56 protein-coding genes are annotated in these 55,995 nt (G+C 50.7%); 18 read left to right on the top strand and 38 right to left on the bottom strand.

Annotation, left to right across the window (positions count from 1 at the left end):
• Positions 1 to 170 precede the first annotated feature (170 nt).
• The 6 genes from C8E01_RS19880 to C8E01_RS19855 form a co-directional block, all read right to left on the bottom strand.
• Positions 171 to 1,037 carry a YsnF/AvaK domain-containing protein gene (locus tag C8E01_RS19880; protein WP_116545205.1) on the bottom strand — a complete coding sequence of 289 codons (867 nt, stop codon included), beginning with the start codon at positions 1,035 to 1,037 and terminating at the stop codon, positions 171 to 173.
• Positions 1,038 to 1,594: 557 nt separating this feature from the next.
• Positions 1,595 to 2,089, bottom strand: coding sequence for a DUF6438 domain-containing protein (locus C8E01_RS19875; RefSeq protein WP_116545204.1), 495 nt, complete (start codon positions 2,087 to 2,089; stop codon positions 1,595 to 1,597).
• A 14-nt stretch (positions 2,090 to 2,103) separates the two neighbouring features.
• Positions 2,104 to 2,703 (bottom strand): hypothetical protein, encoded by a 600-nt coding sequence (locus tag C8E01_RS19870; protein WP_116545203.1) that lies wholly within the window; start codon positions 2,701 to 2,703, stop codon positions 2,104 to 2,106.
• Positions 2,704 to 2,808: 105 nt separating this feature from the next.
• Positions 2,809 to 4,653, bottom strand: a complete 1,845-nt coding sequence (yidC, locus tag C8E01_RS19865) for a membrane protein insertase YidC (RefSeq protein ID WP_116545202.1) — start codon at positions 4,651 to 4,653, stop codon at positions 2,809 to 2,811.
• Between the two features lie 35 nt (positions 4,654 to 4,688).
• Entirely contained in the window at positions 4,689 to 6,302 is a 1,614-nt protein-coding gene (locus C8E01_RS19860; RefSeq protein WP_116545201.1) for a CTP synthase, read from the bottom strand.
• Between the two features lie 174 nt (positions 6,303 to 6,476).
• Positions 6,477 to 8,984, bottom strand: a complete 2,508-nt coding sequence (locus C8E01_RS19855; RefSeq protein WP_116545200.1) for a zinc-dependent metalloprotease — start codon at positions 8,982 to 8,984, stop codon at positions 6,477 to 6,479.
• Between the two features lie 313 nt (positions 8,985 to 9,297).
• Between C8E01_RS19855 and C8E01_RS19850 the strand changes: the two genes are divergently transcribed.
• The gene (locus tag C8E01_RS19850) at positions 9,298 to 10,917 is read left to right on the top strand and encodes a tetratricopeptide repeat protein (protein WP_116545199.1); all 1,620 of its coding nucleotides are present in this window, start codon (positions 9,298 to 9,300) and stop codon (positions 10,915 to 10,917) included.
• Positions 10,918 to 10,923: 6 nt separating this feature from the next.
• On the opposite strand, the gene dinB is transcribed toward C8E01_RS19850, so the two are convergent.
• The gene (gene dinB / locus C8E01_RS19845) at positions 10,924 to 11,997 is read right to left on the bottom strand and encodes a DNA polymerase IV (RefSeq protein WP_116545198.1); all 1,074 of its coding nucleotides are present in this window, start codon (positions 11,995 to 11,997) and stop codon (positions 10,924 to 10,926) included.
• Positions 11,998 to 12,274: 277 nt separating this feature from the next.
• Here dinB and cysM point away from each other — a divergent pair, with 277 nt between their 5' ends.
• The 3 genes from cysM to C8E01_RS19830 all read left to right on the top strand — a co-directional run bounded on the left by cysM (position 12,275) and on the right by C8E01_RS19830 (position 15,417).
• Positions 12,275 to 13,174, top strand: coding sequence for a cysteine synthase CysM (gene cysM, locus C8E01_RS19840; protein WP_116545232.1), 900 nt, complete (start codon positions 12,275 to 12,277; stop codon positions 13,172 to 13,174).
• Between the two features lie 186 nt (positions 13,175 to 13,360).
• The gene (locus C8E01_RS19835) at positions 13,361 to 14,053 is read left to right on the top strand and encodes a type 1 glutamine amidotransferase domain-containing protein (RefSeq protein ID WP_116545197.1); all 693 of its coding nucleotides are present in this window, start codon (positions 13,361 to 13,363) and stop codon (positions 14,051 to 14,053) included.
• A gap of 509 nt (positions 14,054 to 14,562) precedes the next feature.
• A complete protein-coding gene (locus C8E01_RS19830) occupies positions 14,563 to 15,417 on the top strand; it encodes a pirin family protein (RefSeq protein ID WP_116545196.1) in 855 nt (284 codons plus the stop codon).
• A 427-nt stretch (positions 15,418 to 15,844) separates the two neighbouring features.
• On the opposite strand, the gene C8E01_RS19825 is transcribed toward C8E01_RS19830, so the two are convergent.
• The gene (locus C8E01_RS19825) at positions 15,845 to 16,966 is read right to left on the bottom strand and encodes a pseudouridine synthase (RefSeq protein ID WP_116545195.1); all 1,122 of its coding nucleotides are present in this window, start codon (positions 16,964 to 16,966) and stop codon (positions 15,845 to 15,847) included.
• 143 nt (positions 16,967 to 17,109) lie between these two features.
• Positions 17,110 to 18,450, bottom strand: a complete 1,341-nt coding sequence (gene brnQ / locus C8E01_RS19820; protein ID WP_116545194.1) for a branched-chain amino acid transport system II carrier protein — start codon at positions 18,448 to 18,450, stop codon at positions 17,110 to 17,112.
• A gap of 300 nt (positions 18,451 to 18,750) precedes the next feature.
• Here brnQ and C8E01_RS19815 point away from each other — a divergent pair, with 300 nt between their 5' ends.
• From C8E01_RS19815 to C8E01_RS19805, 3 genes are all read left to right on the top strand, one after another.
• Entirely contained in the window at positions 18,751 to 19,374 is a 624-nt protein-coding gene (locus tag C8E01_RS19815) for a hypothetical protein (protein ID WP_133242801.1), read from the top strand.
• Positions 19,375 to 20,277 carry a gliding motility-associated C-terminal domain-containing protein gene (locus tag C8E01_RS19810; RefSeq protein WP_116545192.1) on the top strand — a complete coding sequence of 301 codons (903 nt, stop codon included), beginning with the start codon at positions 19,375 to 19,377 and terminating at the stop codon, positions 20,275 to 20,277.
• A gap of 175 nt (positions 20,278 to 20,452) precedes the next feature.
• Positions 20,453 to 20,716: a hypothetical protein gene (locus tag C8E01_RS19805; protein ID WP_116545191.1), complete on the top strand. Its 264-nt coding sequence runs from the start codon at positions 20,453 to 20,455 to the stop codon at positions 20,714 to 20,716.
• 82 nt (positions 20,717 to 20,798) lie between these two features.
• On the opposite strand, the gene C8E01_RS19800 is transcribed toward C8E01_RS19805, so the two are convergent.
• The gene (locus C8E01_RS19800) at positions 20,799 to 21,212 is read right to left on the bottom strand and encodes an STAS/SEC14 domain-containing protein (protein ID WP_116545190.1); all 414 of its coding nucleotides are present in this window, start codon (positions 21,210 to 21,212) and stop codon (positions 20,799 to 20,801) included.
• A gap of 70 nt (positions 21,213 to 21,282) precedes the next feature.
• Complete coding sequence (locus tag C8E01_RS19795) at positions 21,283 to 23,715, bottom strand: zinc-dependent metalloprotease (protein ID WP_116545189.1); 2,433 nt, start codon at positions 23,713 to 23,715, stop codon at positions 21,283 to 21,285.
• Positions 23,716 to 23,905: 190 nt separating this feature from the next.
• On the opposite strand from C8E01_RS19795, the gene C8E01_RS19790 reads away from it, so the two are divergent.
• The 3 genes from C8E01_RS19790 to C8E01_RS19780 all read left to right on the top strand — a co-directional run bounded on the left by C8E01_RS19790 (position 23,906) and on the right by C8E01_RS19780 (position 26,642).
• On the top strand, positions 23,906 to 24,430 hold the full coding sequence (locus tag C8E01_RS19790; protein WP_207774922.1) for a c-type cytochrome: 525 nt from the start codon (positions 23,906 to 23,908) through the stop codon (positions 24,428 to 24,430).
• A gap of 85 nt (positions 24,431 to 24,515) precedes the next feature.
• Positions 24,516 to 25,418 (top strand): SMP-30/gluconolactonase/LRE family protein, encoded by a 903-nt coding sequence (locus C8E01_RS19785; protein WP_116545188.1) that lies wholly within the window; start codon positions 24,516 to 24,518, stop codon positions 25,416 to 25,418.
• Positions 25,419 to 25,598: 180 nt separating this feature from the next.
• Entirely contained in the window at positions 25,599 to 26,642 is a 1,044-nt protein-coding gene (locus C8E01_RS19780; RefSeq protein ID WP_116545187.1) for an NAD(P)-dependent alcohol dehydrogenase, read from the top strand.
• Between the two features lie 207 nt (positions 26,643 to 26,849).
• Here C8E01_RS19780 and C8E01_RS19775 read toward each other — a convergent pair whose 3' ends face one another.
• Genes C8E01_RS19775 through C8E01_RS19765 form a run of 3 tightly spaced genes read right to left on the bottom strand, consistent with a single transcriptional unit; the run spans position 26,850 to position 29,431 of the window.
• Positions 26,850 to 27,476 (bottom strand): HD domain-containing protein, encoded by a 627-nt coding sequence (locus C8E01_RS19775; protein ID WP_116545186.1) that lies wholly within the window; start codon positions 27,474 to 27,476, stop codon positions 26,850 to 26,852.
• Position 27,477: 1 nt separating this feature from the next.
• A complete protein-coding gene (locus C8E01_RS19770; RefSeq protein WP_116545185.1) occupies positions 27,478 to 28,845 on the bottom strand; it encodes a carboxypeptidase-like regulatory domain-containing protein in 1,368 nt (455 codons plus the stop codon).
• Positions 28,832 to 29,431, bottom strand: a complete 600-nt coding sequence (locus C8E01_RS19765) for an RNA polymerase sigma factor (RefSeq protein WP_116545184.1) — start codon at positions 29,429 to 29,431, stop codon at positions 28,832 to 28,834. Before C8E01_RS19765 ends, C8E01_RS19770 begins: the two co-directional genes overlap by 14 nt.
• A 99-nt stretch (positions 29,432 to 29,530) precedes the next feature.
• Here C8E01_RS19765 and C8E01_RS19760 point away from each other — a divergent pair, with 99 nt between their 5' ends.
• A complete protein-coding gene (locus C8E01_RS19760) occupies positions 29,531 to 31,402 on the top strand; it encodes a vWA domain-containing protein (protein WP_116545183.1) in 1,872 nt (623 codons plus the stop codon).
• Positions 31,403 to 32,212: 810 nt separating this feature from the next.
• Here C8E01_RS19760 and C8E01_RS22010 read toward each other — a convergent pair.
• Complete coding sequence (locus C8E01_RS22010; RefSeq protein ID WP_243409724.1) at positions 32,213 to 32,434, bottom strand: hypothetical protein; 222 nt, start codon at positions 32,432 to 32,434, stop codon at positions 32,213 to 32,215.
• A gap of 27 nt (positions 32,435 to 32,461) precedes the next feature.
• Complete coding sequence (locus C8E01_RS22005; RefSeq protein WP_243409723.1) at positions 32,462 to 32,833, bottom strand: class I SAM-dependent methyltransferase; 372 nt, start codon at positions 32,831 to 32,833, stop codon at positions 32,462 to 32,464.
• 121 nt (positions 32,834 to 32,954) lie between these two features.
• Here C8E01_RS22005 and hutU point away from each other — a divergent pair, with 121 nt between their 5' ends.
• The 4 genes from hutU to hutG all read left to right on the top strand — a co-directional run bounded on the left by hutU (position 32,955) and on the right by hutG (position 37,572).
• Entirely contained in the window at positions 32,955 to 34,667 is a 1,713-nt protein-coding gene (gene hutU, locus C8E01_RS19750; RefSeq protein ID WP_116545182.1) for a urocanate hydratase, read from the top strand.
• Between the two features lie 133 nt (positions 34,668 to 34,800).
• Complete coding sequence (locus C8E01_RS19745) at positions 34,801 to 35,178, top strand: hypothetical protein (protein WP_133242800.1); 378 nt, start codon at positions 34,801 to 34,803, stop codon at positions 35,176 to 35,178.
• Positions 35,179 to 35,253: 75 nt separating this feature from the next.
• Complete coding sequence (gene hutI / locus C8E01_RS19740; protein ID WP_116545180.1) at positions 35,254 to 36,498, top strand: imidazolonepropionase; 1,245 nt, start codon at positions 35,254 to 35,256, stop codon at positions 36,496 to 36,498.
• Between the two features lie 99 nt (positions 36,499 to 36,597).
• Positions 36,598 to 37,572, top strand: a complete 975-nt coding sequence (gene hutG, locus C8E01_RS19735; RefSeq protein ID WP_116545179.1) for a formimidoylglutamase — start codon at positions 36,598 to 36,600, stop codon at positions 37,570 to 37,572.
• Positions 37,573 to 37,655: 83 nt separating this feature from the next.
• Here the strand turns inward: hutG and C8E01_RS19730 are convergent, their stop codons facing one another.
• From C8E01_RS19730 to C8E01_RS19700, 7 genes are all read right to left on the bottom strand, one after another.
• Positions 37,656 to 38,051 (bottom strand): hypothetical protein, encoded by a 396-nt coding sequence (locus tag C8E01_RS19730; RefSeq protein WP_243409722.1) that lies wholly within the window; start codon positions 38,049 to 38,051, stop codon positions 37,656 to 37,658.
• Positions 38,052 to 38,154: 103 nt separating this feature from the next.
• The gene (locus C8E01_RS19725) at positions 38,155 to 39,024 is read right to left on the bottom strand and encodes an SMP-30/gluconolactonase/LRE family protein (RefSeq protein WP_116545177.1); all 870 of its coding nucleotides are present in this window, start codon (positions 39,022 to 39,024) and stop codon (positions 38,155 to 38,157) included.
• A gap of 48 nt (positions 39,025 to 39,072) precedes the next feature.
• Positions 39,073 to 40,185: an AMP-binding protein gene (locus tag C8E01_RS19720; protein ID WP_116545176.1), complete on the bottom strand. Its 1,113-nt coding sequence runs from the start codon at positions 40,183 to 40,185 to the stop codon at positions 39,073 to 39,075.
• A gap of 450 nt (positions 40,186 to 40,635) precedes the next feature.
• Positions 40,636 to 41,091, bottom strand: coding sequence for a DoxX family protein (locus C8E01_RS19715; RefSeq protein WP_116545175.1), 456 nt, complete (start codon positions 41,089 to 41,091; stop codon positions 40,636 to 40,638).
• Between the two features lie 890 nt (positions 41,092 to 41,981).
• On the bottom strand, positions 41,982 to 43,679 hold the full coding sequence (gene menD / locus C8E01_RS19710) for a 2-succinyl-5-enolpyruvyl-6-hydroxy-3-cyclohexene-1-carboxylic-acid synthase (RefSeq protein WP_116545174.1): 1,698 nt from the start codon (positions 43,677 to 43,679) through the stop codon (positions 41,982 to 41,984).
• A gap of 222 nt (positions 43,680 to 43,901) precedes the next feature.
• Entirely contained in the window at positions 43,902 to 45,110 is a 1,209-nt protein-coding gene (locus C8E01_RS19705) for an isochorismate synthase (RefSeq protein WP_243409721.1), read from the bottom strand.
• 3 nt (positions 45,111 to 45,113) lie between these two features.
• Positions 45,114 to 45,524, bottom strand: coding sequence for a hotdog fold thioesterase (locus C8E01_RS19700; protein ID WP_116545173.1), 411 nt, complete (start codon positions 45,522 to 45,524; stop codon positions 45,114 to 45,116).
• Between the two features lie 66 nt (positions 45,525 to 45,590).
• Between C8E01_RS19700 and C8E01_RS19695 the strand changes: the two genes are divergently transcribed.
• From C8E01_RS19695 to C8E01_RS19685, 3 genes are all read left to right on the top strand, one after another.
• Positions 45,591 to 46,217: a histidine phosphatase family protein gene (locus C8E01_RS19695; RefSeq protein WP_116545172.1), complete on the top strand. Its 627-nt coding sequence runs from the start codon at positions 45,591 to 45,593 to the stop codon at positions 46,215 to 46,217.
• Between the two features lie 109 nt (positions 46,218 to 46,326).
• Entirely contained in the window at positions 46,327 to 48,051 is a 1,725-nt protein-coding gene (locus C8E01_RS19690) for a pyruvate dehydrogenase complex dihydrolipoamide acetyltransferase (RefSeq protein WP_116545171.1), read from the top strand.
• Between the two features lie 290 nt (positions 48,052 to 48,341).
• A complete protein-coding gene (locus C8E01_RS19685) occupies positions 48,342 to 48,581 on the top strand; it encodes a hypothetical protein (RefSeq protein WP_116545170.1) in 240 nt (79 codons plus the stop codon).
• A gap of 172 nt (positions 48,582 to 48,753) precedes the next feature.
• Here the strand turns inward: C8E01_RS19685 and rclC are convergent, their stop codons facing one another.
• From rclC to C8E01_RS19610, 15 genes are all read right to left on the bottom strand, one after another.
• Positions 48,754 to 49,365 carry a reactive chlorine resistance membrane protein RclC gene (rclC, locus tag C8E01_RS19680; RefSeq protein ID WP_116545169.1) on the bottom strand — a complete coding sequence of 204 codons (612 nt, stop codon included), beginning with the start codon at positions 49,363 to 49,365 and terminating at the stop codon, positions 48,754 to 48,756.
• A gap of 72 nt (positions 49,366 to 49,437) precedes the next feature.
• A complete protein-coding gene (locus tag C8E01_RS19675; RefSeq protein WP_116545168.1) occupies positions 49,438 to 50,268 on the bottom strand; it encodes a helix-turn-helix domain-containing protein in 831 nt (276 codons plus the stop codon).
• Between the two features lie 106 nt (positions 50,269 to 50,374).
• Positions 50,375 to 50,935 carry a sugar O-acetyltransferase gene (locus C8E01_RS19670; protein WP_116545167.1) on the bottom strand — a complete coding sequence of 187 codons (561 nt, stop codon included), beginning with the start codon at positions 50,933 to 50,935 and terminating at the stop codon, positions 50,375 to 50,377.
• A 30-nt stretch (positions 50,936 to 50,965) separates the two neighbouring features.
• A complete protein-coding gene (locus C8E01_RS19665) occupies positions 50,966 to 51,295 on the bottom strand; it encodes a DUF1801 domain-containing protein (RefSeq protein WP_116545166.1) in 330 nt (109 codons plus the stop codon).
• Between the two features lie 435 nt (positions 51,296 to 51,730).
• A complete protein-coding gene (locus C8E01_RS19660) occupies positions 51,731 to 52,102 on the bottom strand; it encodes a hypothetical protein (protein WP_116545165.1) in 372 nt (123 codons plus the stop codon).
• A 116-nt stretch (positions 52,103 to 52,218) separates the two neighbouring features.
• Complete coding sequence (locus C8E01_RS19655; protein ID WP_116545164.1) at positions 52,219 to 52,512, bottom strand: type II toxin-antitoxin system RelE/ParE family toxin; 294 nt, start codon at positions 52,510 to 52,512, stop codon at positions 52,219 to 52,221.
• The gene (locus tag C8E01_RS19650) at positions 52,500 to 52,739 is read right to left on the bottom strand and encodes a hypothetical protein (RefSeq protein ID WP_116545163.1); all 240 of its coding nucleotides are present in this window, start codon (positions 52,737 to 52,739) and stop codon (positions 52,500 to 52,502) included. Before C8E01_RS19650 ends, C8E01_RS19655 begins: the two co-directional genes overlap by 13 nt.
• 139 nt (positions 52,740 to 52,878) lie before the next feature.
• Positions 52,879 to 53,235, bottom strand: a complete 357-nt coding sequence (locus C8E01_RS19645; RefSeq protein WP_116545162.1) for a helix-turn-helix domain-containing protein — start codon at positions 53,233 to 53,235, stop codon at positions 52,879 to 52,881.
• 10 nt (positions 53,236 to 53,245) lie between these two features.
• The gene (locus C8E01_RS19640) at positions 53,246 to 53,539 is read right to left on the bottom strand and encodes a type II toxin-antitoxin system HigB family toxin (protein ID WP_116545161.1); all 294 of its coding nucleotides are present in this window, start codon (positions 53,537 to 53,539) and stop codon (positions 53,246 to 53,248) included.
• A gap of 153 nt (positions 53,540 to 53,692) precedes the next feature.
• On the bottom strand, positions 53,693 to 53,863 hold the full coding sequence (locus C8E01_RS21765) for a hypothetical protein (RefSeq protein WP_165820698.1): 171 nt from the start codon (positions 53,861 to 53,863) through the stop codon (positions 53,693 to 53,695).
• A complete protein-coding gene (locus C8E01_RS19630) occupies positions 53,856 to 54,356 on the bottom strand; it encodes a zeta toxin family protein (protein ID WP_116545159.1) in 501 nt (166 codons plus the stop codon). Before C8E01_RS19630 ends, C8E01_RS21765 begins: the two co-directional genes overlap by 8 nt.
• A 60-nt stretch (positions 54,357 to 54,416) precedes the next feature.
• Positions 54,417 to 54,749: a HepT-like ribonuclease domain-containing protein gene (locus C8E01_RS19625; protein WP_116545158.1), complete on the bottom strand. Its 333-nt coding sequence runs from the start codon at positions 54,747 to 54,749 to the stop codon at positions 54,417 to 54,419.
• Positions 54,739 to 55,041 (bottom strand): nucleotidyltransferase family protein, encoded by a 303-nt coding sequence (locus C8E01_RS19620; protein WP_116545157.1) that lies wholly within the window; start codon positions 55,039 to 55,041, stop codon positions 54,739 to 54,741. Before C8E01_RS19620 ends, C8E01_RS19625 begins: the two co-directional genes overlap by 11 nt.
• Before the next feature lie 136 nt (positions 55,042 to 55,177).
• On the bottom strand, positions 55,178 to 55,489 hold the full coding sequence (locus C8E01_RS19615) for a helix-turn-helix domain-containing protein (protein WP_116545156.1): 312 nt from the start codon (positions 55,487 to 55,489) through the stop codon (positions 55,178 to 55,180).
• Positions 55,473 to 55,814: a type II toxin-antitoxin system RelE/ParE family toxin gene (locus C8E01_RS19610; protein ID WP_116545229.1), complete on the bottom strand. Its 342-nt coding sequence runs from the start codon at positions 55,812 to 55,814 to the stop codon at positions 55,473 to 55,475. The genes C8E01_RS19615 and C8E01_RS19610 overlap by 17 nt, the downstream gene beginning before the upstream one ends.
• Between the last annotated feature and the right edge of the window lie 181 nt (positions 55,815 to 55,995).

Below are 55,995 nucleotides of genomic sequence, written 5' to 3'. Positions count from 1 at the left end.
TATTTTGGGAGGCTGCTTGTTGTATATCACCTCTGTGTTCTGAGTTTTTACGGGTGAGACAGGGTATAGTTCCTGGCTTTGTGATTGTTACATAAATTCCTGCTTTCTATATAAATAGTAAGAGGCAGCCATATCATGACTGCCTCTTACCTTATCTACAAAACCTTTTCCTAGATATTTCTAGGGTTGCCGGGTTTGTTACCCGGGTTGCGAAGGTCATTGTCTCTATCGCGATCCAGTTTATCAATGTCCACATCCGTTTTGCGTACGGTACCTCTTACGGTTTCGTCACGCTCTTCTGTGTGCTTGTTGATCTTTACCTCTTCCACTACGCGGGCCTCTTTGTTCACTACAGGCACCTCTGCGCGTTCCGAGATGTTGATCTCTCCTTCCTTGAAATTCTGGAAGTCACGGTCAGTTGCCGGACGATTTACCTTGTTGCGCTCAATATCCAGGTGTTCCTCCCGCAAACGCAAGTGTTCTTCCACTGGTCTTTCCACAATGCGGCTTCTCATGCGCACGCCGCCACGTTCCACTTCACGCTTTCCAACGTTCATGCGCTCTTCCATAATCGGAATGGTCTGGTTAGTGTCGCCGGTCTGTCCGGTTCTGGTTTGTGCTGTACCCTGTGGTGGTCTGTTCATACCTGCTTGCGGATTGCCTTGAGTCGTATGCTCGTCTACGTCCACTGCGCCACATGAGTCGAGTACTTCGGCTGCCCTCTCCGCTTCCTGGCGGGAATCGGCGTGCACCGTTACTACCCAGCCTTTGCGGGCTGCCTGTGTGTGTTTGCTGGCATCGTCGTTCTTGCCAAATAATGATCCAAAGAAACCACTTACATTGTCGTTGTCTCTGTCTCTGTCTCTGTCTCTGTCTCTGTCTGTTGTGCTACTGCCCACATGCTTCGCTGAAGCAGAGGCAGGGTTTGCTATATCTACTTTATCACGGCCGATATGGTGCGTGCTCTCTAACTTTTGCACCGCAGCCTGTGCGTCTATACCTTCTTTAAAAATGCCTATTACAGTTTGTCGTTCCATAGTTTTGTGTGTTTTATTGTACATAAGAGTTCTTTCGCCTTAAAAGCCCGGGGACTCCACTACCCAAATGTTATCAACTTGCAGGACTTAATCCTGCTATGTTTTCTGTTAAAAAATAAGAATGCAATCAAGCCTGCGCCTGAAAAGCGATCATTGCGCTCGCTTTATAATTGTAGTGTTCAATAATTGTAGTGTTCAGCTTTTGTGTTTTGTAAAGCTTATAACAACCTCCAAGTAACTTATATAGCTTATTTTGAATTAAAATTTATTTTAGTCAATTATTTAAATTCTGTAATATATAGTATATATAAATATTACTTTTCAAATAGAGTTCTTAATCTCAGCTCTCTATTTTTTTACGGCCTTAGAGGGGATAGGTTATTGATTTATCAAAAGAGCAACACGAGTTTGTGCTATATTTAAACCTAGTGTTATTGCGATACAAGGGATGTGAAAGGCGCTGCAAGCCGAAGAGGCAACAATTGTGAAATAGTGACGGCTGAATTGTGGTATAAGAAAAAAAGAGACAGGGTAGCCTGCATCAGACTACTGTGTTTTCATTTGATGGGCAATCGCCTTTTAGCTTCCGCATCAGCAAGACCCATTAGCAGGGTGTGTACTTTCTCCTGAAAGTCCAGCAAATGTTTGGGGCCTCCTTCTTCCTGCTTCACCCGCTTTGCCTCTTTACCGGCCTTGTAAAAAGTTGTGATGGTGGAGGGCATGTCGCTCCAGTTGGTGAGGTAGGTGTCCTGCAGCGAGGTATAGTTTAGCTGCGATACTTCCTGGCGGAGTTCTTCTAACTGCTGATTTGAAAGGACAAAGCTTACCGTATCCATAACCGGGACATCACTATACCCGATGTAGCGGATGCTGCCATTTTCCATAATGGTTGCCTCGTAGGAGGGGCAAATGCCCAGACAGGGCGTTTTCTGAAAGTGAAGCAAGGGGACACCCAACGTTTTCACCTCCCTGTTCTGGGCCGTACTGCAGCCTGCCACCAGGATCAGTCCCAGGCCAAGTCCCAGTTTAAACAGGTATAGGAGTGTGTGCATAGTGGTGTGTTTCGTTATTGCCCCTGAGGCAGTTTACGGAATTTGCCCTGCTCCAGCACATAGGCGGCTGGTTCGCAATAAGGGCACTCTACATAATTTTGAGAAGAATCCGGCGGATTGACGATGAAAATACGGCTGTCCGGACTAAACTTCGCGCCCGTGCTGCTCTGCAACTTGTCGAGCACTTTACCGTCCTGGCGGTCTACCACGTAATGCTCCTGGCAGGTTGTGCCACACTCTACGGTGACTACCGTATACCTGCCAGCAAAATTTACACCTTGTTTCAAGCCTTCCTGCAGGTCTTTGCTGTGCTGGCGGGCATCGGCATGACTAGCTTCATCTAAAGGAGCCAGGCGCCCCTTGTAGGCTTCCTGCACCCGAAAAGCTTCGTCGCTCTGGTAAGCCTCCATGCGCAGACGGTAGCGCTGGTACAGTTCCGGGTTTTCTTCTGAGGTTATAGGCGTTCGCACTGAGTCGCGTTGCAGGCGTTCTTCCAGTTTCGGGTGTGTGCTGGCAATGGTCTTTTCTTCGTCTGTCTGTTGCTGACAGGCTGCTACCAGCATCGCCACAAAAGACAAGGGCAGTAGGAGGTAGGGTAGTGTGTTCTTTCGCATGGTATTTATATAGGTATAGGCCTATACGCAAAACAACAAATAGGGTCAAACAAAAAAAGCCCCGAACTGCTTCGGGGCTTTCTGTCAGGTATAGCACGGAGGTGCTTATTTCTTGAGTTTCGGGTTGTTACGGCGCTGCTGCTCTTTTTCAGAGGCGGCACGCATGGCTTCCTGCATACGCTCGGTAAACGAAGGACCACCCGTTTTCTTCTTGTCTTTGCGCTTATCTCTGTTCTCCTCCAGTTTTCTTCTGATCTTGTCTTCATCAACAAACTTGCGCATGATGGCCATCTGTCCGAAGGTCACCATGTTCGACACAAAGTAGTAGAATGAAAGACCTGCCGGGAACGAGTTCAGCACGAACATGAAGATAATCGGCATCATGTACATGTAGTACTTCATCGGGCCTTGCATCGACACGTTCATCTGGTTGTTCGACCAGGTATAGAGGATCGTAGAAGCCGTCATCAACAGCGTGAACATACTCACGTGGCTGCCATAGAAAGGTATAGTAAACGGCAGGTTCACGAATACATCGTACGTCGAAAGGTCATCGGCCCACAGGAAAGCCTCCTGGCGGAGCTCGATCGAGTTCGGGAAGAAGTTGAACATCGCAAACAGGATCGGAATCTGCAGCACCATCGGGATACAGCCGCTAAGCGGGTTCACGCCCATTTCGCCGTACAGCTTCATGGTTTCCATCTGCGTCTTCTGCATGTCGCCGTCGTTGCGCTCTTTTATGGCATCAATCTCCGGCTTCAGCACCTTCATCTTCGCCATCGACATGTGCGACTTGTAGGTGAGCGGCATCAGGATCAGCTTGATGTAGAGCACCAGCAGGATGATGATGATACCGTAGCTGCTGATGTAATTTTCCAGGAAGTCGAACGCCGGGATAATGATCCACTTGTTCACCCACGAGAAAATGCCCCAGCCCAAGTCAAGATTCTTGTTGAACTCGTTGCCCATGTGCTTCAGGATCTTGTAGTCGTTCGGACCAAAGTAGTATGTGAACTCACCTTTGCCGCTCAGCAGGTCAGCCGTCGGGATCAGGATCTGGGAGTTCAGGGTTTTTACCACAGAAGTGTCAGCCGGATCGGTCACAGACTCCAGTTTGGCGCCAGCGAAGGTGTTCGTAGCGATGATGCCCGCTGTGAAGAAGTTCTGCTTGTTAGCCACCCACTTCATTGGTTCAGAGATGTTCTCCACCTCTGTGCCTTCTGAAATAGAAAGATAATCGAAGCTCTCGTCGGCGGTATAGTAGTTGATGGTAGACTTAGCCCTGTTCTGCGGCATGTCCTTTTCCAACTGCTTCAACTGATCATTCCAGGTCATGGTCACGTTTTCGCCGCTGATCTGGTTGTTCAGGCCTTTGAAATCCAGTTTGTAACCTACCTGAAAGCTGTTGTCGAACAAGGTATAGATCTGGTCGATGGTCTGGCCATTGCCCAGGTCGGCGCGGTAGGTGAGGGATTGCGCTGGCACATCGCCTACGTTTACCGTCTGCACTTCCGAAGGAGTGAAATACAGGTCTGACAGGCGGATGTTCTTGCCATCGTTGGTAGTGAACTGCACATCAGTCTTGCTGCTTTCACGGTCGAAGAGCACCAAAGTATTGCCTTTGTAGTCTTTGTAGTTCTTCAGGACCACTTCCTCAACCTGGCCGCCTTTGCTGTTGAAGGAAACGGTCATGTTCTGGTTTTCGAGGGTCGTGGTACTGGCCTCGCCGGTTGCGGCTGCACTGAAAGTGCCCAGGGCAGCTGCACGGCGCACCTGTGCCAGCGAGTCGTCCTCGACTACAGGAGCGGGTCCCGTCTGCACCTGCTCTACCTTGGCTGTCTGGTCAAATGCCGGAGTGTTGGCTTCTTCGTTCGTACCCGCGAAGAAGAAGGAGTAAGCCAGCAGGAGCACGGCAATCAATCCAAAGCCAATAGCTTGATTTCTATCCATTTAATGAAAAAATAATAATGTGTTTAGGTTAACGCTTACTTCGATTTAGTATAATTCATGGCCGCTTTCACAAACTTAACAAAAAGCGGGTGAGGATTAAGCACGGTGCTCTTTAATTCCGGATGGTACTGTGCTGCCACAAACCAAGGGTGATTTTGCAATTCGATCACCTCTACCAGACCTGTTTCCGGGTTTATACCGGTGGCCATCATGCCCGCCTTCTCGTAATCGGCCAAATACTTGTTGTTGAACTCGTAGCGGTGGCGGTGGCGCTCTGAAATTTTGGCCTTGCCGTAAATAGAAAATGCTTTTGAGCCCTTTTTTAGTTCACAGGTATAGGCGCCCAATCGCATCGTGCCCCCCATTTGGGTAATGTTTTTCTGATCCTCCATCATGTCGATGACCGGGAACGGCGTGTTCGGTTCCATTTCGGTGGAAGCGGCATCCTGCAGTCCCAGCACATTGCGGGCAAATTCGACAGCAGCACACTGCATACCCAGGCATATGCCCAGGAACGGTATACCTGCCTCACGCACAAAGCGGATGGCCTCGAGTTTACCTTTAAAGCCGCGCTCTCCAAAGCCAGGGGCCACCAGCACACCGTCCATACCTTTCAGCAGGCTGGCTACGTTTTCGTCGCTGATGTTCTCGGACTGGAACCACTTGATGTTTACTTTGCACTCGTTGGCCGCACCGGCATGCACAAAAGACTCTACAATTGACTTATAAGCATCAGGCAACTCCACATACTTGCCTACAAGGCCAATATTCACTTCGGCGGTCGGGTTCTTGAGACGGCCCAGGAATTCTTTCCAGGTCTCGAGTTCCGGCTCAGCGCGATGTGGCAGTTTCAGTTTGGCGATCACGCGCTCGTCGAGCTTCTCTTTGCGCATCAGCAGCGGCACATCGTATATCGTTTCCGCATCGATCGACTCGATCACGGAGTTTTGCTTCACATTACAGAACAGCGCAATCTTCTTGCGCAGGTCGGCAGGTATATGGTACTCCGAGCGGCAAACCAGAATGTCCGGCTGCACACCGGCCTCCGAGAGGTCGCGTACCGAGTGCTGTGTTGGTTTGGTTTTCAGTTCGCCGGCCGCTTTCAGGTAAGGCACCAGGGTCAGGTGGATCACACAGGTTTCGTGCACACCCAGCTCCCAGCGTAACTGGCGCACGGCTTCAATAAATGGCAAAGACTCGATATCGCCCACGCAACCGCCAATCTCCGTGATCACGATGTCGTACTCGCCGGATTCGCCCAAAAGCAGCATGCGGCGCTTGATCTCGTCTGTGATGTGGGGAATAACCTGTACCGTTTTGCCCAGGTAGGCACCTTCACGCTCCTGCGTAATCACATGGTGGTAAATGCGGCCAGTCGTTACATTGTTGGCCTGCGAGGTAGGTACGTTCAGAAAGCGCTCGTAGTGGCCCAGGTCGAGGTCGGTCTCGGCGCCGTCTTCGGTCACGAAGCATTCGCCATGCTCGTAGGGGTTGAGCGTGCCCGGGTCGATGTTGATATAGGGGTCGAATTTCTGGATTGTTACAGAGAAGCCTCTTGCCTGCAGCAACTTAGCAAGAGAAGCGGAGATGATACCTTTACCAAGTGAGGAGGTAACGCCCCCTGTAACAAAAATATATTTAGCAGCCATAAGTTAGGTTAAACTTTATGGGCTACAAAGGTACAAGATATATTTGATTTTCCGGTACGGAACCCCATTGTTCTGTTTTTTGCATAGGATATCTTAGTTAATATTCAACTGAAACAGCAAATAAAAAGCCCCAGCCAAAGTGGCCGGGGCTTTCGCTATCATAAAACAGGAAAATTAACTTTTCGGGTTCAGGATGTTGTCGATGCGTGCCAGTGCGTCCTGCAAATGGTACTTCGTCATGCTATCCTGCGTCTTTGGCAAAGAGGCTCTGATCTGGTTGCGCAAAGCAGTCAGTTCGCCGCGCACCATCGGGCGGATATCGGACTGGGAAACCTTCACCGTCGTTACGCCTGCAAAAGCACGGGCGCTGGCCGGAACAGAAGGCTGCTCTTCTTTCATCAGGTACTCCATGCGGTCGAGGTAGCCGCGCTGCAGGTTGCGACGGTACATATCCACGTTCTTGCCGCTTCCGATTTCAGACCACACGCCATTGCGCAGGTCAGCCATCATCTCAGGCAAGGTATAGGTTTTGCTTCCCAGTGCCGCCTGCGACTCCAATAGGCGCTGCATACGGCCTGGCTCCAGCACGTTGTTCAGGATGTTCACCTGTGCCGTGCGTACGCGCTCTACTGCGCCTGCCGACTCTATCTTGCGCAGGATGTTCTGGTCCAGCATCCAGGTAGGCGTGGCAAAGCCCTGCTCGTTGAGGAACTTCATGGCGCGCTGCTGCTTTTCTTTCGGTACGGCAGCGTACACGTCACCTTTCTGTTCGTAGGTCTTGTAGTTCTCGTATATACCGCCAATGTTAGCCGTTACGTGTCCCATGTAGCGGTTCCACTGGCCCAGCACCTGGCCATACATCTCCTGCAGGTCGTCGTAATTCTTGTTCTCTTCCTTCGTCCACTCCATCAGGTTTGGCATGATGCGTTTCAGGTTCAGGATGCCGTAGTGGCTGGCCAGCATGGCATCATCACCCAGGTCTTCTGTTTGCGAAGACGGGTCGATCGGGTTGCCTTGCTGACGGCCGAAGCGGTACATCGGGTCGTCTCCTTTTTCCAGGATCCATTGCGACAGCTTGGCTACGTTGTCGTACCCGTTCATCTCCGGGAAGTAAGTGTATCCCCACTTCACAGAATGCTTGTCGTACACGCCTATACCTGGCATGAGGGCGACACCCTTGTCCTCTGGCTGCGCCACGTAGTTGAAACGGGCGTAGTCCATGATAGAAGGGGCGGTGCCCATCTCATTGGTAAACTTGGCATCGCGCAGTTTCTCAACCGGGAAGGCAGCGCTCGAGCCCATGTTGTGCGGCAGACCCAGGGTATGGCCCACTTCGTGCGCCGACACAAAGCGGATCAGCTCGCCCATCACTTCGTCTTTGAACTTAATGCCACGGGCGTCCGGGTTTACGGCGGCCGTTTGCACAAAGTACCAGTTACGGAGCAGGTTCATCACGTTGTGGTACCAGCCGATGTGGCTTTCCAGGATTTCGCCGGAGCGCGGGTCGTGTACGTTCGGGCCGTAAGCGTTCTGCGTCTCAGAAGAGAAGTAGCGGATTACCGAGTAGCGCGCGTCTTCTGTGCTGAACTCCGGATCTTCTTCCGGGGTTGGCGGATCTTTGGCGATGATCGCGTTTTTGAAACCGGCTGCCTCAAAGGCCTTGTTCCAGTCCTCAACGCCCTGCTTCAGGTATGGGCGCCATTTCATTGGTGTAGCCGGGTCGATGTAGTAAACGATAGGCTTAATAGGCTCTACCAACTCACCCCGGGCATAGGCTTCTTTGTCTTTTGGCTCCAGTCTCCAGCGCACGATGTAGCGGCGCTTGGCAGCACGCTGCTCGTCGGTGCCGTAGTCGGTCTGCGATAGCGTGAAGTAACCCACGCGCTCGTCAAAACGACGGGCAGGCATCGGTACCTTTGGCAGCAAGAGCATGGAGTGGTTCAACTCCACGGTGATGGTACCGGCATTGGAGTTGGCAGGCGGATCAGTCGCCTCGTAGGTCATGAGTGAGCGCGCCTCAATGTTGAGCGGGAAGCTCTTGATGCCCTCCACGAAGGAACGCTTGTCATCCAGACGCTTTACCTTATAAGACTCACGCTGGCGCTTGTTCAGACCAAGGGCCTGCACGTCCTTCGAGAAAAAGTCGGTCACTTCCACAACAGAAGTACCGTTGTTAAAGGCTTTTACATCAAAGGCCTGTATAACCGGGGCCAGGTTGGAGTTCTGTACCGAGTGGTAGATTTCCAGCGTGTCACTGGCTACGTTCTGGTAAGAGATCAGGCGCAGCAGAATGCGGTTGCCTTTCTTTTCCCAGCGCAGCATCTGGCGGTTCAGCTCTTCACCGCCATAACCGAGGTTTGTGGCTGTTTTGGCAATACGGCTCACCATCAGCATGTCGCGGTTGAGGAGCGTGTCCGGAATTTCGTAGAAGTATTTTTCGTCGATGCGGTGCACTTTGAAAAGGCCTTCGTCCGTCACGGCATTGGGGGTGATCACGCTGGCGTAGGGCTTTACGCCGCTATCCTCTTTTTTAGTGGCCGGAGTAGCCTGTGTGGTGGTTGCTTCCTGCTTGGCTTTTTTCATCTTCTTTTTTTCCTTGCTCTGCGCAAAGGCAGGCGGTGCTATAAGTGCACCAGCCAGAAGCAGTGTAGCCAGTCGGGCGTAGCGTACATTTTTGCTCATAATGGGGTGAAAGATTGGGTTAGATTTAAGATTAGTGTTTCACAATATACCTGATTAAGGTATCTGATAAAAGACTACGCCACAAAAGAATGGTTTAATCGCTTCAGCCAGCTTATTTTAAATTGGTCTCCCTTATTAGAACAATGCCATAAAAGATAAACATATCACAGCGGAATGAGTAGAAAATAAGATAGGCCGTATTTCTTGTATACCTAACAGACTCCTTCATTATTAAGCATTTAGCAGCTTAACTATTGACGTTCATCGTCCCTGCTTCTGACTCAAATGTATTTCAACAACTGAACGTAAGAGCATGCGAACATCACGTGTTATAGCCATCGCATGGTGCATTGTCTTTGCCATACCTGGTGGGTATAAAGCGACCGCGCAAGGGCATGCCACCAAACATGGTACCGTAAATCTGCAAACTTCCTGTAACGAGGAGGCGCAGCGGCATTTTGACAGCGGGCTCGCACTCATGCACCACATGATGTATGAGCAGGCAGAGCAGGAGTTTGCGGCGGCGGCAGCCATCGCCCCGGACTGCGGCATGGCGCAATGGGGTATTGCCATGAGTTACATCCACCCATTGTGGGGCGAACGCCCTACCGATGACAACCTGCAGAAAGGGCAGGCAGCCGTGGAGCAAGCCCGGCAGCAGAAGAACCTGACAGATAAGGAGAAAGCCTATATCAAAGCCGTCGCCCGGTTTTATGAAAATTGGGGAAGCTCTACCTATGCAGATCAACTGAAAGCCTTTGAGCAAGGGTATAAGCAAGCACATGAAGCCTATCCGGATGAAGTGGAGGCAGCTGCTTTTTATGCGTTGGGCCAGCTTGGCACGGCTCCTAAGACTGACAAAACCTTTGCGAAGCAGAAGGAAGCAGGTGCATTGCTGGAACAACTGCATGCAAAGCACCCAGACCACCCGGGTCTGTTTCACTACATCATCCACGCCTACGACAACCCCTTGCTGGCTCACAAAGCCGTTGAAGTATCGCGGGAGTATGAGCGTATTGCGCCTGACGTGCCGCATGCCCTGCACATGCCAAGCCACATTTTCATTCGCCTGGGGCAGTGGACAGATGCCGTGGATTGGAACATCCGGTCCGCTGATGCCGCGCTGAGGCAGTCTTCTAAAGATGTTGTATCCATGCACTACCCGCACGCGCTGGACTACATGGCCTATGGCTACCTGCAGCAGGGGCGAGACAAGAAAGCGCAGGAGGTAGTCGATAAAATGCAAGCTGTTGCCGGGTATACACCTTCGTTCGCGACAGCCTATGCACTGGCCGCTATACCTGCACGCCATGCGCTAGAACGGGGAAAATGGGCGGAGGCGGCCAGCCTGCCCATACGGTCACCTCAAAATTTTACCTGGTACAATTACCCCGGGGCGGAAGCTATCACCCACTTTGCCCGAGGTATAGGTGGAGCCCGTTCCGGCAATGCTGCGGTGGCAGAAGAGGCTATTGTAGCGCTGGACAAGCTGCGTACACAACTGAGCAGCTCAGGCGACACCTACTGGGCAGCACAAGCCGAAGCCCAGCAAATGGCGGTGCAAGCATGGCTGGCGTATCAAAACGGGGACAAGGAAAAGGGACTGGCTCTGATGCGGGAAGCGGCTGACAAAGAAGATGCGCTGGATAAACATCCGGTGACGCCGGGTGCTGTTGTGCCGGCCCGGGAACTGTTGGGCGACATGCTGCTGCTGAGCAAGAAGCCTGCGGAAGCCATGCTGGCTTATGAAGCCAGTCTGCAGGTATCACCCAAACGCTACAACAGTCTTTACGGGGCAGCCCTCGCTGCTGAAAGAGCCAAAGACAAGCAGAAGGCAAAAAGCTACTACCTGGAACTTCTCGAAACTTCTCCTGAAGCCGACGGCGAACGTGAAAGCTGGGCCCAGGCCAAAAAGTACACAGCCAGGAAGTAAGCGTTTTTAAAACTCCAGGGTCAGCTGGTAGCCTTCCATCTTGTCGTGCTGGTAGAGGAGGGAGGAGGCCGTTATACCTAAAAGCCGCACCGGGTATTGTGGCAGTTGGGGGGTGCGGAGCAGGTCACGGGCGATGGTAAAGATGGCGTCAGCTGACTTGATCTCACCCAGAAAGGTTTTGCTGCGGGTGGTCTGGTTAAAGTCGAAGTACTTGATCTTGACCGTGATGGTCTTGGCTGTGGTCTGCAGCCGTTCCATGTCATGTGCTACTTCCTTGGCCAGTCTTTCCAGCTCCGGGAGCATCACTTCCTCTTCTGTCAGGTCCACTTCAAAGGTACGCTCCGAGCCGATGGACTTGCGGATGCGGTGCGGCTGTACCTCGCGTTCGTCCTGCGCACGGGCAATGCGGTAGTAATAGCGACCTGTCTTGCCGAAGTGCCGCACAAGTTCCTCTTCGCTGCGCTCCCGCAAGTCGGCGCCGGTGAGGATGCCCATGCTCTGTAGTTTGGCCGCTGTTACTTTGCCTATGCCGTAGAATTTCTCGATGGCCAGCGCGGCTACCACTTCCTCGGCTTTATCCGGCGTGATGAGCGTGAAGCCGTTGGGCTTGTTCATGTCCGAGGCGATCTTTGCCAGAAACTTATTGAAAGACACCCCGGCAGAAGCTGTCAATCCGGTTTCCTCCTGAATCTTGGCCCTGATCTCGTTGGCGATGATGGTTGCCGAGGGCATGCCGATCTTGTTTTCTGTCACGTCGAGGTAAGCCTCGTCCAGGGAGAGCGGCTCCACCAGATCAGTATAGGAGTAAAAGATCTCGCGTATCTGGCGTGACACGGCACTGTATACCTCAAAGCGAGGCTTTACGAAGATCAACTGCGGACAGCGCTGGGCTGCGATCTTGGAAGCAAGCGCAGAGTGCACGCCATACCTGCGGGCCTCGTAACTGGCCGCCGCCACCACACCCCTTGCCCGCGAACCACCCACCGCCACGGGTTTTCCGCGCAGCTCCGGGTTGTCGCGTTGCTCCACGGAGGCAAAAAAGGCGTCCATGTCGATGTGAATAATCTTGCGGATAGGCATGGCTACAAAGATAATAGTTTAGGAGTTGGGGAGATTGAGAGTTTAGGAGTTTCTAGCGACTAAATATGGTGACGTTATATACCTGCTCAGGGCAATATATACCACGTGATGCTAATCTGTATTCATTCCCGTTTTACTGGAGCACTTCTCTACGGTAGGACGTGACTTTCCTGTATCATTCATGAAACTGATCCGGGAGAAACTTTATGCCTGATGCCTTCTCCTTTCATTTAGAGGGCAATTCCATTCCGGCACTAAACACGTACAGGTAAAGATGATGAACAGCACAATAAAGACACGGACACTACTGGATTTTATAGGTAATACGCCTTTAGTTGAATTGAAAAACATTTCGCCGAACCCGAATGTGAAACTGTTGGCCAAGCTGGAAGGCCACAACCCAGGCGGCAGTGTGAAGGACCGCGCTGCTTATGGCATGATCAAAGGAGCGCTGGACAGGGGCGAACTTAAAAAAGGTACCCGGCTGATCGAGGCCACCAGCGGCAACACAGGTATAGCCTTGGCCATGATCGCGCAGCTGTTTGGGGTGGAGATTGAGTTGGTGATGCCTGCCAGCGCCACTCCGGAAAGAGTAAAGACCATGGAAGCCTACGGAGCAAAAGTCACCCTGACCCCGGCTGAGGGCTCCATGGAGGCGGCCATCGACTATGTGCGGGAGAAAGAAGCGAAAGGCGGCTACCTGGTACTTAACCAGTTCGGCAACCCGGACAATTACGCCGCACATTACCGCAGCACAGGTCCCGAGATCTGGCACGACACCGAAGGAGCCGTCACACATTTTGTGTCGGCCATGGGTACGACCGGTACCATCATGGGGGTGTCCCGCTATCTGAAAGAGCAAAACCCGGCAGTGCAGATCATCGGCACCCAGCCTGTGGAAGGCTCTCAGATTCCCGGCATCCGACGCTGGCCGGAAGCATACCTGCCCAAAATTTTCGAACGGGAGCGGGTTGATCGCATACTGGACGTTTCGCAGCAGGAGGCAACTGCTATGACCCGCCGACTAGCCCGGGAAGAAGGGGTGTTTGCCGGCATGAGCAGTGGCGGGGCTGTCGCAGCGACTACCCGGCTAATTTCCGAACTGGAAGAGGGTGTAGTGGTCTGTATTATCTGCGACCGCGGAGATCGCTACTTGTCTTCCGAGCTGTTCAGTTAAAACATTGCCTGGCTAAACCAGGTTAAAAAGACTGGCATAGGTATAGAACGAGCCTTGCCTTGATTCATTGAATCGAATATGAAGTACGAAATCACGCTTGCAAAGCTTTACACTTAGGAAGTCTATCGTCCTTTGTTTGAAGTTCTTCTGGTTTAATATTCCACAACCATCTAACCATAAAAAACTATGAAAGTATTATTTGTCCTTACTTCACACGACCAATTAGGCGATACCGGAAAAAAGACCGGTTTTTGGGTAGAGGAATTTGCCGCTCCCTATTACACATTGGCGGATGCCGGTGTAAAAGTGGACCTTGCCTCCCCGAAAGGCGGTCAACCGCCGATCGACCCAAAAAGCACTGAAAAAGATGCGCAAACCGAGGCAACAAGGCGCTTTTATGAAGACGACGACCTGCAGCACAAACTCTCCCGCACCCATAAACTAAGTGAGGTGAAAGCCGACGACTACGATGCTATTTTCTTCCCAGGTGGGCACGGTCCGCTATGGGATCTTTCCGAAGACAAGGATTCAATTCGACTTATCGAGGACTTTGCCAAACAGCAAAAACCTGTAGCGGCCGTTTGCCATGGACCGGCAGCCCTGATGCAGGCCAAAGGCCCTAACGGGGAGCCACTCGTGAAAGGCAAAAATGTGGCTGGCTTTACCAACACTGAAGAAGAAGCCGTGCAGTTAACCAATGTGGTACCCTTCCTGGTAGAAGACCGCTATCAGGAGCTAGGCGGAATTTATTCCAAAGCCGATGACTGGCAGCCCTATGTGGTTACGGACGGGTTGCTGATCACGGGGCAGAACCCAGCCTCTTCTGAACCAGCAGCAGAGGCACTGCTCAAAATGCTCAAAAAAGAGAAGGCGGCTTAGTCTTCCCACAATCCGTATACCTCACTATCAGTGTAGCGTGAAAATCCCACCCAATCTTAAAAAGAAACGGTGGGATTTTTATGTTAAGTAAGCTGTTGTGTAGTTTTTTTGAACCCATAAAGTTGCCACCAATTGTCAGGCTAATAAATTGTGACTTGCAGCATTGATCCAGAGCAGTAGAGCTTAATTGGTGCGAAAAAGATTCTTCCCTAAAGTTCAAGCCTTTTCGTAAGGGAGGGAAGAGGCCAAATCTTCAGGCTATTCTGTTAAGAAAATAGGGCAAAAGGAGTTTAAGCCTTTGCTACTCGCGGGGGTAGTGACCCTCTTTACCAAGATCCTTTAAGGTAGACAAAACGAACTAAATGGTGCTGTCTATAAGGAGATAGTTTTACATGTAGCTGAATAGCGCTGCTATGGAACATACTGCAATCTGTATATGAAACAATCAGGCGTGTGTTAGGGTAATTAATGTATATACATTAATTTGCGAACGATCTAGAATTGACCTTATGCGAAAAATAAAGAAGCTACACAAAGCGGAGCTTGCGCCCATGGGCGACCTGGTAACCTACCGCGCTATACCTACGCGTGATGTAGAGTACATTGACCCTTTTCTTTTCTTAAACCACCACGGTCCGCAGGTATACAAGCCCGGCAACAGGGGATTGCCTTTCGGGCCGCACCCGCACCGTGGTTTCGAAACGCTGACTTTTATTCTGGATGGCGACATCATGCACCAGGACACAGGCGGTGGTAAGGACATTATTGAAGCTGGTGGCGTGCAGTGGATGACGGCAGGCAGCGGCCTGATCCATGCGGAGGTGTCGTCTGATAAGTTCAAGAAGGAGGGAGGTCCATTGGAAATTCTGCAGCTTTGGTTCAACCTGCCTGCCCGGCATAAGATGACCGCGCCCAAGTACATTGGCCTGCAAAAAGACAAGATTCCGGTAGTGGAATTGGATAACGGCAATGTGCGTGTCAATGTCATTTCAGGCAGTTGGGGGGAAGTGGAGGCGCCTATACAGAACCTAAGCGACATCCACATCGTGAGCATCGAGCTGCAGAAAGGCGGAGAGTTTGTCTATAACGTACCATCTGAACGCAACATCTTCTTTTATGTGGTGCGCGGCACTGTCAAAGTAAACGGACAGCTGGCTGAAAAACTTACCTTAGTCGAATTTGGAAACGAAGGCAAGGAAGTGAAAGTCGAAGCGACCGAGAACGCCTTTATTCTGTTTGGGCACGCCCAGCCGTTCAACGAACCCGTAGTATCACACGGACCCTTTGTGATGAACACCGAAGAGGAGATACGTGAAGCTTTCCGAGATTATCAGATGGGTAAAATGGGAAACTGGGAAGGATAGAAGTTTGAGAGTTTATGAGTTGAGGGGTTTTAGAGTTGAAATGTACCGACGATACATCTTAACGTCATTTCCTCTGTAATGCCTTTTGTTTAGTGACAGTTCGCGCCCCAATACCATTAACTTAAGAAATTAGGAAAAGCTGATTCGGATCTTTCTATCCGAATCTAATCTGTTGTGGGTCTCCTGACCGCGAATGCCGGTATACGGGGATTAGGAAATCCCCAGCAGTTGGGGGCAGGGGCCCTCTATTGCGCTTTCGAATTCATAAATTCGAAAGCGCATATATTTAGGTTGACGGCATTGGGTCATAACCTTTCCAATGGTGAATCAAATTTCCATTAGCGACAGCACATCATAAAAAAGCGCTCTTTCCTGAATAGGAAAGAGCGCTTTTAGGTATAGGATTGGCTTAATAACCTAACGTTCATTACCTGCCTCGCTTCGGACCACCGCCTTTAGGTGCATCCCCACGTTTGCCGCCACTTTTCGGAGCTGCACTTCTGCCGGATGCTGATTTCGGAGCACTTTTAAAGTCACCCCCGCGTGAACTTTTGGCCGGGCTGCCAGTAACGTCTCTGGGAGTGCCCGTTTTTTTAAAACCATCTCTGGAAGTGTCTGTTCTTCTGGGACCGTCGCTTCCTCTGGTTGAGGATTTGGTTGCTGGTGATCCAGGTCTGCCACTTCTTGCCGGACCCTTGCCCGCGCCGCTTCTGGAAGGTGCATCCGGCGCTTCGCCTTTAAAATAGGAACTTCCAGCACTACTTTTGGTGCCAGTGCGCTCGCCACGTGCCGGTCTGTCATAGCTACTTTCTGATGCTTTTCGGCTGGATGTTCCTTTACCGCCAGGTACCAGGCTGGTCAGGCTCTTCACCTCCTGCGGGGTTAGAACACGCCAGTGGCCGGAGGGTAATTTGACCAATGAAAACTCACCGAAACGAACGCGCTGCAGGTGTACTACCTTGTATCCGAGGCTTTCGCACATGCGCTTCAGGTAGTGGTCAGTGCCCGGCTTTAGTATAATGCGGAAACGTGTCTGGGTTTCTTTCGATACGGAGTTATTTACCCGTTCTTCGCCAGGTATAGGAGCGCCGCCGCCACTTATCTTCTGAAGGAAATCTGCCGTAATCATCTTGTCCACGGTCACGACATACTCTTTCTCAAACTTATTGTCGGCACGCTTTACACCACGCACGAAATCGCCGTCGTTGCTCAGGAAAATGATACCCTCTGCCTCGCGCTCCAGCATGGCGGTTGGCTCGAGCGTAGCCGGGAAATTGATGGCCCGCACTACATTGTCGCGCACGGCCATATCGGAGGTAGCCGACATGTTGGCCGGTTTGTTGAAGATCAGGTATACGGGCTGTTCCTGTTTCACGCGCAGCATCTCATCGTCGATGCGCACCTTGTCCTTGGGCGTCACTTTCATGCCGGGGTCGTTCGGGATCTTCCCGTTCACCGTCACGCGGCCCTGTTCTATCAGCTCGTCTGCATCGCGACGGGAGCAAAAACCCGAGTCGCTGATGAATTTATTCAGTCTTTTTGGTTCCATGTTGTTCGAGGCGTTCGTGTAAGCTCTAATCGACACACGTTTCTACGCCAAATCTTTAAGAAGAAGCAAAATTACGGGAAATTATAGGTTTACCTACTTCTTTAGACTAACCAAAAGATTTCTGGAGTATCAGAACAAAAGCACTATTCGTTTTCGAGGGCGTAAGTAGCCTGGCGCATGGAAACAACAAAGCCGATCGCAGCACCTACCAACGCTGGAATAACCCAGCCCATGCCAAGGCTGTAAAACGGAAGGTAGGTAGCGAACAGCTTGCTGATACCCAACTCAAAGCCTGCAGCGCTCAGCCCTTCTACTATACTCACAATACCCGTTAGCAGCACAGACCAGGTATAAACGGCGTTTCTGTTGCGGAGCAGAGGCCCGAATAAGGTCAGGGCGATCAGAACGATCACGATGGGGTAGATGCCCACTAACACAGGTATAGAAAAAGATATGATTTGCGTCAGACCCACATTCGAGATGAGGGCACTTATCAGCGTCAGGCCCAACACATACTTTTTGTAAGAGATGGAAGGGCGCAGCTTGTTAAAATAACTGGCGCAGGCCACCACTAGTCCGATGCTGGTGGTAAGGCAGGCGAAGATAATGGCAACACTCAGGATCAGGCTACCCGATACCCCAAACTGCAGATTAGAGATCTGGCTGATAATGAGCCCTCCGTTTTCCAGATGACCGAGTGTCTGCACACTGGTAGCGCCCGAGTAAGCTAGCCCAACATACACCAGACCCAAACCTGCAGCCGCAATCAGGCCTGCTGTGGTGCATACCTTTGCAATTTGCCCCGGACTATCGACTCCCTTCGAGCGGATAGCGTTAATCACGATCAGACCGAAAATAAAAGAACCGATCGTGTCCATGGTCAGGTAGCCTTCCTGAAAGCCTTTAAAGAAAGGAGCGGCCTCGTACGATGCCAGCGGAGCCGTCACCTCACCGAGCGGCGAGAAAATGTTTTTTGCCAGCAGGACGGTCAGGATGATCAGCAGTACGGGTGTTAGGATTTTTCCGATGGTGTCTACCACCTTGCCGGGGTTCAACGCTAACTTGTAAGTAACCGAAAAGAATACAATAGAATACAGTACCATGCCCCAGGGAGATGTCTTCAGACCCTCTGATAGAAAAGGCGCAATGCCTATTTCGTAAGATACTGTTCCGGTACGGGGCACCGCAAACAGAGGACCGATGGTCAGGTAGATGATAACCGGAAACAGAAGTCCAAACAGTGGGTGTACCTTGGCCGAGATAGATTGGACGTCTTCGTTTTTAGACATACCAATCGCAATAACGCCCAGCAGGGGGAGCCCCACACCCGTCATCAAAAAGCCAATAATGGCAGGTATAAGTTCTGTGCCAGCGGCCTGGCCCAGTGACAGCGGAAAAATGAGATTGCCGGCGCCAAAGAAAATAGCGAACAGCATTAAACCAATGAAGAATGTTTCTTTAAAAGAAATGGTACTTACTTTCACGATATTGGATGCTCGGTGAGAGGATGTATTTAATTGTATTGCAAGTAAATATCCAATCCGTCAAAATCCTACATTTATCTTGTGTTTAGTGTCAATACATCTCATACCTGCTTTTATAAATCACAAAAGACAAGGCTTGGGAATTTTATTCTATATTCAAAGCTGCAAATATAACAATGCAATGACAGGTAAATTTTTTGTACTTAACTTTATATGAATAGAATTTTACTAGCAGTCCTAATCTTTTTCTATACACATAATCTACAAGCGCAAATCCAGTGGGGCCACCAGATTGGGACAATGGGGAGGAATGCTGTTGAGAACCACATCGTCGACAAAGACGGCAACATCATCTCGGTAGGTCATTTTGAGGGAACCATCACCATTGGAAGCCACATGCTAACCAGTATGGGAAGCACCGATATGTTTATGTACAAGTCAAACCCAGCGGGGCAAGTGCTTTGGGCAAAAGCCATGGGTGGCACACAATCAGATGGTTCTATTGGTGTGGCGACAGATAAGTTTGGCAACCTATACGTGGGTGGTGTATTTATCGAGGAGCTGGTTGTAGATGGCAAAGTCGTAATGGAGGGCGAAGGAATATTCAATACGTTCATCGGCAAGTTTGATACGAACGGAAAGCTACTTTGGTCCAAAGGGGTGCTCACCAGGGAGCGCTACGCCTCAGCTGAGATAAAGGGTGTTTTCACGGCAAGCCCGGAAGGGGAGGTGGTGTTACCAGTGCAGTTCTGGGGCGCAGTTCAGCTCGATAACCAACAATACACAAGTCAGAACCCGAGGGGAAATGATCTGCTTCTGATCAAATTATCTTCAGCAGGTCAGGTGATGTTTGTTTCCCGATCCTACCACGAAGGCAGTGTCTACCCCCGCGAAGTAAAGTTGGATGCGGCTGGGAATGTGTAGATGACGGGCGCTTACACCGGTAGGTACAAAATAGCAGGTCTCAGTATCGCAACAGGCCCCGAATCCCATGATGACATTTTTGTTGCAAAGCTTGACAAGCAGGGACGCCCGCTCTGGCTCAAAGGCTTCAATAATGCTGTTGGGCTGTTGAGTAGTACAGGCACTAGCCTGGAGGTAGATCCCAAAACAAAGAACATCTACCTAACGGGCTTCTTCAAGGGCAGGGTTGATTTTGATGGCATTATACTAGAAGAAACAGGCATGGTTGAATTTTCGGGAGTGCCAGCGGATATTTTTCTGGCCAGCCTGACTGAAAATGGTACCGTGGTCTGGGCCAGGAGCTACGGAGAGGAGGGGCATGACCTGGGCTGGGATTTAAAACTGCTGCCCTCCAGTGGTCTTGTACTGGCAGGAGCCTGGAATTTCATGCCTTTTGTGCAGTATTTTGACCTGGCAGGAAATCCGGGAGAGCGCATTCACCTCATTGCCGGTGGGGTAACTGAAAATATAACGCTTGCTGGGAATGGCGCTTTCTACATCTCCGGGGAATTTTGGGGATTTCTCCAGGCTGAACATATTAACTGGAATACCCGGGGAGACATCAACGGCTTCCTGATAAAATTTGATCCATGCGCTTCTAAAATCACGGTCCCAGGCAGCACCTTCAAATCCTATAATGTAATCACACCAAATGGAGACGGCAAGAACGAATACTTTGTGCTCGACCCGGCCCTGGCGGGAGCAAAACTGCAAATTTACAACAGGTGGGGGAGCAAAGTCTTCGACAGCAAACACTATGAGAATGACTGGAACGGGAATGGCCTTCCGGAAGCTGTTTACCATTGGGTTGCCTCTCACGGCTGCGCCGGAACTTTGAAAGGCACCGTTACGATCATCCGGTAAACGCTCTGCGGATTTAGCAGGGGCTTCACTTAAATTAATTAACTACAAGAACTAGCTGATTATGTGCAGCTTATTTTTCTCTGAAGACCAGTCCGTATACCTGCGCAGTTTAGGTTTGAAACCATTTTAGCCCGCTCAGACTTATATAAGCAAATACCCGAAGCAACCACTCACTATGCTGGAATACTCCATGTTCGAAAGGCTCCCTTACCGGAGCCAGCGCGAAGCCCTGAAAAAAGAAGGCACGCTCATCGCGCGACGCCAGGTAAACGGGTATACGATCCTGCTATACGTCATAGGACATACCTTTGTGGAGGTATGGACGGGCACGGAAGCTGAGGTGGTGAGTACGTTCAAGAAAACGGCCGATGCACTTGCCGTTCTTGAACCCTATGCAAACGAAGTGGATATCCGACAACTGATCGACACGCTGTACTAAATTGCTTTCTCATATAAAAACCCGTCTGGGGCAGATAGCTATACCTGCTCCAGACGGGTTTTTTTGTGTTCGTAAGGACTGTTTATTTTTTTAGGGAGTACTGTCTGAGCCATTCCTCTGCAGAGTTTTTGTCGTCAAATACTTTAACTGAAAACGCTTTCAGGTTGATATAGAAAGTAGAGGCGGTTGACTCAGCAAATGTTTCCGGGGTCGTGATCATGGCAAAATGCTTCAGTCCGGCACGGGCAGCACGCGGGCTCCAGTCGTTAAGCACCCATTGAAGCGAGTGGTCCCATCCGCCAATGATCAGCCGCGTATCGTTCAGCACGCAGGTATAACCAGCTTCGGCTAGTGCATCGGTATAGGCTTGCGCGCCCGTTTTAACATTTTCTTCAGTCAAATAGCCCATCCAGTTCACATGCACCCATCTGTTTTTGGCGTCTACCTGTATGGTAAGGTATGTCCGGCCAAAAGGGTTTTTCAAGTCGAGTTTCATACGTTACAAGCAAAGCAGCTCTATTGCAAACAAATCGCAATACCCTGACAATAGTTGGTTTATGTCTGAATCAGTCACACCCGAATGTGCCATCTCCGATGGGAGCTCCTGGGGGCAGACTCAGTACTTTCGTTGGTTTTACTTCTTCAGGTTTTTCCATACGAGCCAATGCGAAATCCAGATGCGCTTTGTACCCGGCATCGCGTGTGCGCTTAGCCTGACTGGTGACATGCTGCCTGATGTCGGCAAGCGCGCTGGTGGCAATGGCACGCGCCTGGTAAGAGGCGTTTTCGTCCTGCGCCAGGGCCATCAGATGGGTCAGCACCACCTGCTCCGTCTGCAACTGTACCTGACCGGCCAGTCCGTCCTGGCGTCTGCTTTTCCAGGTCTGCTCAATCAACTGGCCAGTGACATCCTGCAGACTGAGCGTATTGTGACGGGCGCCAAACTCCACCAAACGTGATGCGCGATCCGGATGCAATAGGAAGGATAGCGAGAACTCTGTAGAAGCCTGCGCCGCCGCCAGCGGATCGAAAGTGAGACCGGTTCTTTTTGAGAAAAGCTCCCGGTTATTGCCCAAACCCGGCGCGCGAGGTGGTATCAGGGTAATGATGTGCTCGGGTAGGGTGAGCACATCTGGTGAGATCGTTCGGAGCATGGCCTCAAGGGCTTTCTGCTGTTCCCTTTTATCGAGCACTTCAGTTACCAATTGCTTGTCGCCGCGCAGGGCGTAGGTATAGCGCATGCCCCCAATGAGCTTGGCAGCCGCTTCGGTCTGGTAACGGTGGAAGTTGTAGATAGGTACCAGCACATCTTCCAGCGTGCTCATCGGCGCGTTGGCTTTTATGTTCTTTTCTGAGAAGTTCTGCAGGGCTTTGCGGCGCACATCCAGCACGCGCAGCAGCTCATCGGTCGCATTCGTGCCGTTGTCCCACAAGTGGGCGGTAGGATGGGCACCACCGGGAGCGCGGGCGTCTGTGTCAGAAATGAAAGTCAAGCCTTGGGCGAGACCCTGTGCAAGCAGCTCATCCAACGCTTTCTTTTCGTCGGTGCCTTTCGGGAAGTGCTGATATCCATACGTTACGGCTAATTTGTCCCAATCACCGATGCTGGTTCCATAGGCATTGCTAATGTTGATGTTGCCAGCTCGATCCAGCTGTATCTGTGGGTGCGGGTAGTCCATTACAGAGGCATTGTTGTTGGCGTCGTAGTTGTGCATGATGCCCAGGGTATGACCCAGTTCGTGCGCTGATAACTGCCTGATGCGGGCGAGTGCCATCTCCATCATGGCTTTGTTCTCCGGTTTGCCGTCTTCATAAGGTGCGAGCAGACCTTCGGCGATCAAATAGTCCTGTCGTACGCGCAAAGAGCCCAGCGACACGTGCCCTTTGATGATCTCACCGGTGCGCGGGTCCATCACAGAGGCGCCGTAAGACCAGCCGCGGGTGCTGCGGTGCACCCACTGGATCATGTTGTAGCGCACGTCCATTGGGTCGGCGGTGTCAGGCAACACCTCCACGCGGAAGGCGTCCTTATACCCGGCAGCTTCAAAAGCCTGGTTCCACCAGCGGGCGCCGTCCAGCAGGGCGGAGCGGATCGGTTCTGGCGCGCCGTTGTCTACATAATACACGATCGGCTTCACGGCTTCCGATACCTTCGCCGAAGGATTTTTCTTCTGCAGGCGGTGGCGGGCGATGTAGCGCTTTTCAATGTTTTCGTTTACCGGTGTGGCGTAGTCGAAGTAGGAGATGCCAAAGTAGCCGGCTCGCGGATCGGCCTCGCGCGGGGTATAGTTGTTGTCCGGCAGTTCGATAAAAGAATGGTGCTGGCGCAGGGTGACGGCCTGCGGGTTGGGTGCCACGCTGCGCACGATAAAGCCACCATTGTCGCTGGTAAAAGTAAGCGTCGATTCGAACTCAGTGTTCTTCGGGAAGTTTTTGGTCCGCGGCAGGTATAGCGCAGAGCGACTGGCATCGAGGCGGTAAGTGCCCTGGCCCGCCCGCCGGATGCTTCCAATCACATCGTGGGCATCCTGCAGGAGGAAATCGGTTGCGTCTACCAGCACCCGCTTTCCATCGGCAGCTTCGACTTTAAAACCCCAAAGCACCGACTGGGCAAAAGATTCCTCCACAGCCCGGGCCTCGTTTTGATTGTCTGTGATGGCTCTGTAGCGTAGGTTCGGCTGCACGAGCAGTATTTTGGGCCCTACTTTTTTGAAGGACACAATGCGCTGGCCACCCAGCTGCCCGCGATCAAGCCCGATGTCGTTGGAGCCGAGCCCGCCCGGCAGGGAGTTCACGTACAGGAAATCATGATCCAGCTTGTCGATCTCGAGCCATATTTTACCGCTTTGCTCGTCCCAGTAGAACGGGAAAAAGCCATTGAATTTCTTCATGCCGGCTGTTTTGGAGGCAATGCTGGGCAGTGTTTGAGCGGCGGCACTCCCAAGTGCTAAAAGCGGGAGGAGCAATAAGAGCAGCAGTTTCTTACAGGTCAATGTCATAGAGTCAGGTATAGGTTGATGTCGGGTATGCAGGCTTAAGTTATGCATTTAGAGCATAGGAACCCGAAAATATAGTGTAAATTGCATCAAACGATCACATGATCTGAAACATAAAACCTTAAGCGCTCAGGTCAGTACATATTCTCTAAGTGCTCATTGAGCAAAACCAGAACAAACAAAAACGATCATTATGAAAAAGATTCTGATGGCGATTTCAGCCTTCGCGCTCTTGTCCGCCTGCGGCAACGAACAGAAATCAGAGTATGAACGCTACTACGATAGCGATTATCAACCTGACACCACAGCCGTAGCTTCACGTCCGCAACCGCCGCGCCCGGCTACTACACCACCTGCTGGCGGCGCCACGCAAGACGTGCAGACCACTCCGGCAGGCACCCCGACAGGGCCTGGAACCTCGGAAGCAGCTGGCCAGCCAAAAGAGGCGCTTGCCGGACAATATGCCAAGGGGGAAAAGCTGATCGCCGGATCTGACTGCCTTGCCTGCCATAAAGTAGACCAGAAAGTTGTAGGTCCTTCGTATGAAGAAGTGGCGCAAAAATACGAGTTCAATGATAAGAACCTAGACTACCTGGCCGGTAAGATCATCAAAGGTGGTGCTGGCGTGTGGGGACAGATTCCAATGCCTCCGCACCCGAACATGAGCGAGACCGATGCCAAGGAAATGTCGCGCTACATCCTGTCGCTACGCAAATAACCTGATTTAGAGAAGCTGTCCCCGGTACCCACACAGGTATGGGGACAGCTTTTTTTATACCTCAACCCAATTAAGCCAACACGCTATGAGCAGAGCCAAAAACTACAGTGAATTGGAAGCGGAGCTGGTGCTTGACGCCAAGGCAACGCTGGGGGAGGGAGCAATCTGGCATCCGGCCGAAAAACGCCTTTATTGGGTGGACATAGAAGGCCGCGAGATACACCTCTTTGACCCCAGCACCGACGAAAATACGACCTGGCCTGTTGGCGAACGGGTGGGCACGGTAGTACCGGTAGTAAATGGCGGAGCTTTAGTTGCCTTGCAAAACGGCGTGCATTTCATCGATACGGAAACCGGCGAGCTGACACTCGTAACCAATCCGCTTAAGCAAAATGACATCCGTTTCAACGACGGAAAATGCGACCCGGCCGGCCGGTTCTGGGTCGGCACCATGGCGCTTGACTCAAGGGAGGGAGCTGCCGCGCTCTACCGCATGGAGCATGACGGGCAAATGACACAGGTGCTGGATAAACTAAGCGTTTCCAACGGACTTGTCTGGACGGCCGATAAGCAGCACCTTTATTTCATTGACACACTCACCCGAAAGGTGCAACTTTTTGCTTACGATCATGTGGCAGGCACCATCCGGAAGGAGCGGGACGTGCTCGCTATACCTGAGCACGAAGGCAAACCCGACGGGATGACGATCGATGATAGAGGGCGGCTTTGGATTGCGCTTTATGGCGGTGGCGGCGTCGGTTGCTGGGATCCGGAATCCGGGGAGATGCTCTTGAAAGTGAAAGTGCCGGCCCCGCATACCACCTCCTGCGCCTTCGGCGGGGAGCGCCTCGACACCCTCTACATCACCACCGCCCGAGACGGCCTGGACAAAGACCAACTGCACCAATATCCGCTAAGCGGCGGCATATTTGCCGTAAAGCCTGATGCGAAAGGCGTCCCCGCAAACTTTTTCCTAAGTCGTCTGTAAGGTATAAGGTGACTCAGGAATTGTTGTCGATGACCCTTCAGCCAGAGGTCCGTCAAGTGCTGTGAAGTTCGTAAAAGCAGTACTCATAAGGTATACCTATACCTGATAGCGCTAAGCCGGCAACCCTGCAGACCTTTCAACTAATAACTCTTAACTCTAAACTTTTAACTAAAAAAAGCTATGATTCCAGCAAAAGCATATGCCGCATTCGATCCTACCAGTCCGCTTGGGCCTTTCAGCCTGGAGCGGCGCGAAGTAGGGGAGCATGATGTGCTGATCGATATCAAATACTGTGGCGTGTGCCACTCCGACCTGCACCAGGTGCGCGACGAGTGGGGCGGCGCCATGTACCCCCTGGTGCCCGGCCACGAGATTGTGGGCGTGGTGACGAAAGTGGGGGCTGCCGTGAAGAAGTTCAGAGAAGGCGACCTCGCCGGCGTGGGCTGCTTTGTGGACTCCTGCCGTACCTGCGACAGCTGCAAAGAAGGTCTGGAGCAGTATTGCGAAGTGCAGAACGTCGGCACCTACAACAGCCTCGAGCGTGATGGGAAGACCATCACCTACGGTGGCTACTCCAGCCAGATCGTGGTGGACGAAAACTATACCTTAAAAGTGCCGGAGAGCCTGGACCTGGCTCGTGCTGCGCCCCTGCTTTGCGCTGGCATTACCACCTATTCGCCCATTATGCAGTGGAAGATAGGAGAGGGACACCGCGTTGGCATCATGGGCCTCGGCGGACTGGGCCACATGGCCGTGAAGATCGCCGCTGCCAAGGGTGCTGACGTGACCGTACTAAGCACCTCGCCTAATAAGAAGCAGGATGCACTGGACCTGGGGGCGCACAACTTTGCTGTGACAAAAGACGAGGCCACGCTTAAGCAGCTGCGCAATTCCTTTGATTTCATCATCGACACCGTTTCGGCTCCGCACGATTACAACTTATACCTGTCGATGCTCAAACGGGATGGCACCATGATCCTCCTGGGAGCGCCGCCAGAGCCCTCCACCGTTGCCGGGTTCAGTCTGATCGCACGTCGCAAACGGCTGGTTGGCTCCATGATCGGCGGGATACCGGAGACACAGGAAATGCTGGACTTCTGCGCCGAGCACAACATCATGTCTGATATCGAACTGATCAAAATGGAAGACATCAACGAAGCCTATGAGCGCATGCTCCGCAGCGATGTGAAGTATCGCTTTGTGATCGATATGGCGAGTTTGTAAGCTGCGGTTGGTCTGTGGCGCGAGTCGAAGATCCTGGACTCTGTTCGGGATAGCCTCGCATGTGACTTGCCATAATGGGGCCTCTAGCTGGCCGCTTCATAGTATAAAAGGGCCAGAGGCCCCACGATAGTAGACACGAGCGAAGAAGCTCGCGCCATAAAACGCGCCATAGAAAAGGCTCACCTAAAAACAGGGGAGCCTTTTTTGCTAGCAGTACTTTTCTAACTCCCGCTGCAAATTTGCTTTTGCTCTCTCTTCGAATGCCTCCTGAAAGGCAGGTGTTTTGTAAATGTAAGGTTGCCCCAGAAAATGTTGCAGCACCTTGCGTCTCCCGGGTTTATAGATCAGATCGGGGTAGATGCTGTACTCTTTTCGCACTCCTTCGCTGTACCTGTCATAGCGTGCTTGGTCGGCTCCAAGTATGGCGAGGTCTAAATCAAGCAGCAGGTTGATCAGGTCATGTTCGTGTAGCTGATGCGCTTTGGTTGCGAGGATCATTTCTTTTATCAGCAGGGTATCGGACTCAGGTATAGCGAGCCTGTGCAAACGCTCTACGGCTATTGAGGCACTCTGCGCTTCGTTGTCGGAACGGGTCGGTTTGTAAATGATATCGTGGTAGAAAATGGCAAAAAGCAGCAAGTCAAAAGACTTAGTAGACTCTCTATACCTATCTGCCAGTTCCAGCATGTAAGCTATATGTTCGAGGTTGTGGTAGTGCCTGTCCCTGGCGGTATAGGCTGTTGCCAGCTCCTGCCAAAGTTGCTGTACCAGCTCTTCGTCAGAGGTATACCTGCGGCACAACGATTCCCATTCTGATTTTACAAAGGCTTCCATTTTATTTCGCTTTTTCAGGTCTGAAGCGAACGACAATCCGCACGTCCTGTCGGATATTTTGGCCATCCTGCGTTGCCGGCTGCCACCTGGGTCCCTGAGCCACTAAACGCATGGCTTCGTCGTCACAAGCCTCACACAGGCCACGCACTATTTCCAGATTCTCCAGCGATCCGCTTGTCGTAACAATTGCCCGTATCACCACACGGCCTTTTGGCATATCAGAGGTATAGCGCAGGTTCTCGGCTAAATACTGACGATAGGCCTTGTGGCCAGCAGCTGGTTTTGCTGAAATAATGGGAGCGGGATTAGAATTGTATTGGCGGGTTACGACCACTTCGCTCAAAGACTTTGTATCTAAGGCCAAATCCATAGTGATCGGATCGGTACCTGCATACACGCCTTTTTCTCTGGTTTCGTAGCCGATGTACCGGAAAACCAGTGTTGCTTTATCGTCTGGTAAGGTCAGCACGAAATTACCCTGCGCGTCTGTTGCTGCGCCTTGCGTAGTGCCTTTTACCACAACAGATACGCCGGGCAGCGGCGTGCCATCCTGGTCAATTACCTTTCCCTGTATTTGATTCGGGCCAAGTTCTTTTCTTCGTTGCACCTGCACACCCGCCACACGCCCTTGCAGGGCTTTCGCTACGGAAGTGCTTTCCGGCAGCATTGTATTGCGTGGAGGAGAAGGCGGGACCGTCACTTCGGCTAACTTCTGAGGCTGGGCGGCTATCACACGGTCAGGTATAGACTCAGTGAGTTCCGCGACATCAATCTCTACTTCTACCTCTTCCACATCATCTGCTAGTATGACAGTTTCTTGGCTAACAGAGGGATTTGTACGGCTACGCGGCGTACGGAGCGGTAGGGGCTTTGTAACAGCTGCGATTGTGCCTGGACGTACCGTATCCGGCTTGGCTTCAGCTGTAGTTTCAGGTATAGCTGCCACCTCCGATTTCTCGCTTAGGTCCATTGCCTCCTGAATTGCCTTCTCCTGCTGCACAGCTATACTTTGCTGCTCGCGCACCTGCTGGTAATTGTAGTAGAACACCACTACGGTAGAAAGCAGTACCATGGCCACAGCGGCAGCAACGCGCCAGTCGGTTAGGTAGAGCGGCACCGACTTGTGCTCCTGGCGCCGGCTTTTGGCAGCGATGCGACGGTTGATGTCCCGCACATCGCTTTCGGTTTGGGCGGCATCCGACACAGCCAGTCCCTCCAGCACATCCGAGCATTGGTCGCAGTCCAGCAGGTGGCGCTCCAATTGGTGGTGCAGGGAGTCGGGCAAAGTGCCTCCGTGGTACTGCTCCAGCAGTTCCACGGAAGGATGGTCGCCCTGTTCCCAAAGGATATGTCGGTTATCTGGCTGCATGGTTTTTCTCCATGATGATTTTCAGGTTTCGCTTTCCGTTCTGGATGTAGCTTTTCACTTTATTTAAATCGCAACCCGTGAGGGCGCCGATCTCTTTGTAACTCTTTTGCTGCAGGTAAAACAGCTCGACGCACTCCCGCTGCTGCGGTGACAGCTCTTTTAAAGCCGCGTGCAAAGCCTGTTCCATCTTCTCGGATTGTTCCGCGTCAGAAGGATGCAGGGGCTCCGGGTTTTCCATAACAGGCGAGGCATTATCCGAAAGCGGCACCGATTTTTTGTGCTTGTTGGCCCGCAGCTGCATCAGGCAGAAGTTGCGGGTAGTCACATGCAGCCAGCTTTTAAAATTGCTTACCTCGTGCTGCAGCAGTGCTTTCGATACGTGCTCGAACAGCTGCATGGTGGCGTCTTTGCTTTCCTCCGGGTCCTGCAGGTATTTCTGGCAAACCAGGTATACGAGCTTGGAGTGGCGCTGAAACAGCTCTCCCAAATGCTCCAACTCGCCCGTCTCCTGATAGAGGCGCACCAACTCCTGATCGTCGGGAGGCGGCTTGGCGTTGGTGAAGAGCTTGATGAAGAATGGGAGCATGTGCCGGGAATGATTTTCTAAAGAAAAGAAAAATATTCTGAAAATTTTATGGAAAGCCTGTGGAGGTGGCATCATGTCGGAAACCAAAACATAAAAGCCATGAAAAAGAATCTCTTCCTGCTGTTCGCCCTGCTGCTGTTCGGGCTGACTGCCACCGCGCAAAGCCGCACCATCACCGGCACCGTGACAGACTTGAATGACGGCAACCCGCTGCCCGGCGTGAGTATTATCATTAAGGGCTCCACCAAAGGCGCCGCCACCGACCAGTACGGCAAGTATAGCTTGTCTATACCAGATGACAATGCCGTGCTGGTATTTCGCTACATCGGCTACATGACACAGGAAATTAAAGTTGGTAAGCGGGAAGTAATGGATGTGAAAATGCAGCTGGATAACCGGCAGCTCTGTGAAATAGTAGTGGTGGAGCAGAGTTTACCCCGCGCACTGGCAGGAAAGGTAGCAGGTGTTTTTTCGGGAAGAAACAAGGCAGAGAATATGTCTTATGCCGCAGCACCTGTGTTCGATGCTGCTCCACAGGCGCACAACACCGAGAACTATGACTTCATAAAAGAGAATTCGTTTCTGGATGCGCATAAAAACCCGCTCTCCACTTTCTCCATCGACGTGGACAATGCCTCTTACAGCAACGTGCGCCGATTCCTGAACCAGGGTCAGCGGCCGCCAGCCGATGCGGTGCGCATCGAGGAAATGGTGAACTATTTCAACTATGACTACCCGCAGCCAACCGGTGATGCACCCTTCTCTGTAATATCGGAACTGTCTGCCTGCCCCTGGAACAAAGACAACCAGCTGCTGCACATTGGTTTGCAGGGCAAACGTGTTGCCACGGATCAGCTGCCGCCTTCCAATCTGGTGTTCCTGATCGATGTGTCCGGTTCAATGTTCTCGCCGGATAAACTCCCACTCGTGAAAGCCGGTCTGAAGCTGCTGGTGGAAGAGCTGCGCCCGCAGGATCAGGTGTCGATGGTGGTGTATGCCGGTGCGGCGGGGCTGGTGCTGCCCTCCACTTCCGGGAAAGAAAAGAAGAAGATCATCGCGGCTTTGGACAAGCTCGAAGCAGGTGGTTCAACAGCCGGTGGCGCAGGTATAAACTTAGCCTACAAAGTAGCTGAAGATAACTTTGTGAAAGGCGGAAACAACCGCGTGATCCTGGCCTCAGACGGTGACTTTAACGTGGGTGTGAGCAGCGACAGTGAGTTGCAGCGCCTGATAGAGAAGAAACGCGAAACCGGCGTATTCCTAACCGTGCTCGGCTTCGGCACGGGCAACCTGAAAGACTCCCGCATGGAGCAACTGGCCAACAAAGGCAACGGCAACTACGCCTACATCGACAACATCCGCGAAGCGCAGAAAGTGTTTGTGAGTGAGTTCGGCGGTACCCTCTTCACCATCGCCAAAGACGTAAAACTGCAGCTCGAATTTAATCCGGCGAAAGTAAAAGCCTACCGCCTGATCGGCTACGAAAACCGCGCACTGGCCAACGAAGAGTTTAACGACGATAAGAAAGACGCCGGCGACATGGGCTCTGGCCATACCGTGACTGCGCTGTATGAAATTGTGCCGGTTGGAGCTTCGTCTCAAACGCAGGCTGGAACTGTAGATGCGTTGAAATACCAGAAAACAAGCATCGACCCCAAAGCCAAACGCTCTGAGGAAATGCTCACGATGAAGCTGCGCTACAAGGAGCCGGATGGCGAGACCAGCAGATTAATCACCACCACGGTTAGTAGCCAGGCTTTACCTGCTGCCCAAACCTCTGACAACTTCCGTTTCTCTGCTGCCGTGGCTGCCTGCGGCATGCTGCTCCGTGACTCAGAGTTCAAAGGCAACGCCTCGTTTCCGATGGTGCTGGAGCTAGCGAAGAACGCTCGCGGGAAAGATGAAGAGGGGTATCGGATTGAGTTTGTGAATCTTGTGAAGTCGATGGGGTTGTTGAGTGATGGGAGGTAAGTAGTTTAAGTTTCAAATTTGAGAGGAAGGAGCAGCTTGCTTCTTCCTTTTTTTGTGATTGTTGTAAATGCGTTAATGGCAAACGCGTTCGCGCTCGTGTTTGGTATGGTAGGGCATATGTCCTAGGTATAGCGTACCTAGCTTCGTAGCTACCGCTTGCGCAGGTATAGCAACTTGCTTTGTTCTGTGGCTTCGCCTGTGCGGCCGGCAAGTGGTATTGCTTCTGCTGTTTCAGGTATAGCAACCTGATTTGTTTTATAGCTTGCCCTGGCCGGGCAGGCCTTACTTTTTTCCTTGATGAAAAGAAAGAGGGCTCCTACCCCCAGTAAGCAAAAAAATCAAGACGCTCCAAATCGAGGGCCCCTACCCCCACTCGCTGAAAACTCGAACAGTGAAGCGCCGAAAAGTGCACCTGGCTAAGGCTGTTTGCTTCGTCGCTTCCTGCGCAAGTTAGTCTTGCTATACCTGCCAGTGTTGTGTAAAACTCACGACAGGGCTTATACCTTAAAAGGCAGCAACAGGCTCCCCGCCTTAGAAAAGGAGAGGCAGGGGTGGTTGGACTCGGTATTTGCAAAAGAAACTACAGCGCTTGTACCTTTGAAATGATAATAGCAGATTCCCCTCTTGAGAGGGGGAGGGGTGTGTTATAGCAACTGCCCATTCCCCCTTCAACCAAGATCCTTTCAGGATGACAGTTAGTGAAGCTAAAGTACCCCTGGGGGTTAGGGCCCTCGACGAAGGAGAGGGCAGGGGGATCAATCTTGCACCAAAATCCTGTTAATCCTCTAATCCTGTAAATCCTGATTCTGACTACTTCCGCACCACCCACGTCGTCATCCCCCGCTCCTGTTCCACCAGCACCGTCTTCAACGGCTCCAGCCTAGCCATACCTATCTCTCTTTCCAACTCCATGATCATCTCTTCATCTGCCAAAAACCATACCGGCCCGTGCGACATCCGGTAAAATCGACCCTCCACCTGTTGTAGTTTACCTTCCAGCCCGATAGTGGTACTGAAACGGGCGAAAAGCATGCCGCCGGGTTTGAGCACCCGCCAAAGTTAGTGTACGATACTTTTGAAATGCTCCTCGCTTCGGGAGAAATGCAGCACGGCGGAGCAGATCACTACGTCAAATTTATTATCCTCAAATGGCATCTCATCAAGATCAGCGACTACAAAGTTTCTGGCAGGTAGCGCAGGGGCCAGTTCTGATGCCAGCCTTCTGGTTTGTTCGATTGCTTCCGCCGAAATATCCGCTCCGTATACCTGTACACCGGCCTGCATCAGGTAGGCAATATTCCGACCTGTGCCACAACCGGCGTCCAGCAGCTTCATACCTTTCTGGATGCGGCCTTTTAGTAACTGGTCGAACAGGTAGATGTCGATGTCGCCAAACTGGGCGCGGAGGGTGGAGAGGGGAATATGAAACATAAGAACAGTTGTTCAGATAATGGTGAGACAAAGGGTATGGGGCTGAAATTAAGCATGATTTTCCTATCCTTTTTCCTTTATTTTTAAGAATATTGAACAGAATTATACCACATAAGCCCCTATGAATAACGTAACTGCCCCTGAAACTGTGAAACGCTCTGGCCTGTCCGTGAGCGAGTTTATTCAGAAATACGCCAACCACCCGACTTATATTCCACCAACCGGACCCGAACTGAACGCCAAAAACTGGCAGTGCGAGGCAGCCTTGCGCATGTTCCTTAACAACCTCACCGACGAGGTGGCCGAGGACCCAAGCCGACTGGTAGTATACGGTGGCATCGGACAGGCGGCCCGTACTGTGGCGGATGCCCAAAAAATCATTGAAGTGCTGCTCAACCTGGAGGAAGACGAGAGTTTGCTGGTGCAATCGGGCAAGCCAGTGGGCAAAGTGCGCACGCATGCTGAGGCGCCGCGTGTGCTCATCGCCAACTCCAACCTGGTGCCGCATTGGGCTACCTGGGAGCACTTCAACGAACTGCGTGCCCGTGGCCTGATGATGTACGGACAAATGACGGCCGGCAGCTGGATCTACATCGGTACGCAGGGCATTTTGCAGGGGACATACGAGACTTTTGCGGCCTGTGGCAGAATCCATTTTAACGACGACCTGCGCCACAAACTGCTCGTGACAGGCGGTCTGGGGGGTATGGGCGGCGCACAGCCATTGGCAGCCACCATCGCTGGTGCTACTTTCCTGGGTGTGGATGTGGATCCGGAGCGCATCAAAAAACGCCTCGAAACCCGCTACATCGACAAAATGACCTACGACTACGAAGAGGCCAAACGCTGGGCACTGGAAGCCAAGGAAAAAGGCGAAGCCATCTCCATCGGTCTGGTAGGCGATATTGGCGATGTGCTGGAGAAACTAATCAACGACAACATTACCCCGGAAATCCTCACAGACCAGACATCGGCCCACGACCCGATCAACGGTTATGTGCCGAATGGACTGACACTGGAAGAAGCCAAGGCCTTGCGCGAAAGCGATCCGCAGGAGTACAAAGCCCACTCCCTCAAAAGCATGGCCCGCCATGTAGGCTTTATGCTGGAGCTCCAGCGTCGTGGCAGCCGTACTTTCGATTATGGCAACAACCTGCGGGAGTTTGCCCAGCAAGGCGGTGAACCAAATGCCTTTAACATACCGGGTTTTGTGCCGGAGTACATGCGGCCGCTTTTCTGCGAAGGTAAAGGTCCGTTCCGATGGGCGGCTCTTTCCGGCGATCCGGAGGATATTCGCGTGACAGACGAAGCCCTGAAACAGCTTTTCCCGGAAAACACACACATGATCAAGTGGCTGGAGGAAGCAAATGAAAAGGTCGCTTTCCAGGGACTACCGTGCCGCATCTGTTGGCTGGGGATGGGCGAACGCGAAAAAGCCGGACTAATGTTCAACCAGCTCGTGCGCGACGGTAAAGTGAAAGCCCCGATCGTGATTGGTCGCGACCACCTCGACTGCGGCTCTGTGGCATCGCCCTACCGCGAAACCGAAGGTATGCTCGACGGCTCTGACGCTGTATCGGACTGGCCATTGCTCAACTTGATGTCCAACACGGCCGGTGGTGCTACCTGGGTGTCGTTCCACCATGGGGGCGGCGTAGGGATTGGCTACTCGCAACACGCAGGTATGGTGATTCTGGCAGACGGTACCGATCGTGCCGACCGCTGCCTGAGCCGCGTGCTGCACAACGACCCGGCCATGGGCATCTTCCGCCACGCCGACGCGGGTTATGAAACAGCGCAGGCCAATGCCGAGAAGTTTGGCTTAAATTTGTAAATTAACATTGCCCTCACTTGCTAACAGGTGAGGGCAATGTTTTGATTGGCTATACCTGTAGTATGAATAACTATGCTACTTGATTAGCGAATTATAGTATAAGCATTTATCGGAAACTTTAAAGAACATGGCTATGAAACTAATCTTAATGCTTATGCTATTGTCATTCACAGGTTTAGTTGGTAAAGTGCAGCCGCCTATTGCCACAACCCAAGATTTTCACTTCGAGTTGACCGTAAATTCCACGTCAGAGACAACCGCACATTTCAATCTCCTGATAACTGGAATAGCACGTACTAAAACAGGAGAGGAGCAACCATTTAGATTGCAACGCGACAATCTGAAAACGCCTTTTAAACTTAGCTTGGATAAAGGAAAGTATACAGCCGTTATTGAGGCAACAGAAGGCACTGTGTTTAGCAAAGTTCAGGGATTTGAAAATGGAGAGAAAAAGGGTTATACGAGTGGAACCCAGAAGATAGCAACAATGCATTTCGAGTATGCTAATTAAAAAACCTTTCCTCTAACGAAACCTCTTTTACATTAGCGCACCTTTGGCAGGTTCGTTATACCACTTTTAAGAAAAATGAAACCACATAACAACCATACCTTAATCGGCCCATTTTCACAAATCATAACCATGGCCAATTTGCCTGAGGCGGGCGCTATACCAGACGAGCAGTTGGAAGTGCTTGAAAATGCCGGTGTGCTGGTATATGATGGGTATATCGTATTGGTAGAGCAGTATGACAAGCTTTTGAAAATTGCGCAGGAAAAGGGCTATACCTTGCAGAAAATAGCTGAGCCTATGGTGCTCGTGCCAGGCCTGATCGACTCCCATACCCATATCTGTTTTGCCGGCTCCCGCGCCAACGATTATGCCATGCGCGTCGCCGGAAAATCATACCTGGAGATAGCCCGTAACGGTGGTGGTATTCTGGACAGCGTGCGCAAAACCCGCGAAGCCAGTATGGTAGAACTGGTGGATCTGCTCAAAAAGCGCTGTGACCGTCACCTATCTGAAGGCGTGACTACCTGCGAAGTGAAAAGCGGCTATGGCCTGACGACGGAAGAGGAACTAAAGATGCTTGGAGCAATTCAGCTCGTAAACAAACACCATACCCTGGAGCTCATACCTACTTGTCTGGCCGCCCACATGCGTCCGCCAGAGCACACCGACTCGCGCCTATACCTACAGGAAGTGGTAACAAAGCTGCTGCCGCAAATAAAGGAACAGGAACTGGCCAATCGGGTGGATATTTTCATCGAAGACACGGCCTTTAACGAAGAAGACTCGCTCGAGTATTTGTCGGCTGCCAAAGAGCTGGGCTTTGAGATTACCGTACACGCCGACCAGTTCAGCACAGGTGGGAGCCGCATTGCAGCAGAAATCGGTGCTTTGAGTGCCGACCACCTGGAAGCAAGCGGCGAAGAAGAGATCGCTTTGATGCGGGAAGCTGGTGTAGTTGCCACTGTTCTGCCAGGCGCGTCGCTGGGTTTGGGGATGCACTACGCCCCGGCCCGGAAAATGCTCGACGGTGGACTTTGTCTGGCCATCGCCACCGACTGGAATCCGGGATCTGCGCCGATGGGAGATCTTTTGATGCAAGCCGCCCTGCTAGGTGCTGCCGAAAAGCTCACCACCGCCGAAACACTGGCCGGCATCACCGTTCGCGCCGCAAAAGCACTGAATCTGTCAGATCGGGGTACAATAGTAAAAGGGCAACTGGCAGATTTGATCGCCTTTCCAACCGATAATTACAAGGAGATCCTGTACCAGCAAGGTAAATTGAAGCTAGGGAAGGTATGGAAGCGGGGGTTGGAGGTATAGCTTCTGTTACTGCCGAAGTTCCTGCCAATCTCAAACTTTTGGTATATTAATCATTCCCCGGTCAACAATTTAACCAGCAACAATTCAACAATTAAATACATGTACAAACCTACAGAACCCGGTACCTGGAAAGGCAGAGTAGACGCCACTGATGGCGAAGAAGGGAAGCGCTGGCACCAAGGGATAAAGCTACTTAACCTGAGTGGGGAGACTGAGCCGGCAGAGGCAGAACAAGCGATTGCTTTTCTGGGCTTTTGCTGTGACGAAGGCGTACGGCGCAACCAGGGGAGGGAAGGAGCTGTGCAAGGGCCGGTCGCCTTACGTCAGGCCATGGCTTCGTTTGCCTGGCACTTAGAGGATGACACCGCCTTGCTGGATGCCGGGGATGTGTACTGCACCAACCAGAACCTGGAAGAGGCGCAGAAGCAACTTGGCAAGAAAGTACATGCATTGCTGACGAACACCTACAAAACGATCATCCTCGGAGGAGGTCATGAAACCGCTTACGGTCATTACCTGGGTATAAAACTAGCGCTGCCTGCCGACAAGCAGCTGGGCATTATCAATTTTGACGCGCACTTTGATCTGCGCAGTTACGAGAAGCAACCGAGTTCCGGTACGCCCTTTTTGCAGATAGCCGACGATTTGATAGAAGACAACAGGGATTTCAATTACTTGTGCTTAGGTATACAACAGTACGGCAACACACAAAAGCTCTTCAACACGGCAAGCGAGTATGGTGCTGATTATGTGTTGGCTCCTACCCTGCAGGTATACAACTACGAGGCGCTGCGCGAAAAACTGCAGCAATTCATGGCGCTGGTGGATGTGCTATACGTGAGCATCGACCTGGATGTATTCGCTGCAGCTTATGCGCCCGGTGTAAGTGCTCCGGCTGCTTTAGGTATACACCCGGAAATTGCCCTGATCCTGCTACAGGAGATCATCAGCAGCGGCAAACTGCTCACTCTGGATGTGGTAGAATTAAACCCGGCACTGGACGTTGACAGCCGCACTGCCAAACTCGGGGCTTCTCTGCTCTACCACGTGGTGCAGCAGTGGAGTCAGGTATAAGATTCTGTTACTTTATACAGTAGTAAATACAAGCGCCCCGCCACAGAATCTGTAGCGGGGCGCTTGTGCAAGAATATACAACCCTACCGACCTACCTTAAACTTAGTCCAATAAGTGGTGTCAGGGGTTATGACCTCTACCTGGTAAGTGTCCGGCCTCAACTTACCCAGGTCAAAGCGCCAGGCGGTTTCTTTTTTGGCAACGCTGACAGGCTTCTTGTAGACAATTTTACCTGCTTTGTTTTTCACTTCCAGGCGCGCATTTTCAGTGAGCACCTGGTTAAAGTCCAGCACAAAGGTGCCTTTCTTGGTGGAGTTCAGAAATATACCCGATAGAGTTTCCATGCGGGTGAGGGAGTCTGATTTAGCTACTTCAAGTTGCTTCTGCTCTACGGGAGGGAGCTGCGTAGAGCTTCCCTGCGCTATAGCGCTGTAACCAGCCAGCAGCACTGCACCAGCCAGTAAGTACGTTTGTTTCATCTTCATATTTTATCTCCAGTACTTTAGGTACAACGGGACCTATGCATAATTTAAGCCAGATTTTATGGTGCTTACAAAATTTCTTAAAAATCAGTGCAATTTTTTAGAAGGTTAGTCGATAAGCGACCACGCGGTTGTCATAAAAGGTGGGGACGTAAAGCAGGCCCTGCTCTTCGGAATAGTAAATATCCGCTGCGTTGATTTTTTTGTTTTTAGTGTCAAGTACTTTCCAGTTTTTACCGGCATTGTTCACATAGTAGATCTCGCCATTCCAGTTAGACACCAAGTACCCATCTGCACCAACCCGCACGATGCCGTCAGCCGAGGGAATCTTGTCTGTCCAATCTGTAAATTCCTTTCTCTCAGTATCCAGAAAACGCACCAATCCGGAGTTAAAGGAGGCCACAATCAGGCGGTTGTTGTCATACAGCAGGCCATTGGGGCGCTCGCGCTTGGTGTCGAGCCAATGGCTCACGCGGCCGTTTCGGAACAGGTAGATGGCGCCCTGCCTGGAATCAGACACATACACGTTGCCGGCATCGTCAACGGTTACGTCATTGAGCATCTGTGCTTTGTCGGCTTTGTGGCGGGCCAGCACAGCACCAGTCTGGGTGGCTATGGCAACTATTTCGTCCATATCGGCCACATAGAGTATGTTGTTGTGCAGCGCCATCCCCTTCGGGTCGTTCAGCCCAGAAACCCAGTACAGCTGTTCTATATCGCCATTGGGGCTGAGGCGTGATATGAAGCCATCACCATCATTGCGGTCTTTGCTGGTTTGGTTGATGTTGGAAACATAGAGCACATTGCGCTCGCGATCGAATACCACCGACTCTGGGGTGCGCAGGGTGTTGTCAGTGGCCCATGCTTCGGTTAGGGTTACCGGTCCTTTGGAGGAAAAGAGTCCGCCACTGCAGCCTTGCAGGGTAAACGCAGTCAGTATGATGAGGCTAAAAAAGAATAATGGTCGCATAGTAAGGAGTTTTGTTTTACCCTACTACGCGAGAGCGCCATACCTGTTTTAATCTGTCTCCAGACCCAACTTTTGCATGGTGCGTAAACGGGACACTTTGCCAGTGGCTGTTTCAGAAAAAGCGGGACTGTAGTAGATGTCTTTCGGCATTTCAAACTTGCGCAAAAGGCTCCTCATCTTCTCCGTTACCTGCTGCTCTGCTTCTTCAGATAGATGGTTGCCCTCCAGCACCAAAATCACTTTCTCGCCCAGCAGTTCGTCAGGCTGAGAGGCCACAAAGAAACGCGGCGCCGGCTCTAGCTCAGCCAATGCCTCGGAGACGGCCACTTCCACTACTTCAATCTGCACTTTCACGCCACCCGTGTTGATGGTGTTGTCAGCACGGCCTATCCAGCGGAAGCGGGTGGGGGTGAGGATCTCGACAATGTCATTGGTCACCAGCGTTTCGTTCGCTGTTAGATCTGAGGTAATTGTGAGGCACCCCCGGTTGTCTTGCCCAATGGTAATCCCATCTATGGTTTCATAATATTCGGCGGCATCAGGACCGTTGAGTAGGCGCAGGGCAATGTGCGAGGCCGTTTCAGTCATGCCGTAGGTATGGTATACCGGCACCTGCAGCTGCTGCAGTTCACGCTGCAACGAAAAACTCACCGGAGCACCTCCTGCCAGGATTGCCTTCATCTTGTCCAGACGCTCCAGGGCACCACCATTTTCCTGCAGGATGGTCTGCAACTGCATCGGCACAAAAGAAGAGAAATGGTAGGCTTCGTCAGCAGGGGTGAGCGTAAGCGGATTGCCCACAGGCTCCACGATCGTCATCTGCATATCTGCCAGCAGACCGCGCACAATCATCATCATACCGGCAATGTACTCTGTGTTCAGGCAGACCAGCATGTGCTCACCCGCTTTCAGACTGAGTAATCTGACCGTGCGGCGGGCGCTGATTTCCATTTGCTTGCGCGTGAGCGTGATAAGCTTGGGCGTGCCGGTAGAGCCGGAAGTATGGATTGGGAATTCCTGCACCCCGTTGAGCCAGTCACGGCAAAATTCCAGTGTCTTTGCTTCGTAGCCGTTGAGCGGCACGCTGTTGCGGAATGAGTAGGCCGCTATTTCGTCATAGTAGAACCTATTTCCGTTTAGGGTCAGGAACTTTTGCGTCATGGAGTGTCTCAATATGTGAAGCAAGAGCAGCGTCCGTACTGCCTTGCCGCATTTTCATTTGTTTTACTTTCGGGAGCCCGGCAGGTATAGCCTTCAACTCGTACGCGCTTTTTGTACCATACGCAGTTAGCCCGCTGCCGGACTATACCGTACGTTTTAATCGCAGGGATAGCCGCCATAAATTTTGTGCAAAATTACGAGAATCAGGTGTAAGACCTAAACAAGGGCAGGTATAATTTTAGTGAAGCATATAGGAAAAGGGCTGCTCTGTATGAGTCCCCGCTGAGTTAAGTGAAGTGCTCCCACTTGACTTTGCATAAGTATAGCGGGAGCTTACTGAAAATTAGATGTCAGACAGCCGTACCTCTCTTTCCCTTCTCTTTGGCTAGAGAAAGTGGTTGCGGGAAGTCAGGTTGTTGGCGAGGCTAATTCAGCGTCAGCCTATCAGGACTAATAGAGGATGTCTCGTTCTGGTCGGCTGATCAGGTTGTCTACTGAAAGACGGCCGGAGCCCAAGATCAAAAAGACGATCAACAGGATCAGGACAATGATAGAAGACCAAAGCTCCGTGTTTTCAGAGTAAAAGCCCCGCTGCGGGTTAATAAAAAACACAGCCCCCACCAGGATTGGGATCTGAAAAAGAATGGCGATGCGTGTAACTAGGCCCATGGCAATAAGCAAACCGCCTACCAGGTGGGCGAAAGCCACATAGTGAGCCATCCCAAACGATACCCATTGAAATTGGCTGTTCCGCATAATGCTTTGCAGTGCCTCTGTATCCTGAATAAACATGACGCCTTTTACGAATAAAAAGATACCCAGCGCCATGCGCAGAAAGTCTACCCAAACCGGATGGTGTGTATCAGCCCAATGCTCGATCCGGTGCATGTCTTGCGTTAAGTTCATGGCTGTATGATTTTAGGTTTAAGAAATTGGTATACAATTATTTAAACGAATTGTGCTGTTAAATGGATGATTTAATAATGGATATATCGTAGGGTTGAGTTTTTCGTCTTTACGTTGGGTGCAGGTTGTACCTGATGTGACGCAGATTGAGCATTGCGGTAGCTTTCTGGTGACTCAGTTTGTAGTTGGCGTAGGTATAACAGCTAATGCTGTTTCATAGCTTGCCCTGGCCGGGCGGGCCTCACTTTTTTCCTTGATGAAAAAATAGAGGGCTCCTCCCCCCAGTAAGCAAAAAAATCAAGACGATTTTAAATCGAGGGCCCCTCCCCCCACTCGCTGACCGCTCTTGACAGGGGGACCCCTTCACCCCCAACACAAAATCGTCAAGGGTGCACCGGGCAAAGCTTTCTGCTTCGTAGTGAGAGTGCAAGTTAGCCTTGCTATACCTGCCAGGGGTCTGTAAATGAAACTACAGCGCTTATACCTTTTAGTTGGCAGTAGCCAAAGCTCCCCTCCTTGGATAAGGAGGGGCAGGGGTGGTTGGACCCGGTATTGCATAAGAGCTCTGCCGCAGCTACAACGCTTCTAACCCGGTAGTGGTAATAGCAGAAATTTCCCTCTGAGGGTATGGGCCCTCGATAAAGAGAGGGGCAGGGGTGTGTTATAGCAACTGCATGGCCTCCCTTCAGCCAAGATCCTTTCAGGATGACATAAAGATTAAGGTATAGCAGAGTCCCTTTGAAGTCGAAGATCCCGGACTTGGTTCGGGAGGGGCAGGGGGGTGACAATCGTGCACAGAAATCCTGAAAATCCGTAAGGGTAGGGGCCCTCTTTAATCCTGTAAATCCTTGGGGTAGGGGCCCTATAGGAAGATTCTGACAAACTATACCCTACAAAGCCTTCAAAAGCGCCTGCTTATAAGCGGCAAACTCCACAGCATTCGCTTTACTATCAGTGAAGATCTCCAGTATACCTGCTCCGGCAACTGGAGCGAAGAAAGCGGGTAGTGCTTGCTCGAGTTCTTCCAGCGAATGACAGGCGGTATAGCTCAAACCAAAATCCTGTGCTGTGTTGCGGGCGTCCAGCTGCTGGCGGGTTTCAAAATACTCCTCCAACTCAGGCTGCCGGCGCGGTCCGTCAATCAATCTGAAAATGCCGCCAGCGTGGTTGTTGATGATAACAATGCGCAGGTTGGCGGGCAGGTAGTTGTGCCAGAGTCCGTTGCGGTCGTAGAAAAAGGCCATGTCGCCGGTGAGCAGGGTGGTGATGCGCTGGCTGCTGAGGGCGCAGCCTACTGTGGTGCTGGTACTTCCGTCGATGCCGCTTGTGCCGCGGTTGGCGTATACCTGCACGTCCTGCTCCGGCTGCAAGGCCAGTATGTTGGCATAGCGCACAGCCATGCTGTTGGCCAGGTGTAAGTTGCTTTGATGCGGCAGGCTGTTGAGCACGCGGCTTATGGCCGTCAATTCGCTGTAAGGAGCGGTGGTGGTGAAGTCTTTAAGAAATTTGCCAGCCTTTGTTTCTATACCTGCCCATGCCTTGATATAACCCGCGTCCTCGCGGGTGCTGCCGGCCATGCTGCGGAAAAAGCTGGCAGGCGTGCAGCGGATGATGCGGGTGAGTGACTGAAAAGTGTCGGCCACCTGTCCGGCCGGTTGTATGTGCCAGTGTGCTTTTGGTTTGTACTGACGCAGGTATAGCTTCAGACTTTTAGAGATAACCGACTTGCCAAATGTGATCAGCAGATCCGGCTGCAGGGACTGCATTTTCTCCGGATCGGGACAGGCCAGAATCGCATCCTGATGGCGCACCACACCGGCCAATTTTTGTGTGTTGCTGATAATGTCTCCTACAGCCACAGCACCTGTCGAGCCCATGAAGGTTTGAAGGGCTTGTAACAGCTTTGGATCATGATTCCCCTGCCCGGCAACAATCAGTACACGCTTAAAAAAAAGCATTTCCTGCTGCAGTTTGAGGGAGTGCATCGGGCTCAAATCGAAGACATTGGCATCTTCTTCAATCACTTTTACCTGTGTGTCAAACTGCAGGGCTTCGCCATCGGCAGGGTAAAAGGGTTCGCGCAGCGGTACATTAATGTGCACCGGTCCTGCAGGAAAGGCCATCGCTTCGTTCAATGCCTCTGATACCATGCGCTCCGTATGCCAAACCGCATCAGGATGCTCAAGCGCCACAGGAAAATCGAAACTGAGCTTGATGTGCTGTCCGTATACCTGCTGCTGCCGAATGGTCTGCCCATCCAGCTGATCGATCCACTCCGGTGGACGGTCGGCGGTGAGCACCAGCAGCGGTACCTGCAGGAAAAAAGCCTCTGCTACAGCAGGCGCATAGTTGAGTGCTGCTGTGCCTGAAGTACAAACCAATACGGTAGGCTTGCCTGTTGTCTGCGCCATGCCGAGGGCAATAAAAGCTGCCGCCCGTTCATCGCTCACCGTGCGCACCGTCAACTTTGGATGGCGGGCAAAAGCTATCGTCAGAGGCGCACAGCGCGACCCCGGCGACAATACCACATTCTCCACCCCCTTGCGGGCACATATCTCAGCTATATTGACAACAGGCGCTTGAATCATTTTGAATTGAGTGAGTTAGTAATTGAGTGAATTGTTGAATGGTTAAATGGATGATTACGCTTGAATAGAGAGAAATTTGGGAGTTATAGTATGGAGCCTTTGATTGTATTAAATCGTCAATTTTGACATTTACTCAAAAGTATTAAAACCCACTCATTCACTCAATCACTCATTCGCTAATTTAATACTCACTCAACCACTCAATCAAACTCCAAACGATGCTTAAAATTCGGAAAGAATTCTAAGCATCGTTTGGAGTTTGTGCTGTGTTTCCTGCCATTCCTTATCGGCAGAGGACTCGCCTGTGATGCCGGCTCCCGCGTATAGTACGGCCTGGTCGGATAATAGCTGCATGCAGCGCAGGTTTACAAAAAGGTGCGTACCGACTTCGCTGTTCACGGGACCTAAAAAGCCGCTGTAGTAGCTGCGGTCGTAGCCTTCGTGGTCGAGTATAAAACGCAGGGCAGGTTCTTTGGGAAGTCCGCACACGGCCGAGGTGGGGTGCAGCAAGCGCAGCATGTCAGTCCCGAGGGTAGGGAAATCCACTTCCTTCAGGTCTACTTTAAAGTCGGTGCGGAGATGCATCAGGTTGCCGGCTATCACGGTGCGCGGGCCTACTTCGGAGTACTCTCTCAGACGCAGCTTTTTAAAACAGCTCAGCACATAGCGCTCCACCATGCCCTGCTCTTCAATCTCCTTCTGCCGCCAGATGGCATTGGCTGTGGAGCCGTCTTCGCAAAGGGGTTGGGTGCCGGCCAGGGCCACGGTCTTGAACACCTCGTGCTGGTCCACACTCACCAGTATCTCCGGCGAAGCGCCCAGCCAGGTGCCCACGCCAGGTATAGCTACCAACGACACGAACGCATTGGGGTAGGCCACCAGCATTTTTCCGAATGCTTTGAGCAAGCTGAAATCAGTTGGTAGAGCCGAGGTGCTTATCCGCGAGAGAACAACCTTTTCCATTGATTCCGCCCTGATCGAATCCACGGCCAGGCTCACAGCTGCCGTAAAAGTTTCCTGGTTGCGGTTGGAGTGATGTGCACGGTTGGCAGGTATAGGCCAGATGCCGGGTTTTTCGTTCTCAGCCTGGGCTAGTGCTTCTGTAAAAAGATTTACCTGCGTAGCGGGTGCATCCGGATCAATAGTGAGCTGTTTTGTAAGAGAACTGTAGCGGATATCAGCTTTCAGGAAGATGTTGCCTTCGGCTCCGTCCGTCACGAACGGACAGAACAGAAAACCAGTCGGGCTTGTCTCCAACTCAGGTATAGCGGAAGTAGTCTGCGGCGCAAAGGAAATGCAAGCCTGTACTTCGGTTTGCAAAGGCAATCGCCACACAGCAAGGGCCTGCTGTTGGCTCAGCGCACCTGATACTACCTGTTCCAAGGTATAACCTTGCATGCTTTCTCCTGCTATCCCAGCGGCCTGTTCCATACCTTATTTCTTATCGATTATGGCCACCGTCATGCGGCTGAGGCATACCAGGTCGCCAGCTTCCGAAGTGATTTTGATTTCCCATACCTGCGTGCTGCGGCCCTGGTGAAGGGCTTTGGCTTCGCCATATACCCAGCCTTCCCGCACGCTCCGGATGTGGTTGGCGTTTATTTCCAGACCCACGCAGGCCTTCTGGCTCAGGTCTACCGAAAGGGCAGCGCCGATGCTGCCCAGCGTTTCGGCCAAAGCTACGGAAGCGCCGCCGTGCAGCAGGCCCATCGGTTGGTGGGTGCGCCTGTCAACAGGCATCCTGGCAACTAAAACGCCTTCCTTGAAAGAGGTTAGTTCAATGCCGAGGTGCTCCACCATCGTGTTTTTACTCCACTCCTGCAGCTTTTCTAACGTAGAATCCATTTTGTATAGTTTCTGAATGCTAACTTCGCATTCTCGTATTGGTAAAGAGGCAAAAGTAGAACAATTTTGAGTATTAAGAAAATATACCTGATCCGCCACGGACAAACCGATTTTAACCTGCAGGGCATTGTGCAAGGCAGTGGCGTAGATGCATCGCTCAACGAGCTGGGGCGCAGGCAAGCGGCCGCTTTTTTCGAGAAGTACCAGCATATCCCGTTCGACAAGGTGTATACCTCTGCTCTACAGCGCAGCATCCAGTCTGTGCAGGGCTTCCTCGACAAAGGCATACCGCACGAGCGCCACGCCGGGCTGAACGAGATCAACTGGGGTACGCGTGAAGGCACCCGCATCACACCGGAAGAGGATGCCTACTACCACCGCATGCTGCAATCCTGGACCGAGGGAGAGACCAGCTTGTGCATAGAGGGAGGGGAGAGCCCCGAACTGGTAGCGGCCCGACAAAAGCCTGTAGTGGATTTGGTGCTGAGTCGCCCCGAAGAGGAAACCGTACTGATATGCATGCACGGCCGGGCCATGCGCATTTTGTTGAGCCAGCTGCTGCGCTATCCGTTGCGCTGCATGGACCAGTTTGAGCATCAGAACCTGTGCCTTTATCAGCTCGATTTCACGGGGAGTATGTTCACCGTGAAGAAGTACTGCGACGTGGCCCATTTGCAGGATGTGCAGGTATAAATTCCCTGTCGCAACAATTTAAGAGGTATAGTTTGAATAAAATATTTTTAGGTCTAATTTTGGGCTTTATCCATTAGACGAAACAGGCGAACAAACAAGACGATAAATTATGGCTGAAGTGATACGAATGCCTAAGATGAGCGACACGATGACGGAGGGGGTGATTGCATCTTGGCTTAAGAAAGTAGGTGACAAGGTTAGCGCCGGCGATATTCTGGCAGAGGTGGAAACCGACAAGGCAACCATGGAACTGGAATCATACGAAGATGGCACTCTGTTGCACATTGGTCCGCAGAAAGGCGATTCTGTACCTATTGATGCTGTAATAGCGATCATTGGCAAGGAAGGCGAGGACATTTCCGGCCTGCTGGGCGAGGCTGGCGGAAGTGCCAAGCCTGCAGCCAAAGAAGATAAAGAGGCTTCCAAAGAGGAGGTAAAAGAAGCACCTAAGCAGGAAGAGAAGAAAGAGGCGGCTCCGGCCAAATCTGACACTCCTGCTGCCAAAACTTCTGTGGATACGTCCAACATCAAGGCAAACGTGATCCGCATGCCGAAGATGAGCGACACCATGACCGAAGGTGTGCTGGTGTCGTGGCTGAAGAAAGTGGGCGACAAAGTAAGCTCAGGCGATGTGCTGGCCGAAGTGGAGACCGACAAGGCGACTATGGAGCTGGAGTCTTACGAAGACGGTACGCTGCTTTACACCGGCGTAAACGCAGGCGACTCTGTAGCGATCGATGCGATTATCGCCATTATCGGTGACAAAGACGCTGACTTCCAGGCCCTGCTGGATGCCGAAGGCGGTCAAGAAGAGCGCTCACGCGAAGAAAACGCACAATCTGACGAGAACATAGAAGCCCGTACAGAGGCAACGACAGAAGATAAAGTTCAGGAGACGGAGGTTCCGGCTGGCGAAACCGAACAAGTTGCTGCTGAAGGAAACGGCCGCATCAAAGCTTCTCCGCTTGCCAAAAAAGTAGCCAAAGAAAAAGGCATAAAGCTAAACCAGATCAAAGGATCTGGTGAGGGTGGCCGCATTGTGCTGCGCGACGTGGAGAACTTCACGCCGTCTGCTGCCCCTGCTGCGCCACAAAAAGAAGCTGCCAAGGCTCCTGCTGCTCCAACGGCACAGGCTATACCTGGCGCACCATCCGATTCGTACGAAGAGGTGAACGTGTCGCAGATGCGCAAAGTGATTGCCCGCCGTCTGGCCGAGAGCAAGTTCTCCGCACCGCACTTCTACCTGACCATGGAGATCGACATGGACAAGGCCATGGAAGCCCGTGTGTCTATCAATGAAGTGTCGCCGGTGAAAGTATCGTTCAACGACCTGGTGATCAAGGCGGCCGCTGCGGCGCTTCGTCAGCACCCTGCCGTGAACTCTTCGTGGTTAGGCGACAAGATCCGTTACAACAAACACATCAACATTGGTGTGGCTGTGGCGGTAGAAGAAGGCCTGCTGGTACCGGTGGTACGCAACGCTGATTACAAGTCGCTTTCAGCCATTGCTGCTGAGGTGAAAGACCTGGGTGGCAAAGCGAAGAGTAAGAAGCTACAGCCATCCGACTGGGAGGGCAACACCTTCACGATCTCTAACCTGGGCATGTTCGGCATCGAAGAGTTTACCGCCATCATCAACCCACCGGATGCCTGCATCATGGCTGTGGGTGGCATCAAGCAAACGCCGGTAGTGCGTGACGGTCAGATCAGAATCGGCAACGTGATGAAAGTAACGCTATCATGCGATCACCGCGTAGTGGACGGCGCTGTAGGTTCTGCTTTCCTGCAGACCTTCAAGAATCTGCTTGAGAACCCGGTGAGAATACTGGTTTAAGTTTTTGACAAAAGAACTTTTGACAAAAGACAAAAGACTTTTGAATGTATAAAAATGAAAGAGGGCCTCTTCGGAAACGGAGAGGCCCTTTGCTTTGTGAAATCCGGGTGATATGGGACAGGATACACGAGGCCTTACTATTGTTGAAATTATATATATTGATATTACATGGCTAATTCCCTTTATTGCACGTACATAGCAAAAGGTAAGAAAGCGCTTTCATTTAAATCATCAGGATTTTAAAGAGTAGTCGTTTTTGTTTGCCATCACCAGTTCCAGATTTTCATTATATGAAATTCATTTATTTATTGAGTGCGCTTGAGTTCACATTTGGCTGTAATAACCAACCTGCAAAAGAGCAAACAAAAGTTGTTGAGAAAGAAACTGTAAAAGTTGTAGAAGTAGAAAAGCCGGCCCCTACGCCAGCTACAAAAGTTGTGGTGGAGCAGGAAAAGGGAACATCCATTGAATTAGGCCCTGAAGGCGGTTCACTTAAAACCAAAAAGGTAGATATTAAAATCAACAACTAGTTCCAGATTGTTGTGAGTAGAAGAAGCCGGGCCGAAAGCCCGGCTTTTTCTGTTTATAGGCGAATGCCCATTACCGTCAGCATTAGGAATCAGCTAAAGGATTGTTCAGCAACCCGTTATTCTATGCGGCTGCAGCGCTTTGAAAGGCTAGCCCTACGACAGGGTTGTTAATTTAGCTGACGTGTTGGACCTCATACGTGGCAAGCTCAGTGTTTCGCTCCTCCAGGATTCTGGTGGCTGCATCGGCTGCTACCACCAGTCCGGCTGCCATCATGATGATGTCTTTGAGCACCAGCCGACCGGAGCCGGAGAGGTATGGGAAGCCGTGCTCAGGTCCACCCAGGTCAGGCACGTATACCTCTGGTGTGGTGATAAGGAAGGAGAGGGTAACGACCGACATGCCCACAGTGAGCAATCCGCCCAGCAGGCCGATCTTGGCGTTGTAGATACCGAGCAGGGTCAGCAGGCCGATGGCGATGATGACTGCTCCGAGGACATAAGAGAAGATGTAAGTACCGTTTTCCTGATGCCAGGCAATGTTTTTGGGGACAACCTCGCCTTCCTTGTTTTTGTATTGCTGGTATTCAGGGGCATCTTTAGTATAGAAAAAGCTCATCAACGGGCTGTTGGCTACAAACGGAACGATACCGTCTGCTTCGTACTGAAAGGCTTTCAGGCCGCCGATCCAAGCCATGACAATAAAAATGGAAATTCTGGTAAAATGCACAAAATAGCGTTGGGCGTTCGCTAAGGAGTGGAGTAGTTGTTGTACGTTGTCGTTCATCAGTTTTGTATAGGATTTGGTAACTGTACAAAACTAAGGCCATCCGGAGGGGAATAAAATGGACGTATTGTGCTATCTCATGGACGAATCCGCCACGATCGATATACCTACTTTCTCCCTGAAATGAGTAGGAGAGACACCGGTTTGTTTCTTAAAATAGCGGCTGAAATAATGTTCGTCCTCAAAATTGAGCGCGGCAGCCACTTCCTTGATGCTCTTGTGGGTGAGGTGCAATTGCTTTTTAGCCTCCAGAATCACCCGGTCCTGTATCAGTTGCGAGGGTGACTTGCCGAAGTATTTCTTAACTTTCCTGGCGAAGGCGCTGTGGGAGAAAGCCATCTGTTCGGCATAGAACAGGGTGTTGCGCTGAGTCAGGAAGTGTACCTCAACTAATTCCCTGAACTGCTCCATGGGGTTGGGCGTGCTTTCCGCCTCCAATTGTTGCTCCTGTTTTTTGATCCTGCTCGCGATGGCCAGAATAAGCTGCAGGTAACTTCTGAGGATAGGCTCCGAGTGCGGTTCATTCTGACTGAGTTCAAAACGGAGCTTATCAAAGATCAGGCTGATTTCGTCGTCTTGTAACGTGATGTAGGGCTGCTTGTAGATGTTGTTGAATAGCAGGCCATTGCAGGCCACTTCATTCTTGTGGTATTCAATGCAGTAAAAATCGCCGTGAAATGTCAACTGATCCACTTCAAAGTCAGAGTCGCCGCCGATGTTCAGGTGCTGGTAGGGGGACGTGAATAGCGCTATTTTTCCTTCGAACGTGTAATCGGTAAAGTCCACGCTAAGGGTACCGCTGCCCTCCATCAGCAGTATGTTGTAAAACTCAGAAGAGTAAGGCCGGGCAAATGCGCTGCTACGGTGTTTCTGCAGCTGAAACATGTCCTGATAAGCTTCCATACACGAGGTTAACTGAAGCGAAAGATAAGGCCAAATTGTCAGACGGAGACTACCGATAGTTAGCTGTTGGTAATTTTTCAGTACCCGTGGAAGTGATTGACAACTATTATTTATCCAAATGCCTGATAACCCGGCAGGGATTGCCTGCCGCGAACACATCGGCCGGAATGTCCTTGGTCACGACACTTCCAGCTCCAATTACGCTGCGGTCGCCAATAGTCACGCCGGGGCAGATGACGGCGCTGCCGCCTACCCAGACGTCTTCTCCGATGCGGATCGGTTTAGCAAATTCTACCCCAGAAGCACGTTCACGGTGGTCCATGGGGTGGGTGGCGGTGTATACCTGCACGTTGGGTCCAAACAGGGTGCGGCTGCCAATGCGCACCTCCATTACATCGAGCACCACGCAGTTGAAGTTGAAGAACACCCTATCACCCACGATCATGTTGTAGCCATAGTCGCAGTAAAAAGGGGGCTGTAGCCAGAGGCCTTCTCCCGCGTTTGGGATCAGCGCTTTTAGAATGCGGCTTCGCTCTTCTACCTGGTCTTCACGACTGTCGTTGAGCTCTTTCAGAAGCAGGCGCGTTTGCAGGCGCTCATCCGAAATTTGCTTGTCCAACGGGTCATATAATTCTCCCGCCAGCATTTTCTCTTTCTCCGTTTTCATAGGCAGGTATACGGTAGCCGGGGAGTTTGGCTATGCCGATGCCGCTTTAAACCAATCGCTCAGTAGCTCCCGGTCAATCTCCTGCACGTTCTTGATTTTGATGTGGCGCATGTCCTTGCCCGTTCCTTCCAGTAAACCCTCCGGGTCGTTGAGTTTATCGAACTGGAAGAAGCCTAGGGTAACATAGGCTTTGGCTGTTTTCAAATAGGCGAAGTCTTTACCGGAGTGGAAAACAGGGCGACTCCACTTAAACTCTTCGGTTACGCCAGGCACAGTGTCGTGCAGGAGTTGGCGCAACGCCTCAAGGGTTTCTTTGTGTTTTTCGGATGTGTTGATGTAGTCGGTTACCTGTGGGTGCATGGGGCTGGGTTGCTTGGATATTAATGTGTTATGCGATTTTCGAAAGCATAATGGTGAGCAGGCTATTCGTTTTGGAGCTGCCACTCAATAATACAAATAAAATCGAAGCAATTGGCATACTCTTGTGAAGTGCTTAACATGTGTCTTCACTCTTGGATGATTAAGCTCTAGAAGGTTTTATATCGTTGAACTGAGCATGAATCGGCGAGGTAAACGAGCTGGATCTCCGATCCTTCCAGACGAGTTTCCGGATCGAGGTGATGTGCGAATAGTAGGCAATGGGAACCACAACAGTCGGTAACCAGATAAAGGGGAAAAGCAGCACGGCTGTATTAGGTTGGTCAAATCCGAACTGTTGAAAAGGGGAGGGTGCTGAAAGAATGCCGTTGGTTACCGTAAAAACCAACAAGCTGAGAGAAGCTATATTCCAGCCTATCAAAAGTTCTCTCTGCCACTTGTTCTTAACAAAGGTGACATATAAACCAGCGGTGCGGTAATGCCTGAAATGATATCATAATTTCTCCCTTGAAAGGTCATGAGTTCGGGCATGATGTGGTAAAGGCATAACCAGTAGAGTACTAACTCCACCGGAACCCGCATAGCCTGAAGTATAGTAAGTATTTTTAAATCAAATGCATCCACCCACACACTACCTTTTTGTGTGACGAGCACCACAAAAAGGAGAACCAAAGGAGGTAATACTGCTACTAAAATACGAGGTGGCAGGGAGGTCGTAACTGTGAAGAAGTCAGACCAGGCCATTATACCTGTAAATGCCATCCAGGCCATCAAAACAAAATGACCCAAGGGGTGCCTATTACTCCTGTAGGTTCACTTAATATATTGCCTGAACGGATTTGTGCAACCAATGGGCGTGGCGGAGCCAAGCATAGAGGCTGAACTGGGTTGGCTCCTGTAATTTTTCAGATTGTCTTCTTCTGAGGATTTTGCCTGTTATCAAATAAGGCGAGAATGTAGATAGTTTCTTCTTTCTGCTTATAAAGAATGGTGGTATGTCTGTGCAGCAAAAATCCTCTAATATCTTTTTCAGGACTTTCTAGTGTTCCTATTTGAGGGTACTTAACAAGTAGCTCTAAAAACTGGAATATTCTGTAAGTAAATGTTTGCGCTACTTTTTCTCCAAATTCCTGCTGCAGATAGTTTTGTAAATCAGCTAATTGTTTGCTGGCCCGCTTGTTCCAGACTATCTGAGCCATTTAGAGTTTCTTCTTTTTATCTCTTCCTGAGTTAACCAGGCAGATTCGTCACTGATTTCACTTTCACTTGCTAAAACATCCTGTTTCTGAGCTTCAGTTAAGCTGGCCCAAAGGCTTCCTTCTTTGTAATTTCTTCTGCTGGATAAAATCATGAAGATGTCTTCTAATAATTTTTCATCATTAGTTGTATCAATCAGTTTATGCAAATCCTCCTTTATAGCTGCCATATCTAAACTTTTTAAAAATATACGAATAATTTCAATTTTTATCCTTTTTAACTTTTATACGTGCCAACGGTTAGTATATGCATAGCCCGCTGTGTAGCAAGGGGTTTGTATATACAGTGTTAGAAGGGTTGTTTTTCTTTTAGTATTCCTGAATAAGCACGTTTGTTGGGATATTCAAGGTCTTATGCAGGCTCCTTATCATTTCCAGTGTAAGCTTCCTTTTTCTGTTCAACACCTCGCTTACCCTACTCTTGAATCCCAGCACTTCGGCTAAGTCCTTCTGCTTTATTCCTAATTGCTCCATTCTGAACTTTACTGCTTCAATTGGGTCTGGTGCTCCAATTGGAAAATGTTCCTTTTCGTAGGAGTCAATAAGAAATGAAAGCACCTCCAGTTCATCTCCCTCCTGGGTATCCGGTTCCGCGTCAAATATATCTTCCAGCCTTTGCAGGGCCAATTGGTAATCCTCTTCTGTTTTTATCAGCTTAATATTCATTTCTTTTTCTTTAAATTTTAGTGGCGTCAACCTTGTCATATTCAGCATGCGTTCCGATGAACCGTATCCAGACAATGCCATACTTGTAGTTGACTCGGACGATTAACCTATATTTGTTCCCCTTTATGTTGAAGACCATTCTGTTATCCTCCAGTATACTAGCTGATGGGTAGTCTTTCTTAATGTCGTTCGGGGACTTCCAATCAGCCTGCTCTGCCTCGTTATACCAAGCTTTTAGCTGCTGCTCACTATCGGCATGCTTTACCCAAAAATCCCGCAGCGGCCTTTTTGCTATTACTCTCACGTCTTTAGTTTAGAACTCAAAGATAAAGAAAAAAGTTACCAATATGGTAACTTTTTATAATGTTTAATTTAAAATATCTTCTACCGGATTGTGCATGCAGAGCCTGAAGCCTCAGCCAAGGTTTTGCATGAACCGGGTTGTGGGAAGGGCTTTTTACTCAGTCGCTAAATCTTTCGCCTTTACTATCACCACTTCTCCATTTCTTGAGAAGACAAGCTCTCCGTCTTCTTTTTGTTTTCTGCGGGTAAGCTTTTCTACTGCAAGGTCTATTCCTTTTAAAATTTTGTTCCGCAGCTCAACTGTATCTAATTTATTCTTATTCATGGCGCAACGCATTTAACTTTTCCCAAACTATCTGATTCTGTATTTTTAACACCTGTTCTTCCTGCCCTTCTGCCACTATATTGTATGGTGTCTGTGAGTTATCAATGATAATCCAATAGTCGCAAATAGGAATGAACAACTGAAAAAGATTTTTAACTCCTTTTATATATCTTCTACGGATTACTTCTTCGGGGATATTGTGGCCACCTTCCGCAACTCTGTTCTTCACGCGTTGGATGGCTAGCTCAGGAGATGTTAGCCAGAAATAAACGAGGGTTACATTAAAGCCAATTTCTCTGGCCTTCTTGATGGTCTGCGCGTAACTTCTTGTCGCTAGCGTGGTTTCAAGGGCAAAGTCTTCCTTCTTTCTCAGTAGCTCGTCAATTCTTTGAAGCATGATTCTTCCTGCTTCCACGGCCACTTTTTCAGGTTGAAATGGAGAGAGCCCACGAGCTATCTCGTCTGCATTAACAAATTCACGACAACCCAGCATTTCAGGAAGAACTGTGAAAGAAGCTGTAGTGTGCTTTAGGTTGTGTTGGGCTAGGCAATTTTAATTTAAAAGTGCTTCTATTTCGAGTTCAAGATTTGGTAGCTCTCGGATTACGATAGCCCATATAATGTCTTCAGACACGGTGTCATAGCCGTGAATTATTCTATTTCTGGTGTCTACAATTCTGCGGGCATGCGTTATCTGTATGGCAGGCTCAACTTTCAGTATCCTGTTGATTGCTTCACCAATTATTTCCAGGTTACGCTCAACTGCTCTTATTGTCTTTAAGTCTTTTTGGAAGAGCAGAAAATTCTTCTCGACGGGTAAAAACTGATTTATCTCTGAAATTGCCTTTTTGATGTCTGCCAGCCAAATGCGGATTTCACTTTCCATAAACAAGTATCTTGGTCTGGTCGATCTCCTGTCTTAGAAATGGATTCCTGATTGCTTTCTGCTCTAGCAGGTCAACTTCCCTTTGGAGTATTTGCTCTAACTGAAACTTCAAAGCAAAGTAGTGGTCTGTGTATTCTATGGGATCTTCAGCAGCAATATCCACAACCAGATCAATATCGCTGTCAGGCTTAAATCTATCCGTTGTGACAGAGCCGAACGCAAATAAAGAACGAACACTATGTTTGTCGCATAAATTCATAATTTGCTGTATATGATCTCTGATAGCTTTCATCGTGTCCCAATTTACGCTTATTTTTATTATACTGTTATTTTTTGATTTTTGTCTTGCCCAACGGATTAGTGCAGCCTAAGCCCGTAGCAAGACAAGGGTTACGGCTGCACCGGGTTACGGGGTAGTAATTATTCTTTTAAAGCTCAATAGAGATTTTTACTTTTCCACCCAAGCCTTTCTCTACAATATCAAATAAGGTTTTGAGAGTAAGGTTACTTCCGTCGTTTTCAACTCTGGATATGTAGGTTCTTTTCTTATCGATGATTTCCCCTAACTCCTGCTGGGTAAGATGTCGAGCTTCACGGGCCTTTTTCAATTCAAGTCCAATTTTGAAAGATTCAAACTCTCTGTCAAGGTTATCACGTCTCTCTGTACCTTTTACTCCGTACACTCTGTTCTTGATGTCTGCCCAAGAACTAACTTCTCTTTCTTTATCTTTTCCCTTCATAATATTCAGCCATTAATTGTAGTGCCTTATCGATTTCTTTCTTTGGTGTCTTTTGTGTTTTCTTTTGAAAGCCGTTAAGCAGGATGACCAGCTTGCCTTCGTCAAAAAAACAGAACACCCGCCAAATGTTCGAAGCAAGTTGTACACGTGCTTCATATAGTCCATCTGTGCCGGTCAAGTGCTTCAGGTAATTCTGAGGCACTCGCTCAAGTGTTTCTATCGCTTCCAAAATCTTGAATATCTTGTCCTGCACCTTAACGGGCTGCTCTTTCAAGAAATCTTCAAAGTAGTTTTTGTAAGCAACGATTTCTCTGATTTTCTCCATCTGCTGTATGTTCAACAGTAAATGTAACTTAAAAGTTACTATAATCTATAAAAAAATATCGTCCCTTTATAATTCTTTATTTCCCGTAACGGTACTCGTGCAGCCTAAGCCCGTAGCAAGACAAGGGTTAAGGCTGCACCGGGTTACCCACTGTAGTTCTCTTAGGCAACTTTCACTTGTC

Origin of the sequence: Pontibacter virosus, assembly GCF_003096355.1 — a bacterium.
GTDB lineage: Bacteria > Bacteroidota > Bacteroidia > Cytophagales > Hymenobacteraceae > Pontibacter > Pontibacter virosus.
This window is presented reverse-complemented; position numbering and strand designations above follow the sequence as displayed.

What these genes read in the sequence shown, in the direction of transcription:
- C8E01_RS19880 (WP_116545205.1), bottom strand. Translation starts at nt 1,037, where the DNA reads ATGGAACGACAAACTGTAATAGGCATTTTTAAAGAAGGTATAGACGCA.
- C8E01_RS19875 (WP_116545204.1), bottom strand. Translation starts at nt 2,089, where the DNA reads ATGCACACACTCCTATACCTGTTTAAACTGGGACTTGGCCTGGGACTG.
- C8E01_RS19870 (WP_116545203.1), bottom strand. Translation starts at nt 2,703, where the DNA reads ATGCGAAAGAACACACTACCCTACCTCCTACTGCCCTTGTCTTTTGTG.
- yidC (WP_116545202.1), bottom strand. Translation starts at nt 4,653, where the DNA reads ATGGATAGAAATCAAGCTATTGGCTTTGGATTGATTGCCGTGCTCCTG.
- C8E01_RS19860 (WP_116545201.1), bottom strand. Translation starts at nt 6,302, where the DNA reads ATGGCTGCTAAATATATTTTTGTTACAGGGGGCGTTACCTCCTCACTT.
- C8E01_RS19855 (WP_116545200.1), bottom strand. Translation starts at nt 8,984, where the DNA reads ATGAGCAAAAATGTACGCTACGCCCGACTGGCTACACTGCTTCTGGCT.
- C8E01_RS19850 (WP_116545199.1), top strand. Translation starts at nt 9,298, where the DNA reads ATGCGAACATCACGTGTTATAGCCATCGCATGGTGCATTGTCTTTGCC.
- dinB (WP_116545198.1), bottom strand. Translation starts at nt 11,997, where the DNA reads ATGCCTATCCGCAAGATTATTCACATCGACATGGACGCCTTTTTTGCC.
- cysM (WP_116545232.1), top strand. Translation starts at nt 12,275, where the DNA reads ATGAACAGCACAATAAAGACACGGACACTACTGGATTTTATAGGTAAT.
- C8E01_RS19835 (WP_116545197.1), top strand. Translation starts at nt 13,361, where the DNA reads ATGAAAGTATTATTTGTCCTTACTTCACACGACCAATTAGGCGATACC.
- C8E01_RS19830 (WP_116545196.1), top strand. Translation starts at nt 14,563, where the DNA reads ATGCGAAAAATAAAGAAGCTACACAAAGCGGAGCTTGCGCCCATGGGC.
- C8E01_RS19825 (WP_116545195.1), bottom strand. Translation starts at nt 16,966, where the DNA reads ATGGAACCAAAAAGACTGAATAAATTCATCAGCGACTCGGGTTTTTGC.
- C8E01_RS19815 (WP_133242801.1), top strand. Translation starts at nt 18,751, where the DNA reads ATGGGGAGGAATGCTGTTGAGAACCACATCGTCGACAAAGACGGCAAC.
- C8E01_RS19810 (WP_116545192.1), top strand. Translation starts at nt 19,375, where the DNA reads ATGACGGGCGCTTACACCGGTAGGTACAAAATAGCAGGTCTCAGTATC.
- C8E01_RS19805 (WP_116545191.1), top strand. Translation starts at nt 20,453, where the DNA reads ATGCTGGAATACTCCATGTTCGAAAGGCTCCCTTACCGGAGCCAGCGC.
- C8E01_RS19800 (WP_116545190.1), bottom strand. Translation starts at nt 21,212, where the DNA reads ATGAAACTCGACTTGAAAAACCCTTTTGGCCGGACATACCTTACCATA.
- C8E01_RS19795 (WP_116545189.1), bottom strand. Translation starts at nt 23,715, where the DNA reads ATGACATTGACCTGTAAGAAACTGCTGCTCTTATTGCTCCTCCCGCTT.
- C8E01_RS19790 (WP_207774922.1), top strand. Translation starts at nt 23,906, where the DNA reads ATGAAAAAGATTCTGATGGCGATTTCAGCCTTCGCGCTCTTGTCCGCC.
- C8E01_RS19785 (WP_116545188.1), top strand. Translation starts at nt 24,516, where the DNA reads ATGAGCAGAGCCAAAAACTACAGTGAATTGGAAGCGGAGCTGGTGCTT.
- C8E01_RS19780 (WP_116545187.1), top strand. Translation starts at nt 25,599, where the DNA reads ATGATTCCAGCAAAAGCATATGCCGCATTCGATCCTACCAGTCCGCTT.
- C8E01_RS19775 (WP_116545186.1), bottom strand. Translation starts at nt 27,476, where the DNA reads ATGGAAGCCTTTGTAAAATCAGAATGGGAATCGTTGTGCCGCAGGTAT.
- C8E01_RS19770 (WP_116545185.1), bottom strand. Translation starts at nt 28,845, where the DNA reads ATGCAGCCAGATAACCGACATATCCTTTGGGAACAGGGCGACCATCCT.
- C8E01_RS19765 (WP_116545184.1), bottom strand. Translation starts at nt 29,431, where the DNA reads ATGCTCCCATTCTTCATCAAGCTCTTCACCAACGCCAAGCCGCCTCCC.
- C8E01_RS19760 (WP_116545183.1), top strand. Translation starts at nt 29,531, where the DNA reads ATGAAAAAGAATCTCTTCCTGCTGTTCGCCCTGCTGCTGTTCGGGCTG.
- C8E01_RS22010 (WP_243409724.1), bottom strand. Translation starts at nt 32,434, where the DNA reads ATGCTTTTCGCCCGTTTCAGTACCACTATCGGGCTGGAAGGTAAACTA.
- C8E01_RS22005 (WP_243409723.1), bottom strand. Translation starts at nt 32,833, where the DNA reads ATGTTTCATATTCCCCTCTCCACCCTCCGCGCCCAGTTTGGCGACATC.
- hutU (WP_116545182.1), top strand. Translation starts at nt 32,955, where the DNA reads ATGAATAACGTAACTGCCCCTGAAACTGTGAAACGCTCTGGCCTGTCC.
- C8E01_RS19745 (WP_133242800.1), top strand. Translation starts at nt 34,801, where the DNA reads ATGAAACTAATCTTAATGCTTATGCTATTGTCATTCACAGGTTTAGTT.
- hutI (WP_116545180.1), top strand. Translation starts at nt 35,254, where the DNA reads ATGAAACCACATAACAACCATACCTTAATCGGCCCATTTTCACAAATC.
- hutG (WP_116545179.1), top strand. Translation starts at nt 36,598, where the DNA reads ATGTACAAACCTACAGAACCCGGTACCTGGAAAGGCAGAGTAGACGCC.
- C8E01_RS19730 (WP_243409722.1), bottom strand. Translation starts at nt 38,051, where the DNA reads ATGAAACAAACGTACTTACTGGCTGGTGCAGTGCTGCTGGCTGGTTAC.
- C8E01_RS19725 (WP_116545177.1), bottom strand. Translation starts at nt 39,024, where the DNA reads ATGCGACCATTATTCTTTTTTAGCCTCATCATACTGACTGCGTTTACC.
- C8E01_RS19720 (WP_116545176.1), bottom strand. Translation starts at nt 40,185, where the DNA reads ATGACGCAAAAGTTCCTGACCCTAAACGGAAATAGGTTCTACTATGAC.
- C8E01_RS19715 (WP_116545175.1), bottom strand. Translation starts at nt 41,091, where the DNA reads ATGAACTTAACGCAAGACATGCACCGGATCGAGCATTGGGCTGATACA.
- menD (WP_116545174.1), bottom strand. Translation starts at nt 43,679, where the DNA reads ATGATTCAAGCGCCTGTTGTCAATATAGCTGAGATATGTGCCCGCAAG.
- C8E01_RS19705 (WP_243409721.1), bottom strand. Translation starts at nt 45,110, where the DNA reads ATGGAACAGGCCGCTGGGATAGCAGGAGAAAGCATGCAAGGTTATACC.
- C8E01_RS19700 (WP_116545173.1), bottom strand. Translation starts at nt 45,524, where the DNA reads ATGGATTCTACGTTAGAAAAGCTGCAGGAGTGGAGTAAAAACACGATG.
- C8E01_RS19690 (WP_116545171.1), top strand. Translation starts at nt 46,327, where the DNA reads ATGGCTGAAGTGATACGAATGCCTAAGATGAGCGACACGATGACGGAG.
- C8E01_RS19685 (WP_116545170.1), top strand. Translation starts at nt 48,342, where the DNA reads ATGAAATTCATTTATTTATTGAGTGCGCTTGAGTTCACATTTGGCTGT.
- rclC (WP_116545169.1), bottom strand. Translation starts at nt 49,365, where the DNA reads ATGAACGACAACGTACAACAACTACTCCACTCCTTAGCGAACGCCCAA.
- C8E01_RS19675 (WP_116545168.1), bottom strand. Translation starts at nt 50,268, where the DNA reads ATGGAAGCTTATCAGGACATGTTTCAGCTGCAGAAACACCGTAGCAGC.
- C8E01_RS19670 (WP_116545167.1), bottom strand. Translation starts at nt 50,935, where the DNA reads ATGAAAACGGAGAAAGAGAAAATGCTGGCGGGAGAATTATATGACCCG.
- C8E01_RS19665 (WP_116545166.1), bottom strand. Translation starts at nt 51,295, where the DNA reads ATGCACCCACAGGTAACCGACTACATCAACACATCCGAAAAACACAAA.
- C8E01_RS19655 (WP_116545164.1), bottom strand. Translation starts at nt 52,512, where the DNA reads ATGGCTCAGATAGTCTGGAACAAGCGGGCCAGCAAACAATTAGCTGAT.
- C8E01_RS19650 (WP_116545163.1), bottom strand. Translation starts at nt 52,739, where the DNA reads ATGGCAGCTATAAAGGAGGATTTGCATAAACTGATTGATACAACTAAT.
- C8E01_RS19645 (WP_116545162.1), bottom strand. Translation starts at nt 53,235, where the DNA reads ATGAATATTAAGCTGATAAAAACAGAAGAGGATTACCAATTGGCCCTG.
- C8E01_RS21765 (WP_165820698.1), bottom strand. Translation starts at nt 53,863, where the DNA reads ATGAATAAGAATAAATTAGATACAGTTGAGCTGCGGAACAAAATTTTA.
- C8E01_RS19630 (WP_116545159.1), bottom strand. Translation starts at nt 54,356, where the DNA reads ATGCTGGGTTGTCGTGAATTTGTTAATGCAGACGAGATAGCTCGTGGG.
- C8E01_RS19625 (WP_116545158.1), bottom strand. Translation starts at nt 54,749, where the DNA reads ATGGAAAGTGAAATCCGCATTTGGCTGGCAGACATCAAAAAGGCAATT.
- C8E01_RS19620 (WP_116545157.1), bottom strand. Translation starts at nt 55,041, where the DNA reads ATGAAAGCTATCAGAGATCATATACAGCAAATTATGAATTTATGCGAC.
- C8E01_RS19615 (WP_116545156.1), bottom strand. Translation starts at nt 55,489, where the DNA reads ATGAAGGGAAAAGATAAAGAAAGAGAAGTTAGTTCTTGGGCAGACATC.
- C8E01_RS19610 (WP_116545229.1), bottom strand. Translation starts at nt 55,814, where the DNA reads ATGGAGAAAATCAGAGAAATCGTTGCTTACAAAAACTACTTTGAAGAT.